The organism is Phenylobacterium sp. (assembly GCF_013822795.1).
Classification (GTDB): domain Bacteria; phylum Pseudomonadota; class Alphaproteobacteria; order Caulobacterales; family Caulobacteraceae; genus Phenylobacterium.
Genome location: NZ_PNLB01000017.1, coordinates 1 through 56,588 on the forward strand (window position 1 = coordinate 1; position 56,588 = coordinate 56,588).

The window sequence follows — 56,588 nt, forward strand, 5'->3', positions numbered from 1 at the left end:
TCAGCTACTATCCGCTGTCCCTCTGGCCGTGGCAGGAGGTGATCAAGGCGGTGTTCCTCGATCGCGTCGACGTCGTCTCGACCTACGACCAGGAAGTTCACTCTCCATCCTTCGCGATGAAGCTGCCCAGCGTGGTGTCGCTCAAGCACTACGTGCCGCAGGATCGGCCGCCGGCCTTCACCCGCTTCAACCTGTTCCTGCGCGACGGCTTCAGCTGCCAATACTGCACGGCGGGCGAGGACCTGACCTTCGACCACGTGGTGCCGCGCTCGCGTGGCGGGCGCACGACTTGGGAAAACATCGTCACGGCCTGCGCGCGCTGCAACCTGATGAAGGGCGGGCGGACCCCGCACGAAGCGCACATGCACCCGTTCCACACCCCGCGCCGTCCGACGGCGTTCGAGCTGCAGGAACGCGGCCGCAGGTTCCCGCCGCATCACCTGCACAAGAGCTGGCTCGACTACCTCTACTGGGACATCGAGCTGGAGGCTTAGTGGGGCGGAGAGCCGCCCGGACAGGCGATTTCGATCGCCGGCGAGCTAGTGCGAGGCGGCCACGATCAATGGCGATCCGCCGCCGGTCAGCTTGGCGGCCAGCATGGTGTTGTGACTGCGGACCATGCCGGGGATCGTGAAGAGATCGACGAGGAGCCAGATCCCGAGCGGAACGAGAAACAGCAGGCCAAAGCCTGCGGCCAACAACAGGGCCCAACCCAAGATCGTAAGGGCAAGCATCGCGATGCCGCTGCCGGTGCGTCCGAGATAGAAGCGATGCGCGCCAACGCCGCCGAGAAAAATCCAGAGCAGGTACGCGACGCCCGTAGATTTCTTGCCGCTTTCAAAAGCCATCAAGGCCTGGGTGTCGGCGCTGATGCCTTGATTGTTCGGCTTGTCGTTCATGAGCTCCCCCCGAAGCTACGCTGTATTGGAGTGCACCTTGCCTGATACTCGCGGGGATTGCAAAGCCGGCCAAGCTGGCTGAGCGCTAGATCAGCATCGAATTCGGCGGCAGGCCGACGAGGCTGCGGCCGTGCAGCTCGTTGGCGGTGTCGACGTCGAAGACGACGTGGCTGGACAGGACGTTGAGGTCGCGGACCGAGCGCTGGAACGGCTGGTCGAGCATCTGGGCGCTGGAGCCGGCAGACTCCGCCATCAGCGCCACCGCCTCGCGGCAGATCGAGACGGCGTAGGCGACCTGGGCGCGGGTGCGCAGTCGCTCGGCGATCTGTTCGGCGCCTTCCAGCGCGCCGGCCGCGACGTTGTCGCGCCCGACCTGGCGAATGATGGCCTCGGCCGTGTCGATCATGGTGCTGGCGCGGCCGAGCCGCATCTGGGCGGCGGGCTTGTCGCCTTGGCTGGAAAGGCCGCCCATGCGCACGTGGCCGGCCAGACGCTCGCGATAGGCGGCGAGCGCGCAGCGCGCCGCGCCGACCGCCGAGATCGCCGCCGTCATCGCCAGGAACGGCAGCATCGGCATGTCGTAGATCGGGTTGGCGTAGCCGCGCGAGCCGGGGCCCCGGCCGCTGGCGATCAGGTCGAAGCGCGCGGTGCGCGCCTCCGGTACGAACAGGTCCTGGACGACGATGTCGTTGCTGCCGGTGCCGACCATGCCGGCGACGCGCCAGGTGTCGAGTACGCGGGCGTCCCCGGCCGGCAGCAGGCAGCTCAGCAGCCGCGGCGGGCCCTCGTCGCCGGTCGCCAGCGCGCTGCCGACGATCCAGTCGGCGTGCATGACGCCGGTGCCCCATTTCCAGTGCGCAGTGACCTTGTAGCCGCCGGGGACGCGCATGGCCTGACCGGGCGGGGCGCTGACCACCGGAGCGATGACGTAAGGGTGGTCGCCGCCGAACAGGGCTTGCTGGGTCTCCTGCGGGAAGTGGGCCAGGAACCAGTTGTGCTCGGCGCAGAACGAGGCCGCCCAGCCGGTCGAAGGACAGGCCTCGGCGATCGGCAGGCTGATGTCGATGAACTGGTCGGTGGTGATCTCCAGCCCGCCGAACGCCTTGGGAACGAACTGATAGAAGTAGCCGGCCGCGCGCAGGGCGTTCCAGATGCTGTCGACGGGCCGGCGCAGGCGCTCGGCTTCACCCGCCGCGGCGGAGATGGCCGGGGCGAGGTCCTTGATCCGCTGGACCAGCAGATCCGGCGTCAGTTCCGCCAGGGCCTCGGCCGACAGGTAGTCGCCGCCGGCCGGGATGCGGCGGTCGGCCAGCGGCGGGTCGATGCTGTCGAAACTCATGTCAGGCCTGCGCCACCGGCGGGGCGGTGTAGGAGGCCATCTTGGTCAGCACTTCGTCCGGCGTCGCCAGCAGCTGCTCATAGACCGCCTTCGGGTAGACCATGTGCGGCATGGCCGGATCATAGGGCGGTTGCGGAACCGGCGAGGGGCCGACATAGGCGGCCGGCGCCTTGAACCGGGCGGCCTCGTCGTCGGAGATGCCGGCCTTGGCCAGCACCGCCGGGTCGATCCAGGCGGTCGGGTCGAGCGTCTTTTCCGAGGTCGCCACTTCCAGGGTCATCTGGTCGGGGCCGGCGAAGTAGATCGACTTGCACATCCCGTGGTCGATCGGGCCGATGACGTTGACGCCCTTGCTGCGCATGCGGTCGCGCATGGCGATGAGATCGGCTTCGCTCTCTACCCCGAAGGCCAGGTGCTGCAGCGTGCCGGCCGCGCTGGGCAGGGCGCCGGAGCCGGCGTGGGTGCGTCCCAACTCGATGGGGATGTCGGCGACGGCCGGCAGCTGCACGATCGAGAAGTAGCAGTGATCGTTCAGGCGCAGGAAGGCGTGCAGTCCGCCCGGAACGCCGTGCATGTCGAAGAGCGCCACCAGCGGACAGCCCATGACGTCCGAGAAGAAGGCGATGTGCTTCTTGATGTCGGCGGCCATGAAGGCGAGGTGGTGAATGCCGTTAGGTTGCTGGCTCACTGGGCTTCCTCCTGGGCTCTGCGGCCCTTTTCAGTCAGGAAGCCGCCGAGGACGGCCTCCAGGATCATGTCGTCGTGGATCTCGCGGGCGGCGGCGACGTCGCAGTCGAAGGTCGTGCGCATCAGCGGCGCCAGGTTGATGACCCCGACCGCCGCGGTCTGCAGCGTCACCACCATCTGTTCGGGCGGGTAGGGCAGGAGGTCGCCGGCGGCGACGGCCTCGGCGGCGATGGCCGCCAGCCGGCGGTTGCGCGCGCCCAGCAGGTGGCGGTCCAGCCACTCCAGCCGCTCGCCCCCGGCCATGCCTTCCAGCGCCACGATTCGCCCCAGGGCGGGGTGCTTCCAGCTGATCTGCAGGAACAGCCGCATGGCGACCCGTAACTGGGTCAGCGGCGGCGCGTCGGCGGCGGCCTCGATGAGCCGCTCCTCTTCCTGGATCACGGCGCGCAGGCCCAGCATGGCGCTGCGCCAGAGATGGGCCTTGTCCTCGAAGTGATAGTGCAGCGCGGGCTGCGATACGCCCGCGGCCTTTGCGATGCCGCCCATCGTCACCCGCTCGAAGCCCAGCTGCGAGAACTGGTCCAGCGCGACCGCGCGGATGCGCGCGGCGGTGGCTTCGCCCTTGGTCGTCGCGGCCCATTCACCGTCGTGCGGCATAGCGATTGACTCTGTAATCAGCTTTTCTGATTTTGTAGTCAGAAATTGGAGGCGCCACAAGCTGCGCCCCAGGGGAGGGACATATGGCGGTCGTTCGGGAGCCCTACGGCTTCGTCCATGCGGACAAGAGCCGGCTGAAAGAGGTCTATGGCGGGCCGACTGGCCAGGTGTTCGTCGAGTGCATGCGCGTGCGGCCGGACGTCGGCGACGCCAAGACCGTCATCCTGTTCAGCCACCCGGTCGGCGGCGGCTCGTTCCTGCCGCTGGTCTCGGCCCTGGCCCGCGCCGGGCGGCATGTCGTCTATTGCAACCCGCGCTATCGCGGGAACGACACGGCGCTGATCATGGAGAAGTGCGTCCTCGACCTGGGGGCCTGCATCGCCGACCTGAAGACCCGCTTCGGCTACGAGAAGGTGGTGCTGGGCGGCTGGTCCGGCGGCGGCTCGCTGTCGCTGTTCTACCAGGACCAGGCCGAGACCCCGACCATCACCCACACGCCGGCGGGCGACGAGGTCGACATCGCCGGGGCCGGGCTGCAGGCGGCCGACGGGGTCATGCTGCTGGCCGCGCACATCAGCCGCTCGGTGACCATGACCGAGTGGCTGGATCCCTCGATCCTCGACGAGTCCCGGCCCTTTGAACGCGACGTCAGCCTCAACCTCTATGACCCGGCGTTTCCAGAGACCGCGCCCTATTCGGCGGCCTTCGTGCAGCGGTTCCGGCAGGCGCAGATCGATCGCAACCGGCGGATCACCGCCTGGGCCAAGGCCCAGCTCGCCGAGCTGAAAGCCGCCGGCGACCCCGACGCCGAGCGCTGCTTCGTGGTGCAGGGCACGATGAGCGACGTGCGCTGGACCGACCCGAGCCAGGACCCGTCCGACCGCCGGCCGCACACCTGCTATCTCGGCGATCCGAAGATCGTGAACGACGGGCCGGTGGGCCTGGGCCGCTTCACCACCCTGCGCTCGTGGCTGTCGCAGTGGAGCTATGACGAGAGCCGCGCCAACGGCGTGGTCAACGCCGGGCGGATCTCCTGCCCGGTGCTGGTGATCAACAATACGGCCGACCTGGCCTGCACGCCGAGCCACGCCCAGCGGCTGTTCGACGCCGTCGCCTCGGCCGACAAGAGCCTGGTGCACATCGAGGGGGCCGACCACTACTACGCCGAACGTCCGGACCTGCTGCCGCGGGCGACGGCGGCGATCGGCGAGTGGCTGGACGCGCGCGGGTTCTAGGCGTTCGCAGCGGCCATCTAGGGGTTTCGCCCGATGCCGTCGGCGGCGCTTGCGACTGTAGCCTGAGCATCGAAAGGCGTGCGCGGCCTGCCGCGGGCGCCGTCAGTTCGCGATGGGCGCCATCGCTGTACCGACAGGGTGAGCCCCGATGTCCGTCGCGGATGCACTTGCGCTCGTCAAACGCCTGCTCATCCTGAGCTGCATGCTCGGCGTGATGTGGCTTGGGGTCTGGATCGCTCCGGCCTTCGGCCAGGAACGGGCGCCCCCGCCAACGCGGCCGAAGATCGGCCTGGTGCTGTCGGGCGGCGGGGCGATGGGCATGGCCCACGTCGGCGCCATCCAAACGCTGGAGAAGCTCGGCATCCGGCCCGACCTGGTGGTCGGGACCTCGATGGGGTCGATCGTCGGCGGCCTCTACGCCTCGGGCATGAGCGGCGCCGAGCTCGAGCACGCCATCGAGACCATGAACTGGGACCTGATCTTCGACACCTCGCCGCCGCGCGAGGGGCTGACCTATCGTGAAAAGCAGCTGCAGGCGGCGTTTCCGGTCAAGGCCAGCGTCGGGGTCGCCGGCACGCGGCTGCGCTCGCCCGACGCGCTGATCTCCGACGCCAACCTGCTGCTTGAACTGCGCCGGCTGGTGCGGGTGCGGGCCGCCGTTCCCACCTTCGACGACCTGCCGATCCCGTTCCGGGCCGTCGCCACCGATATCGAGACCGGGAAGAAGGTGGTGCTGGACCGCGGCGAACTGGCCGGAGCGATGCGGGCCTCGATGTCGGTGCCGGGGGTGTTTGCGCCCTACAGCCTGAACGGTCATCTGCTGGTCGACGGCGGCATGTCCGACAATGTGCCGATCGACGTGGCGCGCGAGATGGGCGCCGACGTGGTCATTGTCGTGGCCACCCAGACGCCGATGCTGCCGGCCGACCAACTCCGCAGCCTCACCGGCATTCTCGGCCAGACGGTCACCATGCTGATCCTGGCCAACGAGCGCCAGCAACTGGCGACGCTGAAGCCAAGCGACGTGCTGATCAGCGTCAACACCGGCGACCTGACGGCGGCGGACTTCAAGCGCGGCGCGGAGTTCATCGCGATCGGCAAGGCCGCGTCCGAGAAGCAGCTCGGCGGCCTGCAGCGCATCGCCGCGCTGGGCCCGTCGCAGCACGCGGTCAGCATCGACAAGCCGCCGCCGACGATCGACTACGTGAAGGTGGAAAACGACTCCCGGCTTTCCGACAAGATCCTGCTGCGGCGGATCGAGCCGTTTGTCGGCAGGTCGATGGCGCCTGACGAGGTCGGGACGGCCATGCGCGACATCTACGCCATGGGCATGTTCTCCCGCGTCGACTACCGGATCGAGGAGAGCGCGGACGGGCGGACCGGACTGGTCGTGAACGCCGTCCAGCGGCCGGGCGACGCCAACCGCCTGCGCCCCGGCGTGACCATCGCCGCCTCCAGCGAGAGCGGGACGGAATTCGACTTCTCCGCCGAGCTGCGGCTGGTGCAGCTGGACAGCTATGGGTCGGAGGCGCGTTTCGTCGGCGCGCTGGGCGAGCGGACCTTGTTCTCGGCCGAGTACTTCAAGGTGCTCGACAGCTATCAGCGCTGGTTCGTGGACGTGATGGGCTCGGTGCAGAAGCGCCCGATCAAGGTCTACAACGACACCGGCTTCCGGCTTGGCGAGTACGACGCCTCCTACGGCTTGGCTTCGTTGGCCCTGGGGCGCCAGTTCGGCAGCGTCGGTGAGGTGCGGGGCGGCGTCGAGGTCGGCTCCGGGTCGGCCTCGCTGCAGGAGGGCGACCTGACGCCTCGGGACTTCGACCTCAAAGTGGGTCAGCTGTTCCTGTCGGCCGGGGCGGACACCTTGGACAATCCGTACTTCCCCAGCCGCGGCATGAGCGGGCGTCTACAGTGGAATGTCGGCTTGGAGGGGCTGGGCAGCGACACCGACTTCCAGACCCTGCGGCTGGACGGAATCTACGCCGCCAGCGTCGGGCGCCAGGCCTTCAATTTCAATATTTCCGGCGGCGATACGATCCAGGGCGACCTACCGCTGGTGTCGCTGTTCACACTGGGCGGGCCGTTCAGCTTCCCAGGTTATTCGGTCGACGAACTGACGGGCGAGAGCTTCGCCGTCGCCCGCGGCATGTACCGCTACAAGCTCACCGACAGTTCCAAGAGCCTGCTGAAGGTGCCGCTCTATGTCGGCGCGACCCTGGCGGTCGGCAACGTCTGGGCGCGGCACGGGGATGCAGAGGCCGACGATGTGCGGGTGGGTGGCAATGTCTTCCTGGCGGCCGACACTGTGATCGGGCCGGTGTTCCTCACCGCCGGGGCGGCCGACGACGGACGTACGGCGCTCTATTTCTTCATCGGCAAGCCGTTCTGAGGCGGGAACTTCGCCGCGTAGCGGGCGGTTGCCCGTGCGGAGGCAGCGACCATCATGGCGCAGGCCAGGCATACGCGGTCAGAGAGCGAGGCGGAGGCACGGCCGCGCTCGCGACTGGACGGTCATCGGGCGATCCTGTGGATCCTCGCCCTGGCCTTTGCGGTGTTTGTGGTGGTGTTCCTGACCAGCCCCAAGGAAGGCGCCGATTCAAGGACGGGCGCGCCGCCGGGCGAGGTTCCGGCAGCGCAGCCCTGAGGTCTATTTTGCGGGCAAGACCCGCTGGGCGACCATCTCGCGGCCGGTGCGGCTGATGCCGTAGAGCACGCCGCGCTCGCTTTCGTCCCAGTCGACGGCCTGGCCCTCGGTGGCCACGCCGATGGTGTCCAGATGGTCAAGCACCGCGCCGCCTTGGGTCGGCAGGGCCAGGACGTAGAGTTCGGGGTGGTCGTGGCCGGTGATGTAGAGTTTGCCGTCAGGGCCCCAGCCGCCGCCGGACGAGCTCATCGGCTTGAAGCGGTCGAGCACCGACTGCGGGAAACTCCAGCTCTGGGTCTGGCGCCAGTCGTCGTCGAAGCGGACCAGCACCGAGTGGCGGTGGTCGCGCGGGGCCTCGCCTCCCTTGCCGTCGTAGTTGGCGAACGCCGCCCACCAAGCGCCGTCCTTGCGGTCGACCCAGGTGATCGAGCCGCGGCCTGGGCCGAGGGCGACCGTGCGCAGGTGCTTCATGGTCGCTGGGTCGAAGAACTCGACGGCGCTCCAGTGCGGCACGGCCGGGAAGTTGGAGCTGGCGCAGACCAGTTCCTTGGCGATCACCGCGCACGAGTTGATGTGCGGATAGCGGACCGGATCGCCCTTCCACTCGGCGAGCTTGGCGCCGGTCTTCTTGTCGTACTTGGCGATGGTCGAGTTGGCGACGGCGTAGACGTGGGCGGCGTCGACGGCCACGCCCTGGCGGGCCTCGGGGGCCGGATAGCGGCGCAGGACCTCGGCCGTGCGCGAGGGAGCCGGGGCGGCGGCCTCCTGCGCCAGGGCGGGAGAGGCGGCGAGGACCGGGGCGGCGAGCGCCCCGGCCAGGATGAGTGAACGGATCATCCCGCGTCCTCCTAGAAGTTCACCGCCGCGCCGACCCAGTAGGTGCGGCCGTAATTCGCCCATTCCTGCAGGTAGCGGCGGCCCGGGCCGGTCACTTCCTGACGGCCGGTGTTGGACAGGTTCTGGCCTTCGACGAACACCGTGAAGCGGTCGGTGAAACGATAGGACAGGCTGGCGTCGAAGACGTGGCGGCCCTTCCAATACTGGTCGGAGTTCGGGTTGGCGTCGTTGATCGTCTCGAGCTGGCCGCCGATGTAGTTGTGCGACACCCGGGCCTCGAACGGACCGCGCTGGTAGTAGATCGACTCGTTCGTGGTGATTTCCGGCTGCTGGAACAGGCCGGTGACCCGCGGACCGGTCGAGGTCAGGAACGTGAACTCGGTGTCGAGCCAGGTGATGTTGCCGTTGAAGCCGAAGCCGTCGAACGGCGCGGGCAGGAAGGTGAAGGCCTGCTGCACGGCGAACTCGACGCCGCGGATCTTGGCGCTCTCGGCGTTGCGCGGGGTCGAGACCAGCACGCTCTCGGGGCCACGGCCGACGTCCAGGGTCTCGGTCGAGGACAGGGTGAAGATCTCGTTCTCGATGTCCTTGGTGAACAGCGCCAGCGAGATCATGCCGTCGGTCGGATAGTATTCGAACGACACGTCGAAGCCGCGGCTCTCACGAGCCTTCAAGCCGGGGTTGCCGCGCGACAGGGTCGGCTGGCTGCCGTCGAAGTTCAGCCCCTCGGTCGCGGCCAGCGAGCCGTAGTCGGGGCGGCCGATGGTGTTGGTCCAGGCGGCGCGGACGATGACGTCGTCGCGCGGTTTCCACTCGACGTGCAGGCTGGGCATCCAGTTGCCGTAGGAGCCCGAGTTGCTGACCGGGGTCAGCACCCCGCCGGTGCTGCGCACGGCGTCGGACTCGACCTCGGTCTGCTCGAAGCGCACGCCGCCGAGCACGGTGAAGTCACCCCACGAATAGCTGGCTTGGGCGTAGGCGGCGTAGATGTCCTCCTGCACCTTGTAGTCGCCGGTCGGCGCGGTCGTGGTGGTGGTGAAGCGGCTGCGGTTGGCGTTGAAGAAGTCCATCGCCGCGCCGGCGTCGATGCGCGGCGAGAGCAGGTAGCGGCCGGCGATCAGCTCGCTCGGGCCGGGCTTGTCGACCTCGGCCAGGGTGTACACGAAGCCCGATCCGGCCCGGTAGTTGACCTGCGTCGAGTTGAAGTCGCGCTCGGTGGTGCGCAGCAGGCCGCCGAACTTGGCCTTGAGGTTTCCGTCGGCGTTTCCGTCGTCGAAGGCCAGGTCGAAGCGGGCCTGGGCGGTCGTCTCGTCGGTCTTGGTCAGCGAGTCGCGGTGCTGCTGCAGCACGAAATTGGCCGGGTTGCGAGCCGCCGCGTCGTTGACCGAGGTGAAGACCGGGAACAGCGGGTTGGTGGTGTCGTAATTGAAGGCGTAGTTGGCGCCCTGGGCGTCGACGGTGCGGAACTCGACCGAGTGGTTCGGCACTTCGAGGCCCGCTTGCGAGTAGACGAGATCGCCGCTGGCGGTCCACTGCGGCGCGAAGGTCCACTCAAAGCCGGTGCGCAGCAGCCCGATTTCACGCTTGGTGATCGGCTGGTTGAGCTGGATCACCTCGCGGCCGCGGGCGAAGTAGCCGCTGGTCGGGGTCTGGTTGGCGACGTTGCCGAGCGGCTCGATGCGGTACTCGATGCGCTCCTCGTCGTCCTCCATGCGCGAGAACAGACCTGCGGCCTCCCAGCGGAAGGTGTCGGTCGGGCGGTACTCGATCTTGGCGTTCACGCCGCTGCGCTGCTTGGTGTTGTTGTACCAGAACAGCCGCTGATAGGCCGGCACCTGGATGCCGTTGCCGAGCGGCGAGCCCGAGACAACCGGCGCGCCGGCGGCGGTGTATTCGCGCACCGACGGGTCCTGGGATTCGACCTGCGGGATGTCGTAGTCGAGTTGCTCGTGCGAGGCGCCGACGACCACGCCCCACTGGTCGGCGTCGCCGAAGGTCGTGCCGGTGGCGAAGGCCAGGCGGTAGGAGGGCTTGTCGTTGCGCACGTCGCCGCTGCGCTCGTACATGCCATACGAGGCCATGCCGTTGAAGAACGGCCGGCCGATGTCGAAGGCGCTGCGGGTGGTGACGTTGATCACGCCGCCGATGGCGTTGCCGTCATGCTCGGGCGTGACGGTCTTGATGACTTCCAGCCGGCCGGCCATCACCGAGGGGACGATGTCCATCGGCACGGTGCGGCCGCTCTCGTCGACCGAGGCGACCAGCGCGCCGTCGATGGTGGTGCGGTTGTAGGTCGAGCGCAGGCCGCGGATGACCGGGAAGCGCGGCTCGCCCTGGTCTTCCATCACCGAGATGCCGGGAATGCGGCGCAGGGCGGCGGCGGTGTTGTGGTCGGGCAGCTTGCCGATGTCGTCGGCGGAGACGACGTCGGCGACGACGAAGGCCTCACGCTTCACTTCGATGGCCTTGCGCTGGGCCTCGCGCTGGCCGGTGACGACGATCTCGTCGACCGCGGCCGCCTCGTCGTTGGCGAAAGCCGGCGTCGAGAGCGCCGTGCCGGCAAGAAGCAAGGCCAGGCAACCGGAAACACGCGGAACGAAATGCATCTGCACCCCCCAAACTGAAAACGGGCGGAGCAGTAGGGAGGCCGCACGACGGTGCGGTGACAGGCCGATGAACGGATTACGAAACCGGGGCGGTCCCGCTCAGCAGGTATGCAGCCCCTGCGAGTTGGGCGATCAGGATCGCGTATAGGAGGCCGGCAAAGGGCTGCTTGCGGGTCTTGTGGCGGAACGTCTGCTGAGCCAGCACGGCGCCGGGACCGCCGCCGATGGCCGCCAGGGTCAGCAGGGTGCGCTCGGGGATTCGCCGGCCGCCGCGCCGGGCGCTGGACTTGTCGAGACCCATCGCGGCGAAGGCGACGAGGTTGGCCAGCGCCAGATAGCCAAGGGCGGCCATCACTCGGGCGGCCGCGCCTCGCGCCACATGGCCCACATCTCCGGCGCGTCGGGCCTGGCCTTCAGCACCTCGACGACCTCGAAACCATAGCGGCGGTAGAGCGGCACATTGGCGGGGCTGGAGCTTTCGAGATAGGCGGGCAGGCCCTTGGCGTCGACGCGGGCCAGGCCGGCGGCCAGCATCCGCGAGCCGACCCCCAGGCCCTGGGCTTCTGGCCGCACTCCGAGGAACCAGAGATAGGCGTGGGGCGGGGTCTTGGGGTGGTGGGCGTCCATCATCCGGCGCATGGCCGACATCCGCGACAGCCGCGAGAAACCGGTTGCGCCGAGGATCCGGGGCAGAGCGCGCAGCTCCTGCAGGAACGGCGTCGGACCAAGGCTCTCGGACGGCAACCAGATCGAGGCCGCGCCGCCGCCGGCTGGGCGAAACACCTCGCCGTCGGTCACGCCCATGGCGATCAGCAGTTGGAACAGCTTCAGCCGCGCCGAGTCGTGCCGGGCGTCGGCGCGCAGGAACCAGTTGAAGACCGGATCGGTGGAGAAGGCGGCGGAGAGATCCTGGGCGACGGCGCCGATGTCGGCCATGCCGGCCGCGACCGGGGCCTCGGCCCCCCTGCGCAGGTCCAGGATCTCCGCTTCGGTCATAGCTTCTCGCTGATCTTGATGGCCGTGCGGCAGCCGGCGCGGATCACGGCGGCCAGCAGCGGATAGCCCGGGGCTTCGCGCGCGCCTTCTTCGAGGGCGTGGTCGCGGTGGGCGATTTCTTCGTCGCGGAACTTGGTCAGTTCGGCGGCGAGTTCGGGCTCTCGGGTTTCCAGCTCGGCGATCTGCGCGGCGTAGTGGCGCTCGATGACGTCCTCGACCGCCTCGGTGCAGGCATGGGCCGCCTTCTCGCCCAGCAGAGCGGTGCCGGCCCCCAGGGCGAAGCCGGCCACCCGCCAGAGCGGGGCCATGGCGGTCGGGCGGACCTTGTGTTCGTTCAGCAGCTTGTCGAAGCGCTGGAGGTGGTCGGCTTCGTCCTTCTCCATCTCGGCGAGTTGACCGGAGATGCGCTCACGGCCCTTGCCGGCGCGCAGCACGGCCAACTGGCCGCGATAGATGTGCACCGCGCCCAGTTCGCCGGCGTGGTCGACGCGCAGGATCTCCGCCAGGCGGCCGCTCATGGCGCCGACGCCGGGGCGCGGGGGGATCGGCTTGTCGCTCATGACAGCTTCCTTCTCTCGTGACGCACGGCCAGCAGGCTGAGCACGGTCAGGCCCAACGAGGCCAGAGCGTTCCAGCCGGCCATCGACAGGCCCAGGAACACCCAGGCGGCCTTGTCGCAGGCCGGTGGGGCGATCTTGGCGCCGCCCAGCAGGTCGGCCATCTGGCCGGCGCTGACCCCGCCGCCGCCGCCCGAGCAGGCGGTCGGGCCGGGCCACCACTTCCACTCGACCCCGGAATGATAGACGGCCAGGCCGACGCCGAAGGCGAACACCGCCGCCAGGGCGGCGTCGAAGGCCCAGCGCCAGCGCGCGCCGGCGCGCATCCGGGTGACCAGCATGCCGGCCAGGGCCAGGCCCGCGGCGACCCAATAGACCTCACGGGCGCGCAGGCAGAGCGCGCACGGGGCCAGGCCGCCGAAGGTCTCGAAGGCGTGGGCGATGGCCAGCATCGCCAGCGAGGCGACCAGCGCGGTCAGCCGCCAGCGCTCGAGGAAGGGTTTAAGCAACGCGCGCATCGGCGGGATAAGACCTCAAAAGCTTCACCGCCCCAAGCGATCAGATGAGCACCTTCAGCACGACGATCAAGCCGACCAGGGCGATCAGGCCCAGCGTGCCGTAGAGGGCCATGCGCTTCTCGAACTCGGCCAGCATGGCCGGGCCGAAGTACTTGAGGATCGCAGCGACCGCGAAGAACCGCAGGCCGCGGGTCAGGATCGAGGCCCAGATGAAGGTGACCAGCGAGAACTGCGCCAGACCCGCGGTGATGGTCACCAGCTTGTAGGGGATCGGGGTCGCGCCCTTGATCAGGATCACCCACAGGCCCCAGTCGGCGAACCACTTCTCGAACGCGGCCTTGCCGTCCGGGTGGCCCATCAGGTTCAGCAGCCACATGCCGACTGGCTCGAGATAGAAGCCGATGGCGTAGCCGAGCAGGCCGCCCACCACCGAGGCGGCGGTGCAGATCCCGGCATAGACGAAGGCGCGATCGGGCCGCGCCAGCACCATCGGCGCCAGCATCACGTCCGGCGGGATCGGGAAGAACGAGCTCTCGGCGAAGGAGACGACCGCCAGGCCCGCGGGGGCGTGACGCGAACCGGCCAAGCCCATGACCCAGTCATACAATTTGCGAAACATGCTGATCCGGCCCGACGTTCGTAGCCTTGCTAGCAGGCCGATGGGCGCTTGTCTCGGCCGGCGCGCTCGGGCAATTCCTCCTCCTGACATCGCCCCGCCGCGACATGTCTTTCCCGTACCCGCCAAGGAGGGACCATGCGCGTCCTCACTCTCGCCGCCGCGATCGCAGCCCTGATGACCAGCCACGCCCAAGCCGCACCGCAACCCGCGCCAAAGTGGGCGATCGTCGTGCATGGCGGCGCCGGGGTGATCGAGCGCAGCCAGCTGACGCCCGAGCAGGAGAAGGCCTATCGCGCCGCGATGACCAAGGTCACCGAGGTTGGCGCCAAGGTGTTGAAGGACGGCGGCAGCGCCATGGACGCGATCGAGGCGACCATCCACCTCCTGGAGGACGACCCGCTGTTCAACGCCGGCCGCGGGGCGGTGTTCACCGCAGAGGGCCGCAACGAACTCGACGCGGCGATGATGGACGGCAAGACCCTGCGGGCCGGGGCGGTCGCCGGCGTGACCCGCACCCGCCATCCGATCTCGCTGGCCCGCGCGGTGATGGAGAAGTCGCCGCACGTGATGATGATCGGGTCCGGCGCCGACGCCTTCTCCAAGACGCAGGGCCTGGAGCAGGTCGACCCCAGTTACTTCTTCACCGAGCGCCGCTGGAAGAGCCTGGAGAGCTTCCTCAAGGCCAACAACCTGCCGATCCCGCCCAAGCCGACGGGCGGCGCGCCCGATCCGGCCCAAGGCCTGGCCCACGATGAGGGCAAGAAGGGCACGGTCGGCGTCGTCGCCCTCGACAGCCACGGCAACGTCGCGGCCGGGACCTCCACCGGCGGCACCACCGGCAAGCGCTGGGGCCGGGTGGGCGATGCGCCGATCATCGGCGCGGGCACCTACGCCGCCAACCAGTCATGCGCGGTCTCGGCGACCGGCACAGGCGAGTACTTCATCCGTCTGACGGTGGCCCGCGACGTCTGCGCCCTGGTCGAGTTGAAGGGCATGAGCCTGCAGGCCGCCGCCGACGAGGTGGTCCAGAAGAAGCTCACCGCCCTGGGCGGCGACGGCGGGGTCATCGCCGTGGCCCCCGACGGCCAGATCGCCTGGAGCTTCAACACCTCGGGCATGTACCGGGCCAGCGCCGCCGACGGTCGCCCGCTGACGGTGGGCATCTACAAGGACGAGCCTTAAGTTAGGGCCATGGCCCATATCGATCCGCAACTCGACCTGACCGAAGCCGCCGAAGAGGAAATGGAGCGCGCCTGCTCGTTGGGCCGGCGCGACATGGCCGCCTGCACGCCCTGGGGCGACACCTATGAGGGCTATACCCCGGCTGGTCGCGAGGTGAGCTTTGAGCGCAATTATTTGTGGGTCGGCGAGCCGGGCGGAGACATCTGCGTCGAGGTCGTGGTCTACTTCCCCGAAGCCTACGAAAGCGGCGTGCGCGTGACACGTACGGTGGGCCGGGAGGAATGAATGAAGCTCGCCTCTCTGAAGGGGGGACGTGACGGCCGTCTGGTCGTCGTCTCGCAGGACCTTGCCTGGTGCGCCGACGCCAGCGCCATCGCGCCGACATTGCAGGCCGCTCTCGACAGTTGGGAGATCGCCGAGCCGCTGCTACGCGGCCTGGCCGAGAGCCTTGAGCACGGCTCGGTTCCCAGGGAACGCTTTCACGAGCACGAGGCGGCCAGTCCGCTGCCGCGGGCCTATCAGTGGGCCGACGGCTCGGCCTATGTGAACCACGTGGCCCTGGTGCGCAAAGCTCGCGCCGCCGATATGCCCGACAGCTTCTGGACCGACCCACTGATGTACCAGGGCGGCTCCGACGGCTTCCTCGGGCCGCGCGATCCTATCCCGCTCGCCGATGAGGCCTGGGGCTGCGACATGGAGGGCGAGATCGCGGTCGTCGTCGGCGACGTGCCGTTGGCCGCGAGCCGCGAGCAGGCGCTGGCCGCCATCCGGCTGGTGATGCTCTGCAACGACGTCTCGCTGCGCAACCTGATCCCGGGCGAGATCGGCAAGGGCTTCGGATTCTTCCAGTCCAAGCCAGCCTCGGCGTTCTCGCCGGTGGCGGTGACGCCAGACGCGCTGGGCGAGGCCTGGAAGGACGGCAAGCTGCACGGCGTCTTGGAGGTCGAGCTGAACGGTGCGCCGCTGGGCTGCGCGGACGCCGGCGTCGACATGACCTTCGATTTCGGGACGCTGGTCGCCCATGCGGCCAGGACGCGGGCGCTGGGCGCCGGCACGATCATCGGCTCCGGCACGGTGTCGAATCGCGGCCCGGACGGCGGTCCAGGAAAAACGATCGCCGAGGGCGGAGTCGGCTACTCCTGCCTAGCCGAGTTGCGGACCGTGGAAACGCTCGCCCAAGGCGGCCCCAAGACGCCGTTCATGAAGCCCGGAGACGTCGTGCGCATTGAGATGCGCGACGGGCGGCGGCATTCCATCTTTGGAGCGATCGAACAGCGCGTGGGGGTGTCATGACCGGACCATCCCATATCGTCCACGACGACCAGGGCGCCGCGTCCCTGCAACTGGACGCCTATCTGCCCTACCGGCTGTCGGTCGCCTCGAACGCGGTCAGCGGCCTGATCGCTCGGGCCTATGAGGACCGCTTCGCGCTCAGCGTGCCGCAGTGGCGGCTGATCTGCGTGCTGGCCGAGGACGATGGCCAGACCCAGCGCGAGATCGTCGCGCGCACGGTGATGGACAAGGTGACCGTCAGCCGTGCGGCCCGCGGCCTGACCGCCCGGCGGCTGATCGTTCGGTCCGAAAACCGGGCCGATGGGCGCTCGCACGTGCTGACCCTGACCGAGGAGGGGCGACGGCTGCATGCGGAGATCGCGCCGCTGGCGCTGGCCTACGAGGCGGCGCTGATCTGCGGCTTGGCGCCGGCCGAGGTCGCCCAGCTCAAGCGGCTGCTGATCCGTCTGCAGCACGCGGCCGGCGCCTTGGCCGGCGGCGCAGCGCCGCTGGCCGATCCCGGGCTGGCCGCGCGCTAGCTCAGTGCGCGGTGGCGGCCTTCAGGCCCCAACGGTGCGAGCCTTCGCCGAAGCGCAGGTGGAAGCCGTAGAGCGCGCGGCGCGCCTCGTCGCGCCAGATCTCCTCGAACGAGACGATCACGGCGCTTTCGAAATCTTCCGGGATGTTCTTCACATCGACCCCGACTTCGCGCGCGACGTTGGCGATCACGTCGCGACGGTGGGCTTCGCCACCGAAGTACAGAAGGGTCTCGCGGATACGCTCGACGAGATGATCGCTCGTCGGACGCTTGGCGGCCTTGCGGCGCATTTGCTTGAGAGTTTGGTCCATTCTAGTCCCCACCCGATGATGGAAAGCTAGAACCGCCGGTTTATCGGAGGGTTAATTCGGGTGATTAATATCGCCTTCAGGTTGAGGGGGCGTCAGCCCCCTCCGAGCGCCACGGCCGTGTGGTAGACGATGAACGAGGCGACGTAGGCCAGTGTCACCATGTAGACGAACATCACCGTCGGCCAGAGCCAGCTGTTGGTCTCGCGCTTCACGACCCCCAGCGTCGGGGCGCACTGCGGCGCAAAGATGTACCAGGTCAGGAACGACAGGCCGGTGGCCAGCGACCAATGGTTGGCCAGGGTCGAGGCCAGGGTCCCGACATTGTTCTCGGCGTCGCCCACCGCATAGACGGTGCCCAGGGTGGCGACGGCCACCTCGCGGGCGGCCATGCCCGGGATCAGGGCGATCGACATCTGCCAGTTGAAGCCGATGGGCGCCAGGACCGGCTGGATGAAGTGGCCGATCATGCCGGCGAAGCTGTAGTCGATGGCCGGGCCGGTGGCGCCTTCCGGCGGGTAGGGGAAGGTCGACAGCACCCAGATCAGGATCATCATCGGCAAGATGATGCGGCCGGCGCGGTTGATGAACATCTTGGCGCGCAGCATCAGGTTGCGAAACACGCTCATCGGCTCGGGCAGCTTGTAGGTCGGCAGCTCCATCAGGAACGGCTCGACCGCGCTTCGCCAGAACACCCGGCGGGTGACGAACGAGACGATCAGGGCGCTGAGGATGCCGGCGGCGTAGAGCCCGAACATCACCAGCCCCTGCAGGCTGAACAGCCCCCAGACCTTGGTGTTGGGGATGAAGGCGCCGATGATCAGCGTGTAGACCGGGATCCGCGCCGAGCAGGTCATCAACGGCGCGACCAGGATGGTGGTGATCCGGTCCGGCTTGGAGTCGATCACCCGCGTCGACATGATCCCGGGGATCGCGCAGGCGAACGAGGACAGCAGCGGAATGAAGGCGCGCCCGTGCAGGCCCGCCCCCCCCATGATCTTGTCCATCAGGAACGCGGCCCGGGCCATGTAGCCGAGGTCCTCGAGCATGATGATGAAGAAGAACAGGATCAGGATCTGCGGCAGGAACACCAGCACGCTGCCGACCCCGGCGATCAGGCCGTCCGAGACCAGGCTGTGCAGCAGTTCGTTGGGGATGTACTGGCCGACGGCGACGCCCATCCAGCCGAACAACGCCTCGATGGCGTCCATGGCCGGGGTGGCCCAGGTGAACACCGCCTGGAACATCAGGAACAGCAGGCTGAGCAGGATGGCCAGGCCGGCGACCGGATGCAGCAGCACCGCGTCGATGCGGCCGGTCCAGGTGTCGGGGTGCTCGGGCGGGCGCACATAGGTGCGCACCAGGCGCTGGGCCTCGGCGTGGGCCTGGCGGATCTCGGCGGCGTTCGGTTCGCGCCAGACGTTGTCGGCGGCCAACTGTCCGGCCTCGACCAGGCCGTCGACCTGGGCGAGCAGGTCGGAGATGCCGCGCTTGCGGGTCGCCACGGTGGTGACGATCGGGGCGCCGATTTCGCGCGAGAGGCCCTCGATGTCGATGCGCAGGCCTTGGCGCTGGGCGATGTCGTACATGTTGAGCGCCAGCACCATCGGCCGGCCGACCTGCTTCAGCTCCATGGCCAGGCGCAGGACCAGGCGCAGATTGGTGGCGTCGGCGACGCAGACGACGATCTCGGGCGGAACCTCGCCGGCCAGGCGGCCGAGCACCGCATCGCGGGTCACCGCTTCGTCGGGGCTGCGGGCGCGCAGCGAGTAGGTGCCGGGCAGGTCCAGGACCATCAACTGGCGGCCGGCCGGGGAGGTGACGACGCCTTCCTTACGCTCGACGGTGACGCCGGCGTAGTTGGCGACCTTCTGGTGCGAGCCGGTCAGGGCGTTGAAGAGGGCGGTCTTGCCGGAATTCGGATTGCCGACCAGGGCGACGCGGGCCGGGGACAGGGTCTCGCTCATGCCGGGCGCTTGCCCAGCAGCACATAGACATCTTCGGCGTCGCGGCGGCGCAGGGCCACGCGCATGTCGTCCAGCCGCACGGCGATCGGATCGCGGCCGATGGCGCCCTCGTGGATCACCTCGATGTGCGCGCCCTCGACGAAGCCGAACTCCAGCAGACGGCGTTGCAGTTCCTCGACGCCGACGCCGTGCGCGGTCGAGTTGTGCTCGGCGCGGACTTCCAGGATGATCCCGGCGTCCCCGACGGACGCGTCGCTCAGACGCACGACAGCGCCCTCCGTGGCGGCTCCTGCGGCCCCCGGCCGGGTCGAGATATTGTTCATCCAGCAATCCCTACGCGCACTCTTGAGAATGATTATCATTTGGGCGCGGCCGCGTCGAGAGCTTTGCCGAATTCGCGGGCAGGTGGGCGCAAGCGTCGCGCGTGGCTAGCCTTCGCGGCCGGCGCTTGATAAACGGATCGCCCTCACGCGAGCGGGCGTGGTGAAACTGGTAGACGCGCCGGACTCAAAACCCGCTTACGATGTAAAATTTGTCGAAAAAATCCCGTAAACTTAAGGGGTTGAGCGATAGGCGCAGCCGGCGCACCACTTACACATGTCTTACACACCCGCCCAAGGCGAGGGGCTGACATGTCCGAGATTTCGCACACCCTGATGGACGGTAAGGTCCATGTGTACCGCAGACCAGAAAGCCGCTTCTGGCAGTGCTCGGTCTTCCTCGGTGGGCGCAATCATCGAGCGTCGACCGGCCACGATAACCTTGCGGTCGCGATGGAGTTCGCACGCGACTGGTACCTGGATCGATATGCCGATGAACGGCTCCGCAAGCGTGGGATCCCGTTGCCGCGATCGGCGGCTGAGGACCAGCCAAGACACGCGGAGAAGGCTCCCGCCCCGAAGGCCGCTAGTCCGACGTTCCGAGAGGCGGCGGAGGCCTTTCAGGCAGAGTACGGCGTCATCACGCTAGGAGAGCGGAACGCCAAGTATGTGAAGCGGAAGGATGAGCATCTGCGGCTCTATCTCCTGCCGTTTCTCGGCGACAAACCGATTATGGAGATCAACGCGGGCCTGATCCAAGCCTATCGCGTTCATCGCCTGAAGCCGGAGGAGGGCAAGCGGCCGCCCTCCCGAAGCACGCTCCACGGAGAGATCGTTGTGCTTCGGCAGGTGCTGAAAATGGCCAATCGAAATGGCTGGATTTCGGCCCTGCCGGACATGTCTGCGCCCTATAAGGCCTCAGGCAAGGTGAGCCATCGCGCCTGGTTTTCACCTGAGGAGTACAAGCGCCTCTATCAAGCCACTCGCGAGCGCGCGAAGAACCCGCCGAAGGAGCGGTGGCGCGGTGAGTGCGAGCAGTTCCACGACTACGTGCTCTTCATGGTCAACACGGGCCTTCGCCCTGATGAGGCTTCACGCCTTCAGTTTCGCGATGTCGTTGTCGCTATGGACGAGGCGACAGGGGAGCGAATCCTAGAGATCGAGGTGAGGGGCAAGCGCGGTGTCGGCTACTGCAAGTCCATGCCGGGCGCAGTTCATCCGTTCAATAGAGTGAATATACGCAGGAAACCTGCGCAGACTGATCTGGTGTTCGGGCCGGTGCAGCGTGAGCTGCTGAACACCGTCCTTGCCGAGATCGGCCTGAAGCGGGACCGCGATGGGCGGCTGAGGACGGCGTACAGCCTGCGCCACACCTACATCTGCATGCGGCTGATGGAGGGGGCGGACATCTATCAGATCGCCAAGAACTGCCGGACGAGCGTGGAGATGATCGAGAAGTTCTACGCGGCGCACATCAAGAACACGTTGGATGCCTCTGCCATCAACGTACGGAAGGCACCTGCCGCCCCGAAGCGCAGGCGAACGCCGAAGCGTGTCACCGCGAACGCGGATTAGGACAACCTTGTCCGCTTGGGGCTCAAAGCGGCGGCTGGAATAGTCCGCTATCGGGGGCCCTCTCACTCGTAATGCGTAGGTCGGGTGCCCCACGCTTTGCGCGGCATTGAGCGCGCCACTTCCGGTAACCTATACGAGTACGTCGAAAGGCAGGCTCCCGAGCTGGCCAGCGTCAGGTGGAAAGCCCACCGAAGCAAAGCATTCCGGCTACCCGCTCCGCCTGGGCGCGCCTCAGCAACTTGCCCCGAGCCCTCGTGACAACAGTCGCGCCGGCTTTTTCTTTGGGCCAGAAGGGAGCCTGCCGATGATCTCACTTGCCGACTCGGCCCGTATTTCGCCCAGACGAGTTGACCACCGCAACGCTATGGAAGAGCTAGGTCGAAATCGGGGGGCGATCATGAAGCTTGAAGACATCGTCAAAGGGAATGTCATCGCCGGCGTGGTTCCCGGCAAGCTCGTGCGCGTGGTCGCGGCAGAAATGCGCGGCGCCGATGCGCTTGAGCTGGTCTACAAGGCCGAGGGTGCCCTCGGGCAGCGACGGCTGTCGCGTGTTGAAGAGGATGGCCTATTGGTCGTTTCCAACCGGGCGTGGCGGCCGACACCAGGTTCCGTCCTAGCGCTCCTAGTCGTTGTACTCGCAGCGTTTGCTGCCTACCAGTTTTTGCCTCACCCAAAAGCAAGCATGGAAGGGCCTGTAGTCAACGACATTCCGGTCGTAATCCGAACTAACGGTGGAATGCTCGAAGTGGCGAAGGTCAAGCATCGCCGCACGTTCAACCTCACCGAGGTGGCAACTTTTGCGGGATTCGAGGTGCCGTTCTGCACTGCGACGGCCTCGTACACGTTCGATGCGCACACTACTTACCGCGTTAAGCTTGCAAAGGATTGGGCCGCATCTTACCGCAACCAACGCCTCCAGGTGACTGCACCCAGGCTTGAGCCGGCATTGCCCGTTGCCTTTGATACCGCAAGGCTGAAGGCAACGTTAGAGAAGTGCCCATTCATGCCGGGCGGCACGCAGGAGGCTCTTCTTCGGAGCATCGGCGGTAAGCTTGCGAAGGATGCGTCGAATCCCGCCTACCTAGATCTGGCGCGCAACGGAGGCGCTCGGGAGACGGTGCGCGAGTTCGCGCAGAAGTGGCTGATCAACCAGAAGACCTACAATATCCCGCCCAATACCCCGATCGATGTCATGTTTGCGGACGAATAACGGCGAGCTCGGCCGTGCAGTTCTCGGCGCTTTGGAAAATGCCGTAGTGCTGCCCCTAGTCGCCTGCGAGGGAGGGGTGACGAGCACCTCGGGATGGTTGAGCGTCAGCGCCGCCTGTCATCGCTGGAACGCGAACTTCGCTTCGAAAGCGTTGGCGGGTGACGTAGGGTCCGCTTAGCGGCGGCGAGCCAATGGTGCAATGTGGATATGACCAGGCCGCTCCCACCCCATCCACTTGGCGCGAGCGAAGCAATTGAGAACGACGCGGAACCGCCAGATCGGTTCTGAGACCAGTCCGCGCGCGTGAATGTCTGCACTTAGCTGCGGGCCTAAGTCCGCTCCTGGCGCATTTGCGACCGATCCGTGCTTTGAGCGGCCCGAATATCGGACCTTCTGAACGCTCGAGAGGGTGAGGGTTAACGCGAGCCGGCTGGCGCTTGCCGTGGGCTAGCTGTTTTCATAGCTTAGCTCGAATCAGGAGACGCTGATGCAAAATCCGCCCGCTAGATCAATCGTCGACAAGGCCGCCCTTAAGCGGCGGATCGAGCGTCTGAACGTTTCCGCGGACATCAAGCTGCTGCTCGAAAATTTGCTCGAGATTACCCACACGGTTGGCAGCAAGATCGTGCAGGTCGGGGCCAAGATCCTCGAGTCAATCTTCGACTTTGCCAAGGCCTATCCGAACATCGCGCTCGGCGTCGCGGCGGCTCTCGTCATCTCTTTCCTGATCAATTCCATTCCCCTACTCGGTCCCGCCCTGTCTACAATCCTCACCCCTTTGTTGCTGATCCTCGGCATCGGCCTCGGCGCTCTCAACGACCTGACTGACAGCTCAATGAAGCTGAGCCTAGATGGAATTGAAGCTGCATTTCGCGGCCTGAGCGCTCAGTGAGCGAGGCCCTCCGAGGCCTTCTTCCGCGGGGCGCCGAACTTGATGAAGCCAGGGACCGGGCGCGCCTCGTCGACTTGGACGTTGTCATCGCCGAGCCTCTCAAGTTCAAACGGAAGCTGCGCATCGGCGAGGATGCGTACATCGCACTGCGTGCAACCAAAGGCATACGTGAACTTTGGGATGTCGGCGGGGTCGCGAGCACCGGCGCTGCAGTTGCCTCCTCTCACGTCGTGGCGAGCACTTTTTTCTCTGGCGGCCTGCTGTCGGTTCTCGGCATTGGCGCGGCTGCGACTCCGATCGGATGGGTAGTGGCTGCGGCGGCGGTCTCTGGCGGTGCTTACTACGGGGTCAGTCGTCTTGCGCGCCGCCATCACGGCAGGTTCGTCGACACGATCCCGCGCTTTATCAATACCCCCCTCGACTCGCTTGGGATGGACCTGCTCGACCTGATCTGTGCGCTGGCTCTGCGCGTGGCAGCCATTGACGGCTCCGTCGCCCCAGAAGAGCGTGAGGAGATCTGGCGTCATTTCGTGGATGAGTGGGGATATGACCCCGTCTACGTCGCTACTGCGCTCGACATTCTGCAAACCACCGCCGACGACGTCCGCGTCAAAGCCGTCGCACAGAACCTCGCTCAGTTCCAGGCCGCCAACCCAGACTGCAACGCTCAAGCTATGCAGGACGAAGTAATGGTCTTCCTGCGCCAGGTAGTGGAAGCGGACGGCTATATCGATGAACGTGAAGAGCTCGCCATCGACGCCATTGCCGAGGTGTTCCGCAAGGAGCGTACGGTGACTTTGGCGAAGGTCGGCCAAGGCGTGGCAGACGCGGGCGGGACGGCGAAGGCAGCGGTCAGCGAGTTCGCCAAGCGGGTAGGCGGCCTGCGGAGTCGACCCTCGAAGTGAGCGGTTGAGGCGCAGATCAGCATGTTCGCTGGTTCGAGAAGCGGACGTCAAACGAGTCCGCCTTCTGGCTTCCTGTTGATGTCCGCGGGCGCCAGGCGGTCACTCCAGTGGGCCCCGCCGAGCGGACTCCACGAGCGTCTGCGAGGGGTGGATGGCGGACGTTGCTCTCCCGCTCCAGTTCGGCAGTATCTCTCGATGCGCTCACTTTGGACCCACCAACTGGATGTCGTGACGGTCGCGGTCTTTGCCGCTTTTCTCGTTGGATGTGGTTCGCGAAGCCTGTCTGGGAACGCCGAGCCCCTTCGGCTTGCGGAAGATGCGCGCGCAATTGAAGCGTGCGACCTGTCGGTGCGGGTCGCTAGCGTTGGTGATGCCCACTCGAGGCTCGCCCGCGCCCTTTCGGGACGAAATGTGATCGTTTGTCCATTCAGGTCCGAACCTCAGACCAAGGTGTTTGCGGTGGGAGAGGCTGCGTTGTGCCAGAGCATGGAAGTCGGGGGACTGTCAGTGGCGGACTCGCGACCGGCCTCGTTCTCAGAAGTTGAACGTGGCGTGGAGTGCTCGGCTGCCACACGCGCCGACCTGAGCGGCTCTCAGCCTGGACGCAGCGAAGTGTTCGTCTGGCAACTTCCCGATCCCCCACGAGTCGCTCGCGGCGACGTCCGCCCCGGTGATCTGGTGTTTGAGGACTCTAAGGTGACACAACTGCTCGCGGACAGCGGCCTGCCCTTTCTCTACCGCGACCGGGTCGGCGACATCATTTGCTTCGAGGTTCGACAAGGCGAACCCGATCCACTGACTATGCTGCGGAGCGTGGGATATGTTCCTCCGAGCAATCTACGACAGATCGCACTGCAAGGGACCGACTGCCACGAAGCGGTCAAACGCCAGTTCAATTGGGACCTGCCAGTGTTGGTCTACAGCAACGTCCGCTAAGGGTCGGATCCGGTCGATCGCGACGTCCCTGCTAGTGGACGTTCAAAGTCCGCTCACCGGCTCGCGTCTGATGTCCCCTAGTGGCGCGCAGAAGACGCTTGGATACGCGATGCGCGTCTCAAACGCGTCGGCCAGCCTTAGGCCCAGAGGGACCGAGCGCGCGCTAGATCCCGCTCTTCGGTTCGCGTGTTGGCAGGAACAGCGGATAACACCGCGTCCCTTGCTTCGTCGTAGCTGCAGCGGAAGAGCTCATAGCAGCTCTGTCGACGTCCCTCGCGCCAGTACTCTCCAGCCGTGGCGCGGTCTCGAAGTTTGTCCTGAGCGGCGAACTCAACCGAGCCGGCATTCTCAACGTGGCTTGCAAGCAGCATTTCCCAGTCCGAAGCGCCGCCATAACGCCAGTTGCACAGCTGCCAAGCTCGGGTGCCGACGTCGGCAGTTGTCCCGATCTTCAGTAGCCCTGAAGCGGCAGAGCCCGCCAGATAGACGTGACCTGGTTTGTGGTGCCGGAGCTGATACGCGATCACTGCAGTATTGCATTGAATACAGTGCCCATGCCTGGTTCGCAGCGTGTGGCCCCCGTTCCCGCATGGTGTCGTGCCGAAGGCAAAACTAAGCCCTGCCTCCTTCATGGCTGATGCGTATTCCGGCTTCCTCATGCCTGTCGCGTCGAACACGCCGCTTGCCGCAATCTTCTGCGAGCGAAGGAAGTCCAGTTCTTCGGTGCTGAGTTCGCCCATCCGCCCTCCGGCTACCAATCGATCGTTACGGCAAAGGTTGGGGCCATATTTTGATGCTTGTACAGCGCCCGGCCGCATTTCGTTCGCGCTGAAAGTCCGCTGCTGGCGCTAGCCAGAGTAGGCAAAGTTCCGTCCAACTGCTGGAGGGCCGGAGGAGCTCGGACTCGCAATTCTTGAGGTTGGTGCCCCCTCGTGGATACGAACGGACGGTTCTCGGCTGAACCATTCGTCAGCTTCCGCAGCGAGCTCGTTCCGGTCGTCCACCGTGCCCGCTCTCGGGCGACACCGGACCCTGGGATGAGGGGCGACCTGAAGGCCTCGCGCTCCTGGCAAGGACGCAAGATCGTCCTGTGAAGCGATCCCAAGCATGACATCCGTGCATGGTCGGTCCGTATCGGCTTCTCAGATCACCTTACACCTGCGATGATGAGGGTATGGACCGGGCGCAACTCAAAGCGATCGAGCGCATGTTCGAAAAGCGCACGGCGGCGAACACCGCCTCGCCGAAGGCGGCGCGTGACTGGATTCTGCGTGATGGCGTGCATCGCCCGGGCGGATTCCTGGTCAATGCGAGCGCAAAAGATAGACCTACCAAGCCGGCCAAGTGAGCCGCCTTCGACCGTCGTTCGCCCTTGGCTATCATGGTTGCGAACGTGAAATCGCTGAGAAGGTGCTCGCGGGCGAGGCCTTTGAGGAAAGCACTAAGGACTTCGACTGGCTTGGGCCAGGCGCCTATTTCTGGGAGAGCGATCCTGAGCGCGCTTTGGATTGGGCTACACAACGTCCGCTCAGCCGCGCTTTCAAGGAGCCCTATGTCATCGGCGCAGTGATCGATTTCGGCAACTGTCTAGATCTGACCACGCGCGAAGGCATCGAGGCGCTCAGGCTATCCTACAAAAGCCTCAAGGCTGGCCAGGACCGCGGCAACCTGGCGATGCCGGTCAATACCGACCTCAAGGCCGATCCCCACGGGGACCGCCTGCTGCGCCGCCTGGACTGCGCCGTGATCATCCATATGCACCAGAATATCGAAGACGAACGCGCTGCGTGGGCGGCGGGTGAGATCACCGACGCTCCACCCAGCACGATCGACACAGTCCGCGGAATGTTCCCGGAGGGCGGGGAAGCATTTCCTGGTGCGGGCTTCCTTGCCAAGACCCACACCCAGATCGCCGTCCGAAACCCGGACTGCATCAAGGGCGTGTTCCGGCTGAGATCCTGAGGCGGCCACAATGCGCACCCAGAACGACAATCCTGCCTTCCAAGCCTATCGACACCTACTCCCTGCGAGCGGGCGTTATCCAGCGAAGTGGGTCGACATCTTCAGTAATACCAACGACGAGATGCGGTACTGCGACGTTGAGGTGGTGTTCATCCCTCGTGACGCTGACATTGAGTTCGATCTACAGTTCTGGGATGCGTTCGCTGACTACAACGATCGATGGATCGGGGACCTTGGCAATTCAGTCGCCGGATGGATGGAGCCGCACGGTCTGAACCCCGCAAAGGTCTTTGGCCTGATGCTCTACAATGGCTTCGTGGACCAGAATGAGCTGGATATGGCCTTGTCCGAGTTCTCGCATATCGAAGAATGCGGATGGGCGCGGGAGATGGTCGACGGATTGCTGGCAGAGCCCCTGCATGGCGGTGCCCACGACCCAAAAGTCACCATGGCAGCGCTAGAAAAGCTCGTAGATGAAGGTCATGGCCAGTGGGCGCGGGACATGCTGGTGATGATGCGCGACGAGGCCGAGTTGTAGCGCTAGGCGATGGATGTGCTCTTACATGAGGCACCCGGGAGGCACTGCCGGCCTCTACTTTGGTGGCGGCAATCCGCTCGCGCATCATCCCTAGATTCCCCTGCCGGCACCCGGCGGACGAACACGGGCCGGCGAACTTCGCTTGGCCGATGTGCGCCTGGGGCGAGACACCCTTCAGGACGAACCAGTGCACCGCTATTGGCGCGCGTGGGATCGACAGCGGATTCGCGACAGTCGCGACGTTGACCTTGCAGTACGCCATCGCGAGATCGGCGGCGTCTCAGAAGAAAGTCTGGCGCTTAATCCGCCTGATCAACCGAACCGTCCGTAAGACGGCCATAATGCGGCAGTGGGCTCGGATCCACCGCGTCCTATTCCGCGAGATGCCCGGGTTCTGGGTCCCGAAACCGAACTGGACTGGCCAGTTATCTCCATCAACGCTAAAGCGGAAAGCGTCTGCGGGGAGCCCAGAATGTCGGAAGGCGTCGTGAAGTTCTTCAACCAAGCCAAGGGCTTTGGGTTCATATCCAGGAGTGACGGTGGGGGTGATATTTTCGTCCACGTCTCGGCTCTGCACGACAACGGCCTGGATGACCTAGGCGAGAATGACGAAGTGTCCTTCGAGATCGAGCGTGACCGGCGGTCGGGTAAGGAGACCGCGGTTTCGCTGAGATTATTGGCGCGGGGTGTCCCTTCGCGGGGAGGCGCGCGCCAGCCGGCACGAACGGCACCTGGCCGCGGCAGAGGCGTGGAGTCGAGCGGCCGCGCCTCCGCCGGCTCGGGCGACGGCGTCGTGAAGTGGTTCAATCCGACAAAAGGGTTTGGCTTCATTCAGCCGAACGACGGTGGCGCCGACATCTTTGTTCATATCTCGGCCGTTGAGCGAGCGGGCCTTGGGACGTTGAACGACGGACAGGCCGTCGCCTACGACCTGGAAGAGGACCGCCGGTCGGGCAAGCTCGCAGCGACAAACCTCCGCTTCGAGTAGCTGCTAACGCCCACTGGTATTCGGTCTTTGGCCTTGATAAACGATGGCCCCCTTCGGGCACACGCATGCGGGCGTGGTGAAACTGGTAGACGCGCTGGACTCAAAATCCAGTTCCGAAAGGAGTGTCGGTTCGAGCCCGACCGCCCGCACCACTCTCTATAGACGAAATATATTCGTCGCGCCCGCCATGGGCGTGCTGGCGCGCACGCGCCACCTGTGAGAAGTTGAATCCGGAATCGACGGCTCGATACCGGCGATCCCCGCGCAAGGCGTGTTGAGGCACTGATCTCCCGCTTGTCGGGCGGCCCGCGAAATACAAGACCACAACCGCCGATCCTGCAGGTCGGCCGTGGGAATACGTGGGGCGTGCTCACTGCTTCGCACGTATCGAACCGCCCGGCTTGCGGGCGGCCTCGCGCGGCCAGAAGCAGGGAAGGAAAATGGACCCCAACCAACGTCGGGGGCTCACTGCGCCTCGTCGCCTGAGCTCGTCGAGCGCTGCTGAGACGCCCCGCAGCGTGAACAAGTCTATCGGCCCCAAGGATGGGGGCCTTGCCGGCCTCTTTCGTTCATACGGATCCTGGTTGAGGAGGGCACTTCGGAAGCGCTACGGCCAGGGGGCGGAAGATCTCGTGCAAGAAGCCTTCCTTCGAGCCGCGCGGTACGGGGAAGGCGACGCGGTCATCCGCCATCCCAAGGCTTTGCTTATGCGCATCGCGAGAAACGTCGCTGCTGATCAAGCAGATAGCAGTGCTGAGGCCGTGGCTCGAGCCTCGGTCGTGGTCGAGTTGGCGGACTACATGCGGGAGATCGCTCAGTCCGCCGAGCAAGTCGAGGCGCTGCTCCTCAAGCAGCTCATACTTCAGATGCCGGTCACGTATCGCGACGTGTTCATCCTCAGCCGATTCAGGGGCATGAGCTATTCAATGATCTCGGAGGAATTGGGTATTCCCATCAAGACGGTGGAGTGGCGGATGTCGAAGGCATTGGCCTATTGCACTGAGGCGCTGTCGGACCCCGGCGGGGACTAGCAGTCCCTCGACAGGAGGCCTGGCTTGGACGAGCCGCCCGATCACTCGCGTCACTCGAAGGTCGCCCGAGCGCTGGGTCTGCCCTTCACTGGGACCGCTCAACGGTCTCGCCCCTAAGCGGACGTTGGCGCAAGTTAAAGCGCGTGAGCCACATTCGCGCCAAGCGAGTGCTTGCGACCAATGCGCGGCTACCGTAGAGCGTGAACAGGCGGCGCACCACCACGGGCGCCTAGCTGTGAGGACGCCCGTATGCCTGCGAGCAAACCCGAGGAGTACCGGGTTCATTTCGCGCGAGCTGAACAGTTGGGCGATTTCTTGCCCGGCGATATCGTAATTTCTCCCAGTCGTGACCGCTGGAACGACTTTGGATTTAGAATTCACGTCGATATTGTTGTCCACGCTCGTCAGAGCATAGGTATCTCGTCAGTCCATTTGGATGGGTATCTAGGGTTTATCTATCCCGACAGCGACGCGAACGATTCCATCCCCGATGCCGATACGCGCCTCATTGCTCGCGTTCTTGACGCATTTCCGGACCCATCTGCGCCGGCGGACCAATTTCCTCAGTTTTTCACCATGCTCCCCGATATGGCCGCGTATCGCACGCTGGTCGGCGAGTTGGGGCCTGAGGAGGCTGCTGCCGTCTTGGTGGCCATGCATGATATGGTTGAGGCTGAGTACGCGACCATCAGTCGGCCGTGGTCTGAGGCTGAACATCTGCAGACCTTCCAGCGTGGGTTCCTGCGCTCAAACGAGGCATACTTTGCGCTGAAGAACGCTGGTCCTCTTCTCCAGGGCCTTGAGTTCGAACCCATAGGCCGAATTTCAGACGCCCTACGGATAGAATTCCAGCTCGATGGACGGCCGAACCCACACGCGATCGAATTTCGCTTCGATATTCACGAACCTGTTTTGCCGAAGCGTTTCGCGGTGTTGATCGGGGTCAATGGCGTGGGCAAGAGCCAGACCCTAGGCCGCATCGCCGCCGCCGCCCTGCGCCGTGGCAGCGGGACTCTTACCGACGGGGTCGGCATGCGCCCCCAATTCAATCGACTCCTGGCTTTCTCCTCAACGGCAGCAACGCTTTCGACCTTTCCTACGGATCGCGGACGGCGGCCCAGGGTGTGGTATCGGCGCTTTTCACTCAACGACGCGCGCACCGGGCGCCGGGGCCAGAGCACCGCAGACCTCATCGTCCAGCTCGCACGATCGGACGATCGGATCGGAATGACCGCTCGCTTGGAGCTCTTCCTGACTGCAATAACGGCGGTCGCAAGTCCCCACGAGTTGGCCTTGCTGCCCCGCCGACGATCCGACGAAATCGTCCATCTGGATCAGCTGAAACGTGGCGGCGAGCAAGATCGGCTGGATCGATATGCATCGATCGACACACGACTGGATCCTGTTCGAGCGACGGGAAAGAGGACCTATCGATTGAGCAGCGGCGAGCAAGCTTTTATTCGGTTTGCGGCGCTAGCTAGTCTCTATATCGAAAACAGTTCACTGCTTCTTCTCGATGAGCCCGAGACACACCTACACCCAACCTTCATTAGCCGTTTTGTCGCCTTGCTTGACAGCCTGCTGGCGCAGACCGGATCGGCCGCGATCATAGCGACGCACTCAGTCTACTTCGCTCGAGAGGCGTTCGAGGATCAGGTGCTGGTGCTGCGCTCAGATGAAGAGGGAAGGATTTCCGTCGAGACGCCAGCGCTCAACACCTTCGGTGCCGATGTCGGTGCGATCTCTTACTTCGTTTTCGGCGAGGACGAGCCGTCGCGGCTGGCTCGCGCGGTCGAAGCGCGCATCGCTAACGCTGCGGGCTCGTGGGACGAGGTATTCGCACAGTATCGCGACCAACTTTCGCTGGAGATGCTCGGCGAAATTCGTGTCGCCATTGAAGAGCGCGACAGTGCGAAGCATTCAACGTGAACCGGCTCGATCCGCCGATCACCTTCGACGACGCCGCGGCACTGGACACACTGGCTTCGAACGTCCGCTTGGGCAGCTACCCGGCCCTCGCGGCGCATCTCATCGCGATTAAGGCAGGCTATAGCCAGTATGTGGGTGTGCACGGCAACGTCCTAACGATTACACCCGTCGTTCTCCCCAAGGCGCTCGGCAAGAGCTTGATCAGCCACTATGCCAGCCCGCCCCAGGACCTCACGAACATCGGCGAACTACGCGAAGAAAGCGCGGTGGGCACATGTCCGATGTGCGGCTCTCTCCACACATGGTCGCTCGACCATGTCCTGCCGAAGGAAACGCATCCAGCGTTTGCGATCTTCACGCCAAATTTGGTGCCTGCATGCCATTGCAACACCAAACGAGGCACGGCTTTAGTTGGGCCCAATCCTGGTGAGCGGATTCTCCATCCCTATTTCGACGATGTTCTGGCAGAGCGAAACCTCGCTGCCCGCTTCGATGATCTTGGACGGGCACCGCGGATAACCATACGCGTTCTGCGGCACCACACCGACCCCGCGTACCCAGCTGTATCCTTCCATCTAGAAAAGGTCGTTCTGCCCGCAGGCGCCCGACGCTATATGATCAAGCGTTGGGCGCGGCTCGTACGACAACCCAGCGCCATCGCTGCGAACCTCAGCCGCCGACCCCAGACGCTTGGGGAACTTACTGATACCTTAGAGCGGGAACGCGACCGTGCTGACGATTCGCGCGAGAGCAAGAACAACTGGGACTCGCTGTTTCTAACGGGACTGCTCGATGCGCATGTGATCGGATGGCTGTTCGATCGGCTTGTCGACCCCCTCCGCAATGACGACGCGCCGCTGCGAATTTGATTGGAATCCGCCGGATGGGTGCGTGCTGTCCTCGCGTCAGCGGCCGCTGGCCTGGGCTCGCCAGCGCCGAGCCGGCCACCAGGATCGGTAGGTGGCTGTGAAACGGACGTCTCTGTCGGCAGAGCCGTTGGGACTACGGAGGGGCAGCCCCAATCAACTCCGCCAGCCTGGCTTCACAGGCTTCTTGGGCTAGGCGCGAATGCCGCGCCTCGACGTACGCACGGCGTAGCAGCTCAAAGGATCGTTGCTCGAGCCGCGTTTCGGAACTGACCGGAAGGTGCTCCCTCCAAAAGCGGGTAGCTCGCTTGTGGCCGCAGAGCAGAAGAAGTTCGAGCCCCTTCACCCACCGTGGTGTGGCGGATGTCCAAGGCATTGGCCTATTGCACCGGGGCGCTGTCGGACCCGGCGGGGACCAAAAGTCTGTCGACAGGAGACCTGGCTTGGACGAGCCGCCCGATCACTCGCGTCACCCGAAGGTCGCCCGAGCGCTCGGTCTGCCCTCGAAGGACTTCACTGGGACCGCTCAACGGCCGGACCGCTGCCCGCTGTCCAGCATCAACAGCCGCCCCAACTTCTTTCCCCTGCGCGTATGCGCATTCCTCGCGAGGCAAAGAAGCCGTCGCCTGGCTGTCCTCCGCTGATCGCTCCGGCCCTTCGGGTGAGGCAGTCCACCGCCCCCGACTTTCGGTCGCCATCGAGGCCGCGATCGGCGCGGCCCATCGAGCGGACAAGTCTCATGGCCACCTTCGGAAAATTCCAAGAGCAAGCTGACGGCTCGTACACGGGTCCGATCACCACACTCACCGCCTATTCTCGGAATCACTGCGGCTCCAGTCACTAGCTCAGTTGGAGGAGACTGATCGGCGGTCCAACTCGGCGTCCTGCGCCAGGAGTGGTCAATCCGCTAGCGCCAAAGACTCGACATTCACTCAGGGCATCGGGTGCGAGGTCCGCCTTACTGCCGTGTGGTTGAATGTGCGTACCGACGAGTGCCACTCGATGAGCGAGCGACAGCGCCATGTCACTCCCCCGCGAGCGTTCTCGCATCAGGCGAAGAACCGCCAAGAAGCTGTGAACGCTCGCTAGGAAGGTTTCAAGCCACCCCGAGTGTGGCGAGCGCCTTATCAAGGACAGCCAAATGAACCTGGCAGATTGGCTCGAGCGCTCCTGCATCCAGTGACGTCGCATAAGTCGCCAAGTCCGACTTGGCCGTGCTGTCTGCGGCGTCGTTCACGCGCCTCTCGAAGTAAATTCGCCACTCATCCTCGATGAGGTCACTGAGCCTCTCATCTTCCTCGACTAGACGCCCCAGAAGACGCTCGCTCACCAGTCCCTTCATCGGACGATCGGCGAGCCACCCGTGTTTCTCCGCCTGGTGCCAGACTTCGAGCGGCCAAAGCTCTTCAAGAGTCACTGGCACTTGGATACCCAAGTCGGACGCCGCCATAAGATGCGGGGGGGTATCCAGCTTGAGCAAAGACACATGCTTCCACTTAATGTCTTCAGCTTCAAAGCGCGACAAGGCGCTCACGCCTTCGAAATCGCAGTCGATGATTCCCACCGCGCTTCGGCGCTCGCTCAACTCCAGATGCTTAGTCCGAAACTCCCAAGAACGCAGCATGTTGGCGACGTAATTTGCACCCGCTCGCTGCGGAGGTTCGGCCAGAAATACCTGCTGATATTGCTGTGGCCTAAACAGATGCAGCAACCGTTGGAAAACTCTGTAGTCTGTCGCGCCTTCCACGAAGATCGCGGGAAGGTTGGCTTGATTGAATTGGGCCAGCTTGCGCTTCAGGTCTTCTGCCTGAACTGCGGCTTCAGCAAGCGCCTCCTGGGCCGCTTTGATGTGGGGCGCGATAATCGCCATAGCGCCCATGGATTCGTCCAGAGATACGCTGGCCTCCAGGGCAGATCTGCATACGGTTCCAGTTTCGGACCCAGCCTTGGTCAAATGGTAAGCGCTGCAAAGACCACGCGCTGTATCGTCTAGGTGCATATTGTAGAAAACGGGCGAGTGCGTCGTCAGCAGGACTTGGGAGGTCTCGTCTTCCGCGAGCCGGTAGAACGCGTCCGCAAGCGCTTGAGCCCGGCGGAATTCGAGATTGTTCTCGGGCTCCTCATACGCCCAGATGAAAGTCGGCGCGATCCCAGCGGTGTCGCGGCTTCGCTCGGCGATGAACTTGAGGATAAGGGGAATGTAGCGCGCCTTGATTCCGTCTCCTCGGCTATCAAGCGAGATCGCCTTTTCGCCAGCCAAGAAGTCTAGGCTCTGGAACAGCGGAGTGAGGTCGTTAGGAAGACTTAGCCGCGGCGAGTCGTCCAAAGCGCTTCCAATGTCGTTCAACAGACCGGCAATTGCGTTCGAGATGGCCGTCTCGAAATCCCCACTGCTCCGCCTGACCGATTGTTCTGATGAGTTCGCTATGACTTGAAAAATTCGGCCGCGAAGCGTCCTAAAAAACTCCGCACTCCGAACTGCGGGAACATACTCAAATTGGATGCGTGACAGAAGCGCGGGCACCCGCGAACGGCCCTCGATGGAGATCGCGGTCTCATGGAAGCCTTTGCCACGCTTACGCGGCTCCCTCCGGATGCCCCAATACTCGTCGTTGTCCTGCAGTCCATCTGAACGCCAACGCTTTCGCCACCGGATCAAGTCTCCGTTGTTTTGGCGGTAGGAGTGCGGAAGTTCGAGGTCGAGTTGAACCTCGATCTCGGGCGCACGCTTCGCTCGAACTTCAGCGAACCGATTAAAGTCGTCAACGAAGCTGAAATCCGTCTCGGGGTTCGTCTTCCCGTTGAAGAATAGATTCAACGCTCTCAGGACGTTCGACTTGCCGCAATCGTTGTCACCGACGATCACTGTGAGGTCAGTAGCTTCCATCGATAGCTCTGTGATCGATCGGAAGTTCTCGATCGTTATCGATCGGATTTTTGGCACTGCCCCCCCCCCCCGGGGTTTCGACCGTCAGACGGCCCGAAGCCATGTCTTTTCTCTACTCGGGGTTGCCGGTCAAGCCTCAGATCAATCGCCGCTCCTTGATGCTCTTGCGCGGGAGGATGAACGGAAGGGGCGCGATCAACTCGATCAGTTCGCCGACTATTGCCTGGCCGTCGTCGAGAAATCAGACGTTCCCGCTTCGACGGCCACCCCCACCCTTGGATGATTGCTGATGAGCCACATTCGGGTCCACCCCTTTGGACCTAGCGCGGACGCACTGGATTTGGGTCCCAGCGCGGGGAGAGGGGACGTTGCTATTGTCCCTGATGACCTCAATTCTTCCTATTTTTCTGCGGCTTCCCTCAGATCGGCTAGCTTTGCTTCGCAGGCTTGCCGAACCAAGCGCTGCAGTTCGCACACACGCACGCTCAGCCAGGCGAGCTCCTCAGCGCTGATCTTATAGTTCGGCGAGTACCGCGCCTCGACATAGGCGCGACGGAGTAGCTCAAACGACCGCTGCTCGAAGCGCGTCTGGCGCGGCCAGGCGAGGGCAAGCGACGGCGCAAGCCGCTCCGCTTGAGAGCGCAGGAAATTCAGTCTGTGCGACTTCGGGCTGTAGAGCGTCAGTACCAGCAGCACGCAGACGTAGAGCCGTTCCGTTGCTTGGTGGAAGTCGAAGGCAGCGATCTTCGGCGCGCCGTCATTTATCGCGTGATGTGCTTGCCGGACGAACTGGTCGGCACTCTCCAACCACTCTCTAGAAGCACGCTCGGCCTCAGCACGCGCCGCCTGGGGACTCAGCGGTTCCGGTCTCTCGAATTCTTGTCCCGGTGCCTCGTAAAGCGCGACACCGTCCTTGAGGATGTCGAGGAAGAAGTACCGCCCCAGTCGTAGCTTCTCGTTCACGTCGGCCAAGCTGTGGACGATGAAGTTCACCGGCGCAGAGATGCGCTTGGTGATCGTTACCTCCTGGAGAAGGCGCTCGTCGGCCTTGGCCCAGTACTCGACGACGTCGGTGAGGTCTTCGTGGTCGACGACCACCAGGAGGTCGTAGTCGGAGTAGTAGCCGCCGACGGGATCGGCGACCCAGTCGCCCCGCGCGTACGAGCCGAAGAGGATCACCTTGAGGATCTGGCCATTGCGCCGGTGCGCATGGCTGCGATGGGCCTTGGCCGCATCGAACTCCTCAAAGAGGATGCGAACGATGCGCTCAAGCTCGCTTCTCTTGTTGGCCGGCAGATGGTCGAGGTCGGTGCGCATGACATCACTTGTGTGGCTTGGGCGAAGGCGGCTGGCAAGCCGCTAGGGTTGTGGTCAGCGGGCGAGCTCTAGGGATCGAACAGTCCCCTGAACTCGGCGTCGGCGTAGTGGCGGACCTTCCATGGGGCGAGCACCGCCTTGCCGGGGCGAAGCAGCAACAGACGATCAGAGCGCATGTGCAGGATCTCGTCAGGAGTCATCAGCGGCCGCGCGACGAAATGCTCGCTGGTGCTCTCGCCATGTGTCGCGAACGGCTGGTGAAAGGTCTGGGAGACGCTCGTTCCTGCGGTCGTGTAGTGCTCGGTCATCACGCCCGCCATCTTCGATACCCAGCTGGCCGTCTCGATGTCGGCGACGTTGAAGATCTGGATAATCTCGGCATTGGAGAGGAAAGTCCCAGCCTGCGCGCCATAGAGCCCGCGAAGCTGATGGAGGTCCTGCAGGATCGCCCAAAGCTGCACGCCATAGCCAGCCATCAGCGCAAAGGCGCGCTCGACCGGTTCGAGGCGCCCCAGCGCAGCAAATTCATCCAGCAGGAAAAGCACGCTGCGGCCCTCATTTGCGCCGCGTCCGCCACGCGCCAGGTCGTGAAGGGCGAGCGACACCAGCAGCCGCAGCCACCTCGAATATGTCGCCAGCCGCTCAGGCGGCAGCACGAGGAAGACGCTGCCGCCGCCGGCCCTCAGGTCGGCGAACGCGAAGTCGCTAGTCGCCAGACTCTGGCGCAATCGTGGACTGTCGAGAAAATGGGTGTGGCGCTGCGCGGCCGAGAGCACCCCGGCGGCCTCGCGATCGCTCTTGCCGAGGTGCCGGTTTGCCGCGCGCGCCACCAGCCCGCCGGCGGCGGGGCTGGCCTGCATGCGCTTCAACTCCGCCTCGAAGCTCTCGGGCGCGGTCGTGAGCATCTCGCGTACGCGGTTAAGCGTGCGCCCGTGGGGCGGCGCGGTGGCGATGACATACATGATCACGCCGGCGATCAGCGCCTTGGCTTCCTCGTTCCAATGCGCCTCGCCGACTTGGTGCGGCGGGTCATAGACTAGCGCGTCCGCTATGAGGGCCGCGTCGTCGGCGATGTCGAGGTTGTCGGCATCGAGGTTGACCAGCGGATTGAACGCCGCGCTCGCCTGGCCTGAGACCCCGAAGGGATCGAGCACGTGCACCGGCCCAAAGGCCCGCCGGGCGTGCGCCGCAATGCGGGCGTTCTCGCCCTTGGGATCGACGCAGATCACCGGGCGCGGCGTCGTCAGCAGATTGGGAATGATCGCGCCGACACCTTTGCCCGATCGAGTCGGTGCAATGGTGACGAGGTGCGCCGGGCCGCCGTAGCGCAGCAGCCAACCGCGCTGGGCGCGGCCGACGATCAGGCCGTCCTGGCTGGAGAGCCTACGGCGTTCCTTCTCCTCTTCGCCGAAGGCCGCCGAGCCGTGGACATCGGAGCTGCGCGCCGCCGCCGTCTCAACGCGCCGACGTTGGAACGCGACACCGGCGCCCAGCGCGCCGGTCGCGTAAGCGACGAGTTGGCGGCCGAGTTCCGACAGATCGTGTCCAAACCAACCGAGTATCGTGGCTCCGGCGAGGCCGGCCGTGCTGCCGCAGACGAAGCCGACGAGAAGATCGAAGACGAGCCAGCCATAGGCGATCACCCTCATGGCTGGCCTCCGCCTGTGAGATCGCACCTATTCCCTGCGTATATTTTCCCGGCTTCCTCGGCCTCGAAGGCGCGGCGGCCGCGACGGCGCCAGAGCGCGCGTTCGTGCTCGCCGCCAGGGCCATTCGCCAAGTCGGCGAGCCATAGCAGCGCGCCATAGATTATCGCCCGGTCGTCGCTCGTGAGGTCGGGCAATCCCGACTTCTGCAATAGTCCCCCGAGCTCGATCAGCCGCCGGGTGCGTTCGCGTCTCTCCATGGCCCATCTCCTGGTGTCGGTGCGCGCCTTGATCGCCTCCAGGCGTCTGCGGGCGCTGGTCGCCAGGCGCTCAGCCCGAATGAGGCTCGCCAGGCGTTGCCGGCGTTGGCGTTGACCGTTGTCGGAGCTTGCGAAAGAACGCTTCGCCCTTGGCGCGCCACACCTCCTTGTCGGCCGGCGGGGCGTCCTGGGCGGTGAGCAATAGGCCAGCCAGGATTTCGAGCGTGATCCGCTCACCGGCCGTGGCGATCACCAGTTCGCCCATCTGGTTCACGCGCCTGGTCTTCAGATCCCTGGCCTTTTGCGCCAGAGCGCGCAGTTCGGCGTCGATGTCGCGTGGCTTCCTCATCGGTCTGGTCCTCTCCGTTCGCGAGGGTTGCAAGGTCCAAAGTCTGCGGTGCGAGCGGGGGGAGAGGCGCCCCGTAAGTTTGCGGGGTGTGCGTCAGGTCACGACGGCCGGAAGGTCGGAGTGCGCGCTTATACGTCGTGTCGACGTTGCGCTTCGCAGGATCGAGGCATGGCGATCTACCATTTCGCAGCCAAGGTGATCAGCCGCGGGAAGGGCTCCAGCGCCGTCGCTGCGGCGGCCTACAGATCGGCCTCACGGCTCTACGACGAGCGCATCGAGCGCACGCACAATTTCACCAACAAGGCTGGCGTCGTTCACTCCGAGATCCTGCTGCCGGAGGGCGCGCCCGAGCGATGGGCCGATCGCGCAACCCTGTGGAATGAAGCCGAGGCTGCCGAGCTTCGGAAAGACGCGCAGCTGGCCCGCGAAGTTGAGTTCGCCCTGCCCCGGGAAATGCCTCAGCGAGAGGCCGTCGAACTGGCGCGCTCCTTCGTCCAGCGGGAGTTCGTCTCCAAGGGGATGGTCGCCGATCTGAACGTCCACTGGGACATCGGCAAAGACGGTCAGCCCAAGCCGCATGCGCACGTGATGCTGACGCTGCGCGAAGCGGGCCCGGATGGCTTTGGCGCAAAGGTTCGCGACTGGAACAGGACCAATGCGCTCGGCAATTGGCGGCAGGCCTGGAGTGCAGACGTCAATCGGCGTCTGAAGCAGCTCGGTATCGAGGCGCAGGTCGATCACCGCACGCTGAAAGCGCAGGGGATCGAACTCGAGCCGCAGTCGAAGATCGGCCCCGCCGCGGCGCGTAGGGAAGGTCGCGCCGAGTGGTCGGAGCGCGCCGAGGATCATCGCGCGATCGCGGCGCGCAATGGCGAGCGGATCATCGCCGAACCGAGGATCGCCCTGGACGCTATCGGGCGCCATCAGTCGACCTTCACCGACCATGACCTTGCCCGTTTCGTGCACCGCTACACAGACGGCAAGGAGCAGTTCGATGCGGCTTTGGCCGCAGTTCGCGGCAGCTCAGAGGTCGTGCGCCTTGGTCGCGACGGAGTTGGGCGTGAGCGCTTCACCAGTCGCGAAATGCTCAGCGTCGAACAACGGATGGAAACGGCCGCGATGTCCTTGGGGCGCGCACGCTCGCATGGCGTGGGTGAGGGCGCGCGCGAGCGCGCGCTACGGCTGGCTGAACGGGGCGGCCTGAAGCTCTCGAACGAGCAGTCGGACGCCTTCCGCCACGTGACTGAACGGCGTGGGCTATCGATCGTCATCGGCTACGCCGGCACCGGCAAGAGCGCGATGCTCGGTGTGGCGAAAACGGCGTGGGAGGCCAGCGGCTACCAAGTCCGAGGGGCCGCGCTCTCCGGAATGGCGGCTGAGAACCTTGAAGCAGGGGCCGGCATAGCATCGCGCACACTCGCAAGCTTCGAGCATGCGTGGGAGCAGGGCAGAGACGTTCTCACCTGTAGGGACGTGCTCGTGATCGACGAGGCGGGCCTGATCGGCTCGCGTCAGATGGAACGCATCCTTGGTAAGGCCGAGGTCGCCGGCGCCAAGGTGGTCCTGGTCGGCGATCCTGAGCAGCTGCAGGCAATTGAAGCGGGCGCAGCGTTCAGAGCGATCGCTGAGCGCCAAGGCTCGGTCGAACTGACGCAAGTTCGTCGTCAGCAGGTCGACTGGCAGCGCGCCGCCACCCGCTTGCTGGCGACTGAGCGCACCGGCCAAGCGCTCGGCGCCTACCACGCGTCAGGCATGGTGCATGCGCACCTTGATGCAGGGGCTGCCACGAGAGCTCTTGTTGAAGGCTGGGACAGAGCGCGCGTCGAGCACCCGAGGGCGAGCCAGGTCATGCTCGCCTATCGGCGCATCGACGTCGCCGCGCTCAACGGACTTGCCAGGGAGCGGATGCGGGATGGCGGGTTGCTCGGGGAAGACCGCGCCATAGAAACGGCCAGCGGCGAGCGAAAATTCGCGGTCGGAGATCGCGTGATGTTCCTGCGAAACGAGCGATCGCTGGGGGTCAAGAACGGCACGCTGGGAGAACTGCGAGCCATCGGGGAGGGCGGGTTTCTGGTCCGGCTCGATGGCGGCCGTGACGTCGTATTCGACCTCAAGAACTATAACCACCTCGACCACGGCTATGCCTCGACCATTCACAAGTCGCAGGGCGTGACGGTCGATCGAGCACACGTACTAGCGAGCGCACATATGGACCGCCACGCGACCTATGTGGCGCTGTCGCGCCACCGGCTAGAGGTATCGATTCACTACGATCGCGAGACATTCATCGACCGGAGAGCGCTGGAGAGCGTGCTGAGTCGGGAGCGGGCAAAGGACACCACGCTCGACTATGCGGAGCGCCGCGGGGTCACTTCGCCCACACAAAAGGGAGGCGGGATCTTCGCGAGCTTCAGGCCGCGTCCGCAACAGGCCGAGTTAGCGCCCCGTGAGGCGCAAATCCCTCGTGGCCGCGAAGCTGGGCCGGTTAATCCGCTCCAGCAGGCCCTCGAGCTACCCGGGCTTGGCAAGGGCCGAGGGAAGGAGCTCGAACTATGAACGAAGATGCGGAAGAGGCATTCGATTCGCTTCGAGGTGAGGTGGCGCTGCTGCGGCGAGCAATTGAGGGCTTCATGGCCGACCCAGTGAAGATCCCACCGGAAGTCTCCCGTCAGATGCGAGCGCAGTCGGCAGAGCTTGCGCGGCTGGCGGAAGAGACCCAGCGCCTGGCCGGAAGTCCTGCTCTGGACATGACCCTTGAGGAGCATAAACGCCAGATTGAGACGCTTGTCGGAAGCATCGCGGAGGGGGCGCGTGCGCCGTGGAACAAGACCTTAGCGGATCTTCGAGCCGTTGGAGCTGAGTTCGCTCGATATGGAGAGAGAGCGAGGGATCAAGATCTGCAGCGCCAACAGCTCGTTTACGCGGCCATCAGCGGTGCTGTAGCCGCGCTAGCAGCGTGGGTCGTTCTATCGGGGCCGATTGCAAGGGCTCTTCCTGCGAAGTGGTTCATTGCCGAGCGCATGGCGGCCGCGACGCTTGACCAGGACCGATGGGCGGCCGGCCAAAGGCTCATGGGGACCGCAAATCAGGAAGCGTGGAGTACGTGGTTGATAGCGTTCGACCTGTACACTCTTAACGATGTGGCGCTCTCGAGATGCGCCAGGCGTAATTCCGCTGGATTGATCGCGAGGCGGTGCGAAATCGAACTGCCTCGTTCAATGTCCTGATGGCACCGTCTGCTCGGGGCTCGAAGCCGAAGTTCGGATGGTCCGCTCTCGGGTAGAGCGGCTTCGGCATACAAGTAACATCGGCCAATGGCCGGACCTGACCCTTAGCTCACCTTTGGATGATCTGCTCCAGGTGCCGCCTGATGACCGCGTGGGCCACACCACTAAGATGCCCCGATCCTGCGACCGTCTTCTGGCCGAGTTCATTAAGGCCGCCCCGATCCAATTCCTTGACGAGATAACCTGCGAACTCACCGGCCAGGAAATGTACGTGCCGGGCATCCATGCCGGCAGCCTGCTTAGTCCAAGTTCCTAGCCGCTTGGCTAGGCGAGCGCGAAAGAACCCGTAACGTTCGGCATCGCAGCCTTTTCGACGTTCTGCCAGGTGAACTCGACCTCCAGCTTGAAGTCCAACGCCTCGGCGAACTTATGGGCCTGCTTCCAGGCGCCGTTGGCGTCCTGTCCTTGGATGGAGACGCCGACCTCGGGCAGAAACTTGTAGCCGTTGTCATCCTTCTTGCCGGCCACGGCCGGCACGACCATCAGCGCAAGCACCTGATCTGCCGTCAACCCTTGCTTCGCCGCTTCGCGCGCGCAAGCGTACATCAGGTAATTCCAGTAGGTCTCGTTCTTCGGAAAGGTCTTGCCGTTGAGCTTGATCAGCTTGGGCGTCGTATGATGAAGGTTAGGCGGCGCGGCGGGGTTGAAGTTCCGCGAACTACTGGACGCGGCTGCGGGCGGATGATTGCCCTGCTCTAGAGCGTCAACGGCCCGCGCAATCACCGTCTCGATGCTGTCCACCAGCGGAACAGCATGGGCCTGGAGGCGGGCGAAGAGGTTGTCCGAGAGCGTAACGTCGTGGGGCATGGTGCGCCCTCCACAGGGAGCGGCTTGCCCAGCGCAAGTTATATCCCTATGGGGTATTCATATCTCTGGGATACGCTCCCGTCCATATGGATAGTATGAACATATAGGCATATGGCGGCCCGCTTCGGGGCTATAAGGTTGTCAGCGCCTTCCGCAACACGTCCCGTGCATCGGCGTAGAAGAGAACCTGCACTCGGGTAGCTAGATCGTCCGACAGTTCCGCCAGGGCGCGGCGGCACGACACGGGGAGCAGGATGGCCTCCGCTCCTCGTTCGAATGCCCGCTCCACGAGGTCTGTCGCATTGTGGATCGGCTCCAGCGATCCACCGAGCGTGAGGTGGCCGGCAATGATCGTTCCACCGCGGATGGAGCGCCCGAGCATTGCGGAAGCCAAGGCAGTGAGAACCGCCACACTGGTGTGTGAGCCAGACCTGGCGGCGTCCAAGGCCCTCAGTTGGATGGTGAACTCGCGCTCGCGAGGGTTCCGTTCCCCCACAAGATCGCGGGCACGGGCAACGAGGTTCTGACTGGCCACATTGACCGCCTCCCGGAAGGCCGGGGGCGTCGGCTGATTGAGGATGCGGACGCCGGAGCCCGACTGCTCCGTAACTTCGATCCGGTAGAGACCCGGACCGTCATCGGCACCGAGGCCGAGTGACCAGACCTGGCCAGGCGGTAAGGGGTCGGTTCCGATCCCATCGTCGCCGCCTACCTCTTGCGTGGCGACGAAGGTCTCCACGCCGTCCAAGCCTAAGGTGTAGCTGAATTGAGTGTTGCGGAACTCCGCCGAGCCGATCCGCTTCTGCTGCTCCTTCACTCGACGTCGAACCTCCAGCGCCAGGCGCACGGCCCACTCCAGCGTCTCATCGCTCGGCCGGTCGGCCGGGTCGGGGTGGATCAGTTTGAGCAGGCCAGAGACCGTCTTGTTGACGGCGTTTTGGTCGCGGCCGGAGAGCGCGCCGCCGAACCGAACGCGATCCTGCATCGCGCTAACGCGGCTCTGCGAGCGCAGCCGGGAAAAGAACTCGGCAAGGACATCGCTGACCAGCCCGAAGTGCTCCGTGAACAAGTCACGATGGACCTTCGGCAGGTCCCATCCCGGCAGATAGGCATGGATGCGATCCATGAAGGCGGTGTCATCCCGCATCTCGGGCGGCAAAGGTCCGAAGAGATGGCCAACACGCTGCTGATGGGCGACGTCCACGTCGAAGTTGCCCACCAGGACGATGCCGCCATCGGCGCGGATGCTCTCGCGTCCTCGCGAGAACTCGCCAGATTCCATGTAGCCCTTCATGATGTTCACGCCGTCCTTCTGGTCGAAGGAAACGCCTGACACCTCATCGAAGCAGACCACGTCATACTGGCACACGAGGCCGCGCTGACCATTCGCCATGTTGACGAACATTCGCGCCACCGTGGCCTTACCGCCGGAGATCAGATGCGCGTAGGGCGAGACCTGTTGGAACAAGTGGCTCTTGCCAGTTCCCCGCGGTCCCAGCTCCACCATGTTGTAGTTACGCTCGACGAACGGGACCATGCGCAGAAGCATCATGTCCCGCGCGCGAGGCGTCAGCGCCTCCGGCTCAAGGCCGACGCTCCGCAGCAGGAGCGCCTTCCATTCTTCCACGGTGAACCTGGCTCGGCCTCCGACGATGTCGTCGAGTATGCTGAGATTGGAGAGTTGGATTTCCCGGATGGACAGGACTTCAAACGGTCGTCCGCCCTTCTCTTGCGCAATCGAGGCGTCGTAGCCGAGTTCCAGTTCGGCATAGAAGCCGCCGGTCAGCATCCGCTCATGCTTGCGGACAAGGTCGTCGGCGATCCGAACGTCAGTCAGGCGCAGGCTTGGCAGCGTCGCCAGGTAGCTATCCGTCTTCGCGTCCAGACGCGCCGTCACCAATTCTATGAGCCTGACCGAGCCCTTCTCGCGGGCGCGGGCCTTGAAAAGCTCCTCCTCGCCGGCCCGAACAGTTCGGTCCCCAAGCTGGGACTGCACTAGTGCCAGGCCCTCTTCGATCTCCGCCGGATCGGTCGAGGCGCAGTAACGGCCGAGCATGAACTCGACGACGTAGGTCGGCACCGGAAATTGTCCGCGGAACCGTCGCACCAAGTCCTTGCGGACCAAATGCCCCGGAAAGGCGCTCTCGGCCTTTCGGTCCAACGCATCAAGGTCCAAGCTCTAACCCCCGACCGTTACCGACGTACGCGCCAATATACGGCCGTCGTCGCTCAGCACGACCAAAACTGCCGCCTGACCTTCGTAGTTGTCCGGTACGGGCGCGGCCCCCCTTCCTTCGTCATCCAACCTGCGGGGTTCAGACAATAGGCCCTCGGCGGAAACATCATTGGGCATACGGAGGTCGAACCGAAGATCGTTTGCTCCCGATGCCTTCAAGCGCACCCACAGCCCCCGCCACTCCACGCTCGTGATCTCCACCGCGCGCGCGACGGCCAAAGGCTCGATATCGATGACCGGGATAACGCACTCCTGGGGGCTGACACCGCCGTGCGCGTACTCGTAGCCTGCGTAGAATGAGGAGAGGCCCGGCGCCATCGCTAGACGGACGTCAGGGTTCCAGCTCCAAGCAGCTTGGGCGTGGTTGGTGGTCGCTCCCGGTTTCAGGCGCGCATAACGGGTGCGCTTCTCGTCAGGCTGCGACAGCCCTGCCCCCAGTTCGGCCTTGGGGAGGCCGCCCGCCATCAGCAACCAACCGTGATCCGTGACGACCCGCACCCTTCGGCCTGAAAGCGCCAGGCGAAGGATGCATTGGGCGGCGTCCTCGATGCCCTGACCGAGTTGAGTGGCGAGCCGGGCGCCGAGCTTGTGGCCGTCGTCATCGAAGTTGCCGGTTTCGATCCAGAGGCGCCCCGCAGCCTCCTCTTCAAACGCGAAGCCACGCTCCTTCATCAGGCGCCTGAGCGTCGCGTGGTCGGCGACCTTTCCGTCCCCCGATCTCGGTAGCGCGTCCTCCGCGCCGCCTGCGCCGCTGAGCAGGTCCGCGACTGGACTAACGAGCGGTTTACAGCACGCTGTCGTTGTTGGGAAACCGCTCCAGCGCCAGCCTAGTTGGGCTCGCGCACCAAGCGCCTCAAGGCGGCCCACCAGGCGCTGAGCCAGGTCGAACCGCAGCCCATCCACAAACACCACAGCACTGATGTCTGTGGAGGGGAGTTCAACGTTTCCGAACGGCACCTCGCCGCGGGCGCTCAGTGCCTGCAACGCGTTGCAGCCCTCTTCCACCCACGGCCGATAGACCGCCTGTAGAGCCGCCGTCACCGCAGCACGCTCGGTCTCACCCGGCGCCGACGCCAATGCCATCAGCGCGGCTCCATCGATCGCAGCGCCATGCTGGACGTGGTGTTTCGCAAGGCTGGCGGCGTCCGCATGAGGCCAAGCTGGCGCATTGGCGACACCCGCGAGGCCCGCCAATGCACACGCCAGCGGCGCCTCACCCCGCCTCGCCCAAATACTATCCCGGCGAAACCTGTGTGCCGCCTCCAACTCAGCGATGCGTTCTGCCGCCTTGGGCGCTGAAAGAGAAGAAAGGCCGAGCAGCTCCGCGCGTAGTTGAGCTTCAGCTCGTTCGTTCACCGCTGGGAAGTTGGCGTTTTGCTCGAATAGGCCGCCAGGCGCATCGGCCCCCTTCAAGGCGCCGATCACATGGCTGTAGCCTTCGCCCGTACCGGCCTGAAACCGGTTCCAGACGGGGGCCCAGCCGTCCGCCGCACCAGCCAGGAAGCGAGCGGCCTCGTCAGGCGGCCGCTCGCGCGGATCGAAGCCAAGCTCCTTAGCGGCGCGCACCGCGAACGCCTTGAAGCGGGCCGCATCGACCTCGGGCGACAGACGACCCTCAATCCACTCCAGCATGTCAGCGACCACGTCCGGTGCGCACAAGGCGTGGAGCGCTTCAGCGTCGAAATGGCGAGCAAGGGTCTCGGTTGGCCGCGCGAAGAGGTGTGGCGCCGCTAGGGCCAGGGCCTCCTTGGCGTCGGCGCCATCCGCGATGCTGAGCCGCAAGGGACCGCGTTCGGCGGTCAGAAAGGCGCGGAGGCTCCAGTCCTTGCCGTTCACATGCCCGAAGAACGCGCCGGCCACCGCCAGCCAAGCCAATGGCTCTAGAACCTCAGGACAGCTCCCCGCGGCCCGAAGCGCTTCCCGGCCCACGTTGGGCAACCACAAGATGGGAGGCGGTTCGCCCGCTGCCTCGGCCCGCTCGGTCACCAGCCGTAGAGCGAAGGCCGGCGCCGTCTGAGTTGCGGGATCGTGGCCGCCCAGGCTGTGCAATCTGAGGAGGCGCGCCCGCAACATGGGCATTACCGGACCAAAGCTCGCGTCAGGATCGCACCAGACCACGGCCTCAGGGCGAGCCTGAACATCCGGGTCATAGCGACCCGCGACCTCCAGCGCCTCAATGAGGGCGTCGAGCGGCGTCACGCTGCGCCGACCTTGCCGCTCGCCGCCTCCCGTGCAGCCTGCTTCTCGGCCAAGGTCGTATGGCGGTCGTTGTTGCGCTCGCCCTTCTCGAGCGGGAACCACGGCGCCGAGGCGACGTCCTTGCCACGGTCGACGCCCCACTTGATGCCCTTGGGGACGGGCTCGCGCAGCACGCCAGCCTCCACCCAAGGCCGAATGTTGAGGCGGACGCCATCGTCCAAGTCCGGGTTCCAGCCGACTGGTTGCTCCTCCAGCGCCTTCCAGCGGACGAAGATGTCGTAGGGTGCCTCGCCTCCGAGGATCGCCTCCAGCTTCTGCTTCAGCATCTTGGCGGCCTCGACCCGGCGCTCATCCTTTTCGGCTTCGCGGCGAGCGATCCAAGCGCCGAGAAGGGTGTAGGTCAGCTTCTGTAGGGCGGCATGGTCGAGCCGGTGGTAGTGCAGGAAGGCCGAGAAGCCGTCCTGCTGGCCGTCCCAGACTTGCCAGAGGAACGGGCGATTGTGAAACAACGCGCTGTGCTGGCGGAAGGCGCGGTCGCGCAGCCAGCCCTCCAGCGAAAGGTCCTTGCCCGCCTTCTTTTCGATCCGCTCGTCCGCCTCTCGCACGAGGCGCGCCTCGTCGCAGCCGGGGATGGCGACCTTCAGGTAATCGCGGAGCCGGTCGGCCAGCGGGCGCTCTGGGCCCACGGCGACTACCGGAAGGAGACCATCGGCGTCAGCTCCAGGCAGGTCGGCGGCTTTGGCGATCCATTCGCCCGCCTCGGCCGAAAGCCGGATGTCGAGGTTGCTCTCCGCCGGCCAGCGGTAGCCAGCGAGCCGCGACAGCGCGACGTGGAGTTGCGTGCCGATTTCCGCCTGGGCGGGGTGGCCGTGGAACAGCCACTGGGTCGGATCGTCCGTATAGGGAGCAGGAAGGCCTGTTGGATATCTGAGGCTAGCCTCTTGCCTCCACCTCTCCAAGTCGAATGGAACCCGAACAAATGTATCGTCGGTAACGCTGGTCTTCGGATTAAGCCGTCGAACCGCAACCGGAAATTCCTCGCTCGCGCAGAAGGCGCTCACTGCCGCGTGAACATCGTCTGATTTCGGAACAATGACCGAGCAGTTGTTGTCAAAGGCGGTCCCCTCATATGAGGTTGTTGAAAGATATCTCATCCCCGAGACAACTATTCCTAGCTTTCCCCATGCATCCAATCCGCGCAGCCACGCGCCGACATTGCCGTCGAGACGCTCGTTCACAAAGTCCTTCAACGCGCTGTCCCAGCGCACAACGCCACTCATTCCGGAATGCACTTTACCCGGCTCCGCCGCGCTCTGTTGGAACACCCAAGGGCCGCTCCCCCCCATGATGATTTCCCAGAAATTGCGCTGAAACCTCGGTCCATCGCCTGTTACAAGGCCATTGAAGACAGTGGCGTGTTTGGCAAGCGGCTCCCCTTCGGACAAGCCTGAGCTAGATATGCGGGCGCCTGGGTTCTTTGCTTGATCGACTTGGTCAAAAATCCCGCCGTCAACGCGGAACAGACGGGCAATCTTCTCTTCTCTAACCGGAACATTGGTTAGATCGAACATCACGTGATTTGCTCGCACATCAGGGATGCTCTTCGTCGTTATCGACAGAGTGGCCTTCGGCCCCCGCTGCCCAAATGCTTCCCAAGCCTCCTCTCCAAGGAACGCGAGGACGTTCAAGGTTAGCTTGGACAGGAGATTTGATCTAAATTTCAAGAACGTAGGGAGAAAGCACCATTCTTGCTTACTCACTATCGCGGAGCTGCCCCCGTTCTCAAGGAGAGAACTAGATCGCTCGAGGAAAGCAACGCAAAGGTCAGCCTTGGAATTGGGGAGGCGATCTCGCAATAGACTGAATAGGCTGGCGCTGTAGTTCCCCTGCCCGAGGAAGGGGGGATTAGTCGACACAAGCGTAAAGCGCTGACTGAGGATCGAAGCTGCGTCGGCCATGCCGCGAGCCGCGACAGCTCCTTCCGCTCTTTCCGGCTCCGCTGCGCGGGTCTTCTCGACAAGGCGATCCAGCAGTGGCTCCAGTTGGCCGAGCCGCTGCGGGCTCATCAAATCTCCGCCCGTAGGCTCGATCAGGCTACCCAGGAGTGGTGCCTGGGCAAAGAGGTCGTGCAACCCAGCAAGCGCGTGGCGGAGCTCATCGTCCCCATTTGCAAGCTCTAGAAACTGTCCTCGCTCCAAGGGCGGCGGCGCACCGACCCAGGCTATGTGGACTTGCTCGGAACTAAAGGGCTGGAAGCCACCAATTCTCCAGGCCGCTAGCGCCACGGCGAATGCAGCGATTTGAACGCAGCGACCGTCTAACTCCAAGCCAAACAGGTTGTTGCGCAGCACCGCCGCTACTGCCTCAGCGTCTGACAATCCTTCTTCTTCCGCTCGGAGAGCGGAGAGGATCGCGAGCATCTCAGTCAAAAAGTGGCCCGAGCCGCAGCACGGATCGAGGGCCCTAACTTCGGCAGCCGCGCGCGGCCAACCAGGAAAGGACCCGGCAGCGGGACGCCAGCGGCCATCCTCGCCCTCGCGCACGAAACGCAGCATGTCGAACTCGTAGCCCGGCGGGGACACCGCCGCCCGCAGCGTCGCCTCATCCGCCGCGCTAACTGCCAGGTCGGGCCGCGCCGCCAGCACCTTGCCGGCGCACCAAGCCCCCAGCGTGTTGTGCAGCAGGAACTTCACCATATACGGCTCGGTGAAGAGTTGAGTTACGGCCGGCAGTTCCCGCGCCCCAATCTTGCCGCCGGCCTTGTTGACCCGTTCCTTCTCTAGCGCGCGCCAGAATTGATAGGTCCAACCGAGGGCGTCATCCGCCTGAAAGGTCTCGACATCGAGACCTAACACCAGCTTGCGTAGCGCTTGCTCGTGCTCGGGCGCCAAGGTCAGAGCCAGGACGGGGTCGTCCGGCTGAAAGACCGCAGGAAGCATCTTCGCCGCGTAGGCTTCCGCGGCCGACCAGCCGTCGATGTAGCCTTCTTCGACGGCCAACTCCTCGGCCTCTTCAAGCGTCACAGGGACGCCATGCTGAGGATGCCGAAGCAGGTTTCGCTCGGCCAGAAACCGAGCGAACAGCCGCCGGTGCCATTGGGCATAGGCCGCCGCCTCAACCAGATGATCGACGGTGTGGCCACCATCCAAGTTCTTGATGTCGCCCAGCGCGCGAGCATGGGCGCGCAGTCGCCGCCGCGCCGCCTTCTCATCATCGCCGAGATGACCTGGGGCGACCGCCTCAGCCACGCCCAGCCGCTCGATGGCGGCGGTCACGCCCTCCTCAGCGATCTCGCGCGCTTTCTTGATGTCCCGCTCCAGCGCGCGGCGCAGGGACGTGGCTAGGAAACGATCGGTCATGGCACTCAAATCTCGGGAATGACGGGGCTATCGTCGCCCAAGACGGCGACCAGGCGCTCACGCACCGTCGCGAGCCAGGTGTCCAGCTCAGCCGTGTTCTTGATGAGACCACCCGGCAGCTTCACCGACCTGGCCTTTGGCTCCAATTCGGCAGCCGCCTCCGCTAAGGCGTCCCCAATGAGGGCAGGCAGCGCTTTGCTGGCGTGTTGCCAAGCCTCAAGGCTGCGGCGTTCGAGGGCCTCAGCAACGGCCTCCGGCGTGTCGACCTTAGGGCGCTCGGCTTCAAGGAGCCCTGTCCGCAACCGGATGTCGTGCTTTTGATCCGCTGTGAGGCGGCCCCACAGCCCGTCGTCGTGCAGACGCGCCTGGCCCGCAGCCCATGCGGCCTCCCACGCGGTCCACGCCTCGTTCAAGCGCAGGCGCAGGCTCTCGGCTGCGCCTTGCACGAGTGGCGCTACAGGGTCCGGATCGGCCAGCAATGCGCGGGTGGTGCGAACAGCGTCCAGTGCGCTTTCCTGATCCGTGGCCCCTAGACGCACGAGACGCTCAGCCAGCCGCCAGCGTGGGAGGCGCTCCGAAATCTTGCGCTCCGCGCTCCGCCAGGCCGTCAGCCGCTCCGTGAGCGTTGGCGCGGCCTCGGCCAACTTGACCAGCAGGTCCGCCCCGACGAGCGTCCGCAACGCCGCGCCGTTTGGAATGACGTCGGCGGCTGGTGCGGGCGCGTCACCGCCAGATGAACGCGCAGCGCCTTCAAGCGCGGTCAACAGAGCCGGTAGAGCGGCGACCTCAGAATTGGTCTCATACGGAACGCCGGCGGCATCGAGCAGCTTCCGAACGGCCATCTTTTGGGACGCCGTCGCGACGACCGTCTCTGCTCGGAACGTGGTTCCCGGCAACTTCTGACGCGGCGAGCCGGCAGGATCGGCGGGACGACCATCCTCGCCTGTGGCCCGCACGCGGCCGGCTGTCGAGAGCACGAGCAGCGAGGCGTCGATGGCGTCTTGCGGCCAACCGAACGGGGCGGCCTGGAACTTGGAACGTATGTCACGTCCCGTGCGGCCGGGGCCGAGGTCGGCAAGGATCGTCTTGGCGACGGGATGGGCCTCAGGCTCGCCGGTATGGTCGACGGCCTTGAGAGCGTCGGGCTCCTTGCGGGAGGCGCGCGTGAAGGCCGTTCCCCACGCCGGATGATCCGCTTCCTCGAACCGAGGGTAGAGACGCGCTGCCGAACGGAGGGCAGCGGCCTTAACGGCCTCCGCCGGCGCTCCGCCGACCTCCGTTCCTCCCGCCTGCAGCACCTTGGCCTTAGCTACCGCGGCCTTGGCGATGTCTCTAACGGTCTGCTCGGCCTGATGGAGCCGGTTCTCCATAGCAGCCCGCGCTTCACCAGCATCTTCAGTTGCGCCAACGCCCTTCGCCGCCAGCACAGCCTCCGCAGCCAGCCGAGTTTCCAGGGCCTGGCGGAGTTCCGCAGCCTGGGTCTCCGCAATGAGCAGGTGTATTGCGGGATCGGTGGTCGCGGCGGACTTGATCGCCGCTTCGGCTGCCGTGAGGTCTTCAGCGTAGCCGTTGTGGATGCGGAGTGGCACCCCGTCAGCTGGCGCGGGCTGATCGGCGGTCAGCCGATGGATGTCGCGCTTAGCAGCGGCCCGACCCTGGTTGACTGAACCGGCGCCGGACAGCGCCAGACCGAGAGCTTTGTCGATGGCTTCATTGCGGCCCCGCGAGACCGCGGCAGGGTCGTTGCTGGCTCTGCGCTTCTCGTCCCGGAAGGCGGCTTCCCATTCCGCGCTGGCCTTGGTCTGCAGGCGCCACTCGCCGCCCTCAACCTCCAGGATCGAGCCATCCTCAGCGAGTTCGGCCAGCAGGCTTGGCATGGCGCCGCGGAGTTCGGGCTCGCCCGCGAGGTCTTCGATCATGAGATCGGCCAGGATCTCCGCCTTGGCCCGGACGCCGTGACGTTCAGCGTCCCCGGAGATGCGGTTCAGCATGTAGATCAGCATGAGGATGCGGGCCTTCTGCTGGTCACGCGGCGAACCGGCCCGAAGCTTCTCGATCCGTTCGTTGGTCTCGCGCGGCAGGAAGTTGCCCTTCACCGCGTCATCGCTGATCCGTTCATAGAGGAAGTCCGCCGGTGCAGCGTGACCGAGCGGGCGATCCGCGTAGCGTTGGGCGGCGGCCAACGTGCTGTGAAGCTGGCCGCGCAGGTTGCCCTTCAGACCCTGCTGATCCAACTCGGCCAGGATGGCGTGCCACACCCGACGTCGCGAAGGCAGCAGCGGCCAATCCGCCACTGCGGCGTCGTTGTCCTCCACCGTATGGGCGAACCGGCTGCCGTCCAGGTGGCGGCTGATCTCGCCGGCATGGCTATCCAGCATCGCTTTGATCTTGGGACCGGCCTCCGGCCTCTTCTGCAGGACGGTCCGGCGAACCACCGTGTCGATATCGCTGTCGCCCAGGGCGACCGTGACCGGGAACCGACCCAGGAGCTTCTGCAGGTCAGGGATGTCGTTCAGGGCCTGCTGGCCCGTCGCCACCACCAGGAGCTTACCGTCGAAGGCGCTCGATAGCCGTTCGACCATGGTTTGGACCTTCAGGGTCTGGCCCGGATCGTTGTTGATGAACTGCTGGACCTCATCGAGCATCAGCAAGGTCAGCGGGAGCTTCTCTCGGCCGGACATGAGCGCGCGCCGCACGAGCCGCTCCAGGTCATCGTCGCTGATCGAACTGACCGCCGGGAAGCTGTGCTTCAGCCGGTCCCGTAGCTCCGCCTCGTCTTTGCCTAGGCTCGGCTTCGCCGCCAGCACCGCGTCTGCAAAGCGCGACGAGAGCACGGCTCGCCGAATATCCGCATTGAAGGTGGCTCCCAACTTCGACCGCACCTCGTCAAGGATGCCTTCATCCTCAAGCCAGAACGCGATCTCAGCCTCGCGCGGGGTCTCCGGAAGCCCAACACCTCTGAGGATAATGCCCAGCGCCACCGTGGCGGGATCGGCATGGCTACCCGGCATGGACCCGCCAGCGGCAAAGAGGCCGCCATTGCGCTTTCCCGCCGCCTTCAACTCGGTGAGCGCTGCCACCACCGGCGCCGGCTTGTGCTGGATGAGGCCCTCGGCCGTTGCGCCGTCTTCAAACTGCACGTTGGTCCACAATGCGGCCAGCATGGCGGCTAGGTGGGACTTCCCGGACCCATAGAAGCCGGAGACCCAAACGGCCGGCGCCGTGCCCTTTCCGACACCCCCGAGAAAGGCTTCTAGGATGCGGGTCAGACCCTCGGCGTAGCGGCCGTCACACACAAACGTCGAAAGCTCACCCCGCAAGACCTGCTGCATCTCAGGAGGGCTCGGCACTACGAGCTTGGCCACGCCTTGGTTGGCCAGGCGGTATTGCGCCGGGTCGGTGTGGAAGACTTCTTTGTTGAGCACAGGCGCGCCTTCGAGAGCTAGAGGAGCCTCAAGCAGGCTCAGATGGGATCGGGACGGCGTGGTAGTTCCAGCCTGGCCGGGCATCGAGAAGCCGGTAACCCGTTCCCTCGTACCGCCCTGCAAAGGACAGCATGAGTCGCCCTTTTACCGACGCCTCAGCTCTCGCAACAACTTTGGAGAGACTAGCCAATCCAAACAGCGCTCCACACCGCCGCATCCCGACCAGATCGTTTGGGCCAGCTGCGTCAAGAACGGTCGTAAGGTGCTCGACTACGTGATCTTCAAACTCCGGGAGGATGGAGCCAAGTTCGTCCGGTTGCGCCATTACGGCGTCGCGGAGTTCGTGCGCCGCCAGCCACCGACCAAAAAGCAAACCGGCATCCAAGCTGTGCCAACCGTGTCCGGCTCTTGACGTCTCTTGCTCGAACACCGGCCATTGGCCGGCTACACGAAGCTCAAGGGTTCGGTCGTACCAAAGTATCCACACCCGACCAGACGCGGGCACGTCACCGCGCCAGGGCAAACTCACCTGCCGTCGGAACGCTTTCACGAGAGAGTCGAAGCTATGCAAAATCAGCCGTCAGATCGGGCGAAACCTTGAGTTCAAAGACCGCGCCGGCATGACGAGCACGGACCAGGCCCCGCCCCTGCGCCCGGCGCAGCAAGCCTAGCCGCTCCTCTTCTCCGGCGTCCAGAACGGTGAGCCATGGAGAGGAGAGTATCCCAGGCCCTCCGAAGCCCGCGGCCTCTGCGATCAAGGCAGCAAAGGTGACCACTTCTGGCGTCGCCTCAACACGCTGCCGGACCTTGTTGCGCAAACCGTTAAGATGGCCGCTTTGGGTCCAGCTCGAAGCGCAATTTTGGGCCATGCTCTTGAGCATCGCTTGGCTGAACCTGTCAGGGTGTTTTGCCGCTATAGCATCAGCAAGAGCGGGCCACCTCACGCCATCGCCGAACCGCGCGTTAGTCACGGTATCGGCCGTGTCTCGGAACAAAGGGTCCCGGGCCAGTGCGCACAGCATCGCAAGTAAGGGCCGCCCCACCTGATCAGACTGCCAGAGCCTCGCCATCGCCCTTGTGATCGGAGGCGGTCTATTCAGGGCGTAGAGTTTGTTGAGGTTCGCCACCGCGCTGTCGCGGGCCGCATCCGAAGACTTCCCCAGGAGGTTTTCATCGACGATGAGCTTCTGCGCCGCTTCGACGCCGTGCTCCTCAACGGCCCGCAGAAATGCCCCTAGCTCAGCGAGCATGATTGTCTTCGATTGATGCCCGCCGCCTCCCGAGGGGCGTAGGCCCATCGCGCCAGCTTGCTTCGCGTCGCAACCCGGTCCGAACCAAGGCGAGCGCAGTACATCATCGGCGGGCGTTTCAGACATGGGGACCTAAGGGGGAGCCATCAGAGTCGACGACTGCGGACGGCGGTTCTAAGGCGCAAAGGATACACGGCACAACGTGAAAGACCCGCCCGCCGGCCGCGAGTTTCAACGGGTTGCACAATCCTCGATTTCGACCGAGGCCGAGACGCTATCGGTCGATATCCAATTGGACTGCCGGATAACTGCGTCACCGGAGATTTTGCTTTGGAAGCAAAGTGCTATCGCAAGGCGTCTGGCCTGGGCGTCGACGCGATTTCGTGGCTCATTTCAGGGCTGAGACACCGGCAATTCGGAGTGTTGGTCACGACGAGCTACCTCGGTGACCAGGCCCATAGGGCGATCGTGGAGGATAAGTACGCGATCGTCGTCTGGGCTAGGGGCGATCTCGCCAAACTGTTGATTTCTAAGCGAGTTATCTCGTCGGCGAAGGACGCCGCGGCGTGGCTCGCGACGGCCTATTCCCTTGGCGATCCCGCCTGAGCCGCCGCGTACGGATAGGTGACGGTCTAGGCCCATGCCTTGTTGAGCACCTGTGCCGCCAGCGCCGCCTTGTCCTGAGGTAGAAAACGGCCGTAGTGCTGGGAGACCATCTCGGGGGTGTCTTGGATCGCGTAGCTCGCCTGCTCGTAGGAGCCGGTCTGCTTGAGCACATGGGTCGCTAGCACGTCACGGATGTTGTGCGGGCCGTGCGGCAGGAGCCCCTCGATCGCACCCTTGCCCGTATAGGGGTTGAAGATCCCATATCGCTGGATCACCAGCCGCCAAGCCTCATAGAAGCCGCTTTGGGTGTAGCTCGCATTTCGGCTCGTGGTCTTCACGGTCTTAATGAAGAGCGTGCCGGGGTCGCGTGATCCACTCAGGAGCAATCCGCGGCCTCGCTCCAGATAGTAGTCGATATAGGCGTAGAGATTGCCCAGGTCGGGTAGGACGAGCCGAAAGGGGCGGTTGGCGAAGAAGGAAGAGCTGGAATTCTTGAACGCGACCGAGGGAATAAAGAGCTCCCAGCCGTGCTCCCGATCGTTCCACCGCAGCTCGCCGCGTTTCCCTTCAATCAACTGACGCTCCGTGAGGGGCCGCTCGTCCCGACGACAGGCGAGCAGTTGCCGCAAGTTCTTCTGGCGAAGGCCGGAATGAAGGCCAATACGGAGCATTAGATACGAGCGTACGGCCTCGGCGTGGGGCTTCGGGTACCGCTTGGGGTCCGGCATGCGCCGAACGATCTCCTCGGTGATCTTGCGATACTCAGCCAGCGGGCTGTCGGCTTCTAAGATCACGAGGATCGGCTCGAACGGGTCCCGGTGGACGCGGGCCACACGTTCGATTTCCTTGGCTCTCGCCACTGCGTGTTTGTTTAGCTGATCGCAGGCCTGATCCCAGTTGGCCTTGGCGACCTCGACCTCGTCCTGACTCACGAGGCCTTCAATGGG

51 protein-coding genes, 1 tRNA gene and 1 pseudogene (1 of these 53 running past the window's edge) are annotated in these 56,588 nt (G+C 64.9%); 26 read left to right on the forward strand and 27 right to left on the reverse strand.

What is annotated here, in order from left to right:
- Positions 1–494 (forward strand): HNH endonuclease (locus tag C0481_RS15370; RefSeq protein WP_293405339.1); only part of this gene is annotated, 494 nt, incomplete at its 5' end.
- 45 nt (positions 495–539) lie between these two features.
- Here the strand turns inward: C0481_RS15370 and C0481_RS15375 are convergent.
- The 4 genes from C0481_RS15375 to C0481_RS15390 form a co-directional block, all read right to left on the reverse strand.
- On the reverse strand, positions 540–899 hold the full coding sequence (locus tag C0481_RS15375) for a TM2 domain-containing protein (protein WP_293405341.1): 360 nt from the start codon (positions 897–899) through the stop codon (positions 540–542).
- An 85-nt stretch (positions 900–984) separates the two neighbouring features.
- Positions 985–2,238, reverse strand: coding sequence for a hypothetical protein (locus C0481_RS15380; protein ID WP_293405343.1), 1,254 nt, complete (start codon positions 2,236–2,238; stop codon positions 985–987).
- Between the two features lies 1 nt (position 2,239).
- Positions 2,240–2,926, reverse strand: coding sequence for a VOC family protein (locus tag C0481_RS15385; protein ID WP_293405346.1), 687 nt, complete (start codon positions 2,924–2,926; stop codon positions 2,240–2,242).
- Positions 2,923–3,582, reverse strand: coding sequence for a TetR/AcrR family transcriptional regulator (locus C0481_RS15390; RefSeq protein ID WP_293405349.1), 660 nt, complete (start codon positions 3,580–3,582; stop codon positions 2,923–2,925). Before C0481_RS15390 ends, C0481_RS15385 begins: the two co-directional genes overlap by 4 nt.
- Before the next feature lie 83 nt (positions 3,583–3,665).
- Between C0481_RS15390 and C0481_RS15395 the strand changes: the two genes are divergently transcribed.
- The 3 genes from C0481_RS15395 (at position 3,666) to C0481_RS15405 (ending at position 7,461) form a co-directional block, all read left to right on the forward strand.
- Positions 3,666–4,817, forward strand: coding sequence for an alpha/beta fold hydrolase (locus tag C0481_RS15395; RefSeq protein WP_293405351.1), 1,152 nt, complete (start codon positions 3,666–3,668; stop codon positions 4,815–4,817).
- 148 nt (positions 4,818–4,965) lie between these two features.
- Positions 4,966–7,206, forward strand: coding sequence for a patatin-like phospholipase family protein (locus tag C0481_RS15400; protein ID WP_293405353.1), 2,241 nt, complete (start codon positions 4,966–4,968; stop codon positions 7,204–7,206).
- A 54-nt stretch (positions 7,207–7,260) separates the two neighbouring features.
- Entirely contained in the window at positions 7,261–7,461 is a 201-nt protein-coding gene (locus C0481_RS15405; protein WP_293405355.1) for a hypothetical protein, read from the forward strand.
- 3 nt (positions 7,462–7,464) lie between these two features.
- Here C0481_RS15405 and C0481_RS15410 read toward each other — a convergent pair whose 3' ends face one another.
- Genes C0481_RS15410 through C0481_RS15440 form a run of 7 tightly spaced genes read right to left on the reverse strand, consistent with a single transcriptional unit; the run spans position 7,465 to position 13,594 of the window.
- Positions 7,465–8,298 carry a hypothetical protein gene (locus tag C0481_RS15410; protein WP_293405357.1) on the reverse strand — a complete coding sequence of 278 codons (834 nt, stop codon included), beginning with the start codon at positions 8,296–8,298 and terminating at the stop codon, positions 7,465–7,467.
- Positions 8,299–8,309: 11 nt separating this feature from the next.
- Complete coding sequence (locus C0481_RS15415; protein ID WP_293405561.1) at positions 8,310–10,973, reverse strand: TonB-dependent receptor; 2,664 nt, start codon at positions 10,971–10,973, stop codon at positions 8,310–8,312.
- 7 nt (positions 10,974–10,980) lie between these two features.
- Positions 10,981–11,256: a DUF1294 domain-containing protein gene (locus C0481_RS15420; protein WP_293405359.1), complete on the reverse strand. Its 276-nt coding sequence runs from the start codon at positions 11,254–11,256 to the stop codon at positions 10,981–10,983.
- The gene (locus C0481_RS15425; RefSeq protein ID WP_293405361.1) at positions 11,256–11,900 is read right to left on the reverse strand and encodes a GNAT family N-acetyltransferase; all 645 of its coding nucleotides are present in this window, start codon (positions 11,898–11,900) and stop codon (positions 11,256–11,258) included. Before C0481_RS15425 ends, C0481_RS15420 begins: the two co-directional genes overlap by 1 nt.
- On the reverse strand, positions 11,897–12,460 hold the full coding sequence (locus C0481_RS15430; RefSeq protein WP_293405363.1) for a demethoxyubiquinone hydroxylase family protein: 564 nt from the start codon (positions 12,458–12,460) through the stop codon (positions 11,897–11,899). The genes C0481_RS15425 and C0481_RS15430 overlap by 4 nt, the downstream gene beginning before the upstream one ends.
- Positions 12,457–12,975 carry a disulfide bond formation protein B gene (locus tag C0481_RS15435; protein WP_293405365.1) on the reverse strand — a complete coding sequence of 173 codons (519 nt, stop codon included), beginning with the start codon at positions 12,973–12,975 and terminating at the stop codon, positions 12,457–12,459. The genes C0481_RS15430 and C0481_RS15435 overlap by 4 nt, the downstream gene beginning before the upstream one ends.
- Before the next feature lie 40 nt (positions 12,976–13,015).
- Entirely contained in the window at positions 13,016–13,594 is a 579-nt protein-coding gene (locus tag C0481_RS15440; RefSeq protein ID WP_293405367.1) for a YqaA family protein, read from the reverse strand.
- A 135-nt stretch (positions 13,595–13,729) separates the two neighbouring features.
- Between C0481_RS15440 and C0481_RS15445 the strand changes: the two genes are divergently transcribed.
- The 4 genes from C0481_RS15445 to C0481_RS15460 are packed head-to-tail and all read left to right on the forward strand — an operon-like array spanning position 13,730 to position 16,587.
- Positions 13,730–14,776 carry an isoaspartyl peptidase/L-asparaginase gene (locus C0481_RS15445; RefSeq protein WP_293405369.1) on the forward strand — a complete coding sequence of 349 codons (1,047 nt, stop codon included), beginning with the start codon at positions 13,730–13,732 and terminating at the stop codon, positions 14,774–14,776.
- Between the two features lie 9 nt (positions 14,777–14,785).
- Positions 14,786–15,061: a hypothetical protein gene (locus C0481_RS15450; RefSeq protein WP_293405371.1), complete on the forward strand. Its 276-nt coding sequence runs from the start codon at positions 14,786–14,788 to the stop codon at positions 15,059–15,061.
- Positions 15,062–16,069: a fumarylacetoacetate hydrolase family protein gene (locus C0481_RS15455; protein ID WP_293405373.1), complete on the forward strand. Its 1,008-nt coding sequence runs from the start codon at positions 15,062–15,064 to the stop codon at positions 16,067–16,069.
- Positions 16,066–16,587 carry a MarR family winged helix-turn-helix transcriptional regulator gene (locus C0481_RS15460; protein ID WP_293405375.1) on the forward strand — a complete coding sequence of 174 codons (522 nt, stop codon included), beginning with the start codon at positions 16,066–16,068 and terminating at the stop codon, positions 16,585–16,587. Before C0481_RS15455 ends, C0481_RS15460 begins: the two co-directional genes overlap by 4 nt.
- Position 16,588: 1 nt before the next feature.
- Here the strand turns inward: C0481_RS15460 and C0481_RS15465 are convergent, their stop codons facing one another.
- From C0481_RS15465 to C0481_RS15475, 3 genes are all read right to left on the reverse strand, one after another.
- Positions 16,589–16,897 carry a hypothetical protein gene (locus C0481_RS15465; RefSeq protein ID WP_293405377.1) on the reverse strand — a complete coding sequence of 103 codons (309 nt, stop codon included), beginning with the start codon at positions 16,895–16,897 and terminating at the stop codon, positions 16,589–16,591.
- A gap of 92 nt (positions 16,898–16,989) precedes the next feature.
- Positions 16,990–18,861, reverse strand: coding sequence for a ferrous iron transporter B (locus tag C0481_RS15470; RefSeq protein WP_293405379.1), 1,872 nt, complete (start codon positions 18,859–18,861; stop codon positions 16,990–16,992).
- Positions 18,858–19,184, reverse strand: coding sequence for a FeoA family protein (locus tag C0481_RS15475; protein WP_293405381.1), 327 nt, complete (start codon positions 19,182–19,184; stop codon positions 18,858–18,860). Before C0481_RS15475 ends, C0481_RS15470 begins: the two co-directional genes overlap by 4 nt.
- Before the next feature lie 309 nt (positions 19,185–19,493).
- On the opposite strand from C0481_RS15475, the gene C0481_RS15480 reads away from it, so the two are divergent.
- From C0481_RS15480 to C0481_RS15500, 5 genes are all read left to right on the forward strand, one after another.
- Complete coding sequence (locus tag C0481_RS15480; RefSeq protein WP_293405383.1) at positions 19,494–20,756, forward strand: site-specific integrase; 1,263 nt, start codon at positions 19,494–19,496, stop codon at positions 20,754–20,756.
- A 304-nt stretch (positions 20,757–21,060) separates the two neighbouring features.
- Positions 21,061–21,966 (forward strand): hypothetical protein, encoded by a 906-nt coding sequence (locus C0481_RS15485; RefSeq protein ID WP_293405386.1) that lies wholly within the window; start codon positions 21,061–21,063, stop codon positions 21,964–21,966.
- Positions 21,967–22,453: 487 nt separating this feature from the next.
- A complete protein-coding gene (locus tag C0481_RS15490; RefSeq protein WP_293405388.1) occupies positions 22,454–22,858 on the forward strand; it encodes a hypothetical protein in 405 nt (134 codons plus the stop codon).
- Positions 22,855–23,763, forward strand: coding sequence for a TerB family tellurite resistance protein (locus C0481_RS15495; protein WP_293405390.1), 909 nt, complete (start codon positions 22,855–22,857; stop codon positions 23,761–23,763). The genes C0481_RS15490 and C0481_RS15495 overlap by 4 nt, the downstream gene beginning before the upstream one ends.
- A 195-nt stretch (positions 23,764–23,958) precedes the next feature.
- Positions 23,959–24,699, forward strand: coding sequence for a hypothetical protein (locus C0481_RS15500; protein ID WP_293405392.1), 741 nt, complete (start codon positions 23,959–23,961; stop codon positions 24,697–24,699).
- A 137-nt stretch (positions 24,700–24,836) separates the two neighbouring features.
- Here the strand turns inward: C0481_RS15500 and C0481_RS15505 are convergent, their stop codons facing one another.
- Positions 24,837–25,439 carry a GIY-YIG nuclease family protein gene (locus C0481_RS15505; RefSeq protein WP_293405394.1) on the reverse strand — a complete coding sequence of 201 codons (603 nt, stop codon included), beginning with the start codon at positions 25,437–25,439 and terminating at the stop codon, positions 24,837–24,839.
- 434 nt (positions 25,440–25,873) lie between these two features.
- Between C0481_RS15505 and C0481_RS15510 the strand changes: the two genes are divergently transcribed.
- The 9 genes and pseudogenes from C0481_RS15510 (at position 25,874) to C0481_RS15550 (ending at position 32,016) form a co-directional block, all read left to right on the forward strand.
- On the forward strand, positions 25,874–26,047 hold the full coding sequence (locus C0481_RS15510) for a hypothetical protein (protein ID WP_293405396.1): 174 nt from the start codon (positions 25,874–25,876) through the stop codon (positions 26,045–26,047).
- Positions 26,044–26,661: a hypothetical protein gene (locus C0481_RS15515; protein WP_293405398.1), complete on the forward strand. Its 618-nt coding sequence runs from the start codon at positions 26,044–26,046 to the stop codon at positions 26,659–26,661. The genes C0481_RS15510 and C0481_RS15515 overlap by 4 nt, the downstream gene beginning before the upstream one ends.
- Positions 26,662–26,671: 10 nt before the next feature.
- The gene (locus C0481_RS15520) at positions 26,672–27,199 is read left to right on the forward strand and encodes a hypothetical protein (RefSeq protein WP_293405400.1); all 528 of its coding nucleotides are present in this window, start codon (positions 26,672–26,674) and stop codon (positions 27,197–27,199) included.
- 472 nt (positions 27,200–27,671) lie between these two features.
- Positions 27,672–27,857: pseudogene (locus C0481_RS15525) on the forward strand (cold-shock protein); the annotation flags it as partial.
- A 135-nt stretch (positions 27,858–27,992) separates the two neighbouring features.
- Entirely contained in the window at positions 27,993–28,187 is a 195-nt protein-coding gene (locus tag C0481_RS15530; protein ID WP_293405563.1) for a cold-shock protein, read from the forward strand.
- 67 nt (positions 28,188–28,254) lie between these two features.
- Positions 28,255–28,339, forward strand: a tRNA-Leu gene (locus tag C0481_RS15535).
- 288 nt (positions 28,340–28,627) lie between these two features.
- The gene (locus C0481_RS15540; RefSeq protein WP_293405402.1) at positions 28,628–29,218 is read left to right on the forward strand and encodes an RNA polymerase sigma factor; all 591 of its coding nucleotides are present in this window, start codon (positions 28,628–28,630) and stop codon (positions 29,216–29,218) included.
- A 249-nt stretch (positions 29,219–29,467) separates the two neighbouring features.
- Complete coding sequence (locus C0481_RS15545; RefSeq protein ID WP_293405404.1) at positions 29,468–31,147, forward strand: AAA family ATPase; 1,680 nt, start codon at positions 29,468–29,470, stop codon at positions 31,145–31,147.
- Positions 31,144–32,016 carry a hypothetical protein gene (locus tag C0481_RS15550; protein ID WP_293405406.1) on the forward strand — a complete coding sequence of 291 codons (873 nt, stop codon included), beginning with the start codon at positions 31,144–31,146 and terminating at the stop codon, positions 32,014–32,016. Before C0481_RS15545 ends, C0481_RS15550 begins: the two co-directional genes overlap by 4 nt.
- 1,093 nt (positions 32,017–33,109) lie before the next feature.
- Here C0481_RS15550 and C0481_RS15555 read toward each other — a convergent pair.
- The 5 genes from C0481_RS15555 to C0481_RS15575 all read right to left on the reverse strand — a co-directional run bounded on the left by C0481_RS15555 (position 33,110) and on the right by C0481_RS15575 (position 38,472).
- The gene (locus C0481_RS15555) at positions 33,110–34,957 is read right to left on the reverse strand and encodes an AAA family ATPase (RefSeq protein WP_293405408.1); all 1,848 of its coding nucleotides are present in this window, start codon (positions 34,955–34,957) and stop codon (positions 33,110–33,112) included.
- Between the two features lie 342 nt (positions 34,958–35,299).
- Entirely contained in the window at positions 35,300–36,217 is a 918-nt protein-coding gene (locus tag C0481_RS15560; RefSeq protein ID WP_293405411.1) for a HEPN domain-containing protein, read from the reverse strand.
- 68 nt (positions 36,218–36,285) lie between these two features.
- Positions 36,286–37,866 (reverse strand): type IV secretory system conjugative DNA transfer family protein, encoded by a 1,581-nt coding sequence (locus C0481_RS15565; protein WP_293405413.1) that lies wholly within the window; start codon positions 37,864–37,866, stop codon positions 36,286–36,288.
- On the reverse strand, positions 37,863–38,123 hold the full coding sequence (locus tag C0481_RS15570) for a conjugal transfer protein TraD (protein ID WP_293405416.1): 261 nt from the start codon (positions 38,121–38,123) through the stop codon (positions 37,863–37,865). The genes C0481_RS15565 and C0481_RS15570 overlap by 4 nt, the downstream gene beginning before the upstream one ends.
- A gap of 70 nt (positions 38,124–38,193) precedes the next feature.
- On the reverse strand, positions 38,194–38,472 hold the full coding sequence (locus tag C0481_RS15575; protein WP_293405419.1) for a conjugal transfer protein TraD: 279 nt from the start codon (positions 38,470–38,472) through the stop codon (positions 38,194–38,196).
- Positions 38,473–38,640: 168 nt separating this feature from the next.
- Here C0481_RS15575 and traA point away from each other — a divergent pair, with 168 nt between their 5' ends.
- Together traA and C0481_RS15585 are read left to right on the forward strand one after the other, a co-directional pair.
- Positions 38,641–41,028 (forward strand): Ti-type conjugative transfer relaxase TraA, encoded by a 2,388-nt coding sequence (gene traA / locus C0481_RS15580; protein ID WP_293405421.1) that lies wholly within the window; start codon positions 38,641–38,643, stop codon positions 41,026–41,028.
- A complete protein-coding gene (locus C0481_RS15585) occupies positions 41,025–41,699 on the forward strand; it encodes a DUF6118 family protein (RefSeq protein ID WP_293405423.1) in 675 nt (224 codons plus the stop codon). The genes traA and C0481_RS15585 overlap by 4 nt, the downstream gene beginning before the upstream one ends.
- Positions 41,700–42,023: 324 nt before the next feature.
- Here the strand turns inward: C0481_RS15585 and C0481_RS15590 are convergent, their stop codons facing one another.
- The 5 genes from C0481_RS15590 to brxC form a co-directional block, all read right to left on the reverse strand.
- A complete protein-coding gene (locus C0481_RS15590; protein ID WP_293405425.1) occupies positions 42,024–42,566 on the reverse strand; it encodes a hypothetical protein in 543 nt (180 codons plus the stop codon).
- 130 nt (positions 42,567–42,696) lie between these two features.
- The gene (gene brxL / locus C0481_RS15595) at positions 42,697–44,742 is read right to left on the reverse strand and encodes a BREX system Lon protease-like protein BrxL (protein ID WP_293405427.1); all 2,046 of its coding nucleotides are present in this window, start codon (positions 44,740–44,742) and stop codon (positions 42,697–42,699) included.
- A 3-nt stretch (positions 44,743–44,745) separates the two neighbouring features.
- Entirely contained in the window at positions 44,746–47,001 is a 2,256-nt protein-coding gene (gene pglZ, locus C0481_RS15600) for a BREX-1 system phosphatase PglZ type B (RefSeq protein WP_293405429.1), read from the reverse strand.
- Positions 46,998–50,360, reverse strand: coding sequence for a hypothetical protein (locus tag C0481_RS15605; protein WP_293405431.1), 3,363 nt, complete (start codon positions 50,358–50,360; stop codon positions 46,998–47,000). Before C0481_RS15605 ends, pglZ begins: the two co-directional genes overlap by 4 nt.
- Before the next feature lie 5 nt (positions 50,361–50,365).
- Positions 50,366–53,785, reverse strand: coding sequence for a BREX system P-loop protein BrxC (gene brxC / locus C0481_RS15610; RefSeq protein WP_293405433.1), 3,420 nt, complete (start codon positions 53,783–53,785; stop codon positions 50,366–50,368).
- Positions 53,786–54,047: 262 nt separating this feature from the next.
- On the opposite strand from brxC, the gene C0481_RS15615 reads away from it, so the two are divergent.
- The gene (locus C0481_RS15615; protein WP_293405435.1) at positions 54,048–54,197 is read left to right on the forward strand and encodes a hypothetical protein; all 150 of its coding nucleotides are present in this window, start codon (positions 54,048–54,050) and stop codon (positions 54,195–54,197) included.
- A 151-nt stretch (positions 54,198–54,348) separates the two neighbouring features.
- Here C0481_RS15615 and C0481_RS15620 read toward each other — a convergent pair whose 3' ends face one another.
- On the reverse strand, positions 54,349–55,035 hold the full coding sequence (locus tag C0481_RS15620) for a hypothetical protein (RefSeq protein WP_293405437.1): 687 nt from the start codon (positions 55,033–55,035) through the stop codon (positions 54,349–54,351).
- Positions 55,036–55,092: 57 nt separating this feature from the next.
- On the opposite strand from C0481_RS15620, the gene C0481_RS21900 reads away from it, so the two are divergent.
- Complete coding sequence (locus C0481_RS21900; RefSeq protein ID WP_363223663.1) at positions 55,093–55,641, forward strand: restriction endonuclease; 549 nt, start codon at positions 55,093–55,095, stop codon at positions 55,639–55,641.
- A 26-nt stretch (positions 55,642–55,667) separates the two neighbouring features.
- Here C0481_RS21900 and C0481_RS15625 read toward each other — a convergent pair whose 3' ends face one another.
- A protein-coding gene (locus C0481_RS15625) for a hypothetical protein (protein WP_293405439.1) crosses the window boundary here: on the reverse strand, positions 55,668–56,588 show its 3' portion. 816 nt of this gene lie beyond the right edge of the window; the window shows 921 of its 1,737 coding nt (coding positions 817–1,737); its start codon lies off the right edge, out of view; the stop codon is at positions 55,668–55,670.

Excerpts from the sequence above, each read along its gene's own strand:
- C0481_RS15375 (WP_293405341.1), bottom strand. The coding sequence starts at position 899 with ATGAACGACAAGCCGAACAATCAAGGCATCAGCGCCGACACCCAGGCC.
- C0481_RS15380 (WP_293405343.1), bottom strand. The coding sequence starts at position 2,238 with ATGAGTTTCGACAGCATCGACCCGCCGCTGGCCGACCGCCGCATCCCG.
- C0481_RS15390 (WP_293405349.1), bottom strand. The coding sequence starts at position 3,582 with ATGCCGCACGACGGTGAATGGGCCGCGACGACCAAGGGCGAAGCCACC.
- C0481_RS15395 (WP_293405351.1), top strand. The coding sequence starts at position 3,666 with ATGGCGGTCGTTCGGGAGCCCTACGGCTTCGTCCATGCGGACAAGAGC.
- C0481_RS15400 (WP_293405353.1), top strand. The coding sequence starts at position 4,966 with ATGTCCGTCGCGGATGCACTTGCGCTCGTCAAACGCCTGCTCATCCTG.
- C0481_RS15405 (WP_293405355.1), top strand. The coding sequence starts at position 7,261 with ATGGCGCAGGCCAGGCATACGCGGTCAGAGAGCGAGGCGGAGGCACGG.
- C0481_RS15410 (WP_293405357.1), bottom strand. The coding sequence starts at position 8,298 with ATGATCCGTTCACTCATCCTGGCCGGGGCGCTCGCCGCCCCGGTCCTC.
- C0481_RS15420 (WP_293405359.1), bottom strand. The coding sequence starts at position 11,256 with ATGGCCGCCCTTGGCTATCTGGCGCTGGCCAACCTCGTCGCCTTCGCC.
- C0481_RS15425 (WP_293405361.1), bottom strand. The coding sequence starts at position 11,900 with ATGACCGAAGCGGAGATCCTGGACCTGCGCAGGGGGGCCGAGGCCCCG.
- C0481_RS15430 (WP_293405363.1), bottom strand. The coding sequence starts at position 12,460 with ATGAGCGACAAGCCGATCCCCCCGCGCCCCGGCGTCGGCGCCATGAGC.
- C0481_RS15435 (WP_293405365.1), bottom strand. The coding sequence starts at position 12,975 with ATGCGCGCGTTGCTTAAACCCTTCCTCGAGCGCTGGCGGCTGACCGCG.
- C0481_RS15440 (WP_293405367.1), bottom strand. The coding sequence starts at position 13,594 with ATGTTTCGCAAATTGTATGACTGGGTCATGGGCTTGGCCGGTTCGCGT.
- C0481_RS15445 (WP_293405369.1), top strand. The coding sequence starts at position 13,730 with ATGCGCGTCCTCACTCTCGCCGCCGCGATCGCAGCCCTGATGACCAGC.
- C0481_RS15450 (WP_293405371.1), top strand. The coding sequence starts at position 14,786 with ATGGCCCATATCGATCCGCAACTCGACCTGACCGAAGCCGCCGAAGAG.
- C0481_RS15455 (WP_293405373.1), top strand. The coding sequence starts at position 15,062 with ATGAAGCTCGCCTCTCTGAAGGGGGGACGTGACGGCCGTCTGGTCGTC.
- C0481_RS15460 (WP_293405375.1), top strand. The coding sequence starts at position 16,066 with ATGACCGGACCATCCCATATCGTCCACGACGACCAGGGCGCCGCGTCC.
- C0481_RS15465 (WP_293405377.1), bottom strand. The coding sequence starts at position 16,897 with ATGGACCAAACTCTCAAGCAAATGCGCCGCAAGGCCGCCAAGCGTCCG.
- C0481_RS15470 (WP_293405379.1), bottom strand. The coding sequence starts at position 18,861 with ATGAGCGAGACCCTGTCCCCGGCCCGCGTCGCCCTGGTCGGCAATCCG.
- C0481_RS15475 (WP_293405381.1), bottom strand. The coding sequence starts at position 19,184 with ATGAACAATATCTCGACCCGGCCGGGGGCCGCAGGAGCCGCCACGGAG.
- C0481_RS15480 (WP_293405383.1), top strand. The coding sequence starts at position 19,494 with ATGTCCGAGATTTCGCACACCCTGATGGACGGTAAGGTCCATGTGTAC.
- C0481_RS15485 (WP_293405386.1), top strand. The coding sequence starts at position 21,061 with ATGATCTCACTTGCCGACTCGGCCCGTATTTCGCCCAGACGAGTTGAC.
- C0481_RS15490 (WP_293405388.1), top strand. The coding sequence starts at position 22,454 with ATGCAAAATCCGCCCGCTAGATCAATCGTCGACAAGGCCGCCCTTAAG.
- C0481_RS15500 (WP_293405392.1), top strand. The coding sequence starts at position 23,959 with ATGCGCTCACTTTGGACCCACCAACTGGATGTCGTGACGGTCGCGGTC.
- C0481_RS15505 (WP_293405394.1), bottom strand. The coding sequence starts at position 25,439 with ATGGGCGAACTCAGCACCGAAGAACTGGACTTCCTTCGCTCGCAGAAG.
- C0481_RS15510 (WP_293405396.1), top strand. The coding sequence starts at position 25,874 with ATGGACCGGGCGCAACTCAAAGCGATCGAGCGCATGTTCGAAAAGCGC.
- C0481_RS15520 (WP_293405400.1), top strand. The coding sequence starts at position 26,672 with ATGCGCACCCAGAACGACAATCCTGCCTTCCAAGCCTATCGACACCTA.
- C0481_RS15540 (WP_293405402.1), top strand. The coding sequence starts at position 28,628 with ATGGACCCCAACCAACGTCGGGGGCTCACTGCGCCTCGTCGCCTGAGC.
- C0481_RS15545 (WP_293405404.1), top strand. The coding sequence starts at position 29,468 with ATGCCTGCGAGCAAACCCGAGGAGTACCGGGTTCATTTCGCGCGAGCT.
- C0481_RS15560 (WP_293405411.1), bottom strand. The coding sequence starts at position 36,217 with ATGCGCACCGACCTCGACCATCTGCCGGCCAACAAGAGAAGCGAGCTT.
- C0481_RS15565 (WP_293405413.1), bottom strand. The coding sequence starts at position 37,866 with ATGAGGGTGATCGCCTATGGCTGGCTCGTCTTCGATCTTCTCGTCGGC.
- C0481_RS15570 (WP_293405416.1), bottom strand. The coding sequence starts at position 38,123 with ATGGAGAGACGCGAACGCACCCGGCGGCTGATCGAGCTCGGGGGACTA.
- C0481_RS15575 (WP_293405419.1), bottom strand. The coding sequence starts at position 38,472 with ATGAGGAAGCCACGCGACATCGACGCCGAACTGCGCGCTCTGGCGCAA.
- traA (WP_293405421.1), top strand. The coding sequence starts at position 38,641 with ATGGCGATCTACCATTTCGCAGCCAAGGTGATCAGCCGCGGGAAGGGC.
- C0481_RS15585 (WP_293405423.1), top strand. The coding sequence starts at position 41,025 with ATGAACGAAGATGCGGAAGAGGCATTCGATTCGCTTCGAGGTGAGGTG.
- C0481_RS15590 (WP_293405425.1), bottom strand. The coding sequence starts at position 42,566 with ATGCCCCACGACGTTACGCTCTCGGACAACCTCTTCGCCCGCCTCCAG.
- C0481_RS15605 (WP_293405431.1), bottom strand. The coding sequence starts at position 50,360 with ATGACCGATCGTTTCCTAGCCACGTCCCTGCGCCGCGCGCTGGAGCGG.
- C0481_RS15620 (WP_293405437.1), bottom strand. The coding sequence starts at position 55,035 with ATGCTCGCTGAGCTAGGGGCATTTCTGCGGGCCGTTGAGGAGCACGGC.